The organism is Limnohabitans sp. DM1 (genome assembly GCF_001269385.1).
Classification (GTDB): domain Bacteria; phylum Pseudomonadota; class Gammaproteobacteria; order Burkholderiales; family Burkholderiaceae_C; genus Limnohabitans_A.
In genome coordinates this window covers 1-56,156 of sequence record NZ_CXOO01000002.1, presented here as the reverse complement: position 1 = coordinate 56,156, position 56,156 = coordinate 1, and the positions used below count along the sequence as shown (strand labels likewise).

Below are 56,156 nucleotides of genomic sequence, written 5' to 3'. Positions count from 1 at the left end.
CCGCTTTTGACCGCGATGAGACATGAGTTCAGCCGCTCGGTCGAGGCGTCTGACATCATGAGGGCTTGTTGCATTTCTATAATCAAACGCAGGTCACAGTCAGCGTGCACAAGAACACGATCCCCCCAAAAACACTTGGACGCATGTGGCAACAATCCCCCGGTTCAGGAGACATTCATGCCTTTGCAGTTGAGCACCCCTCAGCCCGTTTCGTCGCGCCGCTGCAGCAGCGCAGAGCGGCTGATGTGGATCACGCCAGACCGCGTTTTTTATGCGGGCCTGCTGGGTGCGCCCGCCATGCACACCGCAGGTGCCATCGTGGTCTATGTGTCGGTGGAGGCGCCTTTGCGCATTCGCCTGGCCGGGGCCGAATGGCAAACCACCGAAGTGGCGGTGGTGCAACCCTATGTACCGTATGAAATAGCTACCGATGGTCGGCATGCCCTGGACATCCTGATCGAGCCCGAAACCGTGGACATGTCCCGCCTGCCCGAACTGCTGCGCGCCTGTGGTGCGGTGCATGCTCCTGAGTTTGCAGCCCGTGTGCGCAGCGCCCATGCACAGCTCGTGGCCACAGGGCGTGATCATGACCTGAGGCCCGAAGACTTTGATCCGCTGTTTTTTGAGCAGCCACTGCCCACTCGCCAGCTAGATGCCCGCATCGCGGGGGTGCTTGAGCGCATCAAAACCGACCCCTCGACACAGGCAGCGGCACAAGCCTGCGCCGAAGAAGCCAAATTGTCCTTCTCGCGTTTTTTGCACCTGTTCAAGCAAGAGGTGGGCGCACCCTTTCGCAGTTTTCGCACCTGGAAGCGCGCCCGCAGCTTGCTGCACCATGTGAACAGCGACAGCAATCTGGTCTATGTGGCGCTGGACATCGGCTACCCCGACTCGACCCACTTCAGCCACTCGATCCGCCAGACTTATGGGCTCAAGCCCCGCGACATCTTTGCAGGCTCACGCAAGCTGCGCATCATCCAAGGCGGGGAGCCCGGCGCGTACATGACGGCTTGATGTCGGGTGGTTGATGACTCCGGCAATTAGAAGTCTGAGCCGTGTGTTGCCCGTTGGGAGGATTTTGTGGGAGCTTGCCAGCCAAGCGAAAAGCCCGTGGTCCACAAGCGTTTGATCGTCAGCAGGGCTAGCTCCCACAAAGTGCAAGATTGAAGTCACCCTGCAAACTTCATAGGGCCGGATCAATAGGCGCTGGTCCCATGTCGGCTCTGTTGCCACCAACCTACAACATCCCGACCATCGAACGCGGCACCCGCACCGGCAAATCCAGCAGCATCTGGCCCATGCCTTTGCCTAAAGGGTCATTGCGGCTGGATGCGGGGCCACCACCGTCCAGGGCTTCGTGCAGCAGCAAGTTCATGGCGTCGATGCCGGGCAAGTGAAAGCGCTCCACCGGCCCGTGCACCAGGTGTGCGAAATACGCCTTGACGACTTCGGGCGTCACCCGCGCCCACAAGAGCGGCAGCCACTCGGGGCGCCGTGCAATCAAGCCTATGTTGGAGATGTCGCCTTTGTCCCCACTGCGTGCCCAGGCCAGCCGAATCAGGGGAACTTCGACCTGTTCTTCTTCAGGGTCCACCCACGGCACCGGAAGGGGTGGCATGGGGGCCGGGCGCGGTGTCGCCACTGGCGCCTCAGGGACAGACCAAACCTGATCGCCCATGCGCACTTGGGCAGGCACGCGGGATTTGTCAATCAGAAAGGCCAAGGGTTGGATGTGCGGCGAGGCCGAGGGGCGCCCCGCGCCGGGGCCGGTGGTGCCCGGTGACCAGGAGGTGCCAGAAGGCGCGATTTCGCGGGCGAAAATGTCGAGCGCCTGTTTCATCGGGTGGTTCACCACCACGCGCAGCATGACTTCTCGCGCCGAGCCCGCTCGGGCATGGGGGCCGTACAGGGTTTCGGCCCCCAGCAATTCGATCACGGCGCGGCTGAAATCGGGCAGTCCCATCTGGCTGAGCAGTTCGCGGCTGCGCGCCAAAATGGCCTGACCCGTGCGCCGGGCTTTGGCAGCGGCATCGATGCCGATGATCACCATGCTGCCGGTGCAGCGGTAACCGTCCATGGCGGTGGCCGAGACCTTGTACTGCGCGCTGGGTGGGCGGCCTTGTGCGCCACTGACGCGCACGCGCTCGGCGCTCACTTGTTCAATCTTGACCTGGCGAAAATCGCAGCACACGTCGGGCAAGAGGTAGGCGCCGGGGTCGCCGATTTCATAGAGCAGCTGCTCGGCCACGGCGGCGCGCAAGATGATGCCGCCGGTGCCCGGGGTTTTGCCCAGCTCGAAGCTGCCGTCGGCCTGGCAGTCGATGATGGGGTAACCGATGTGCGGCCAGTCCGGCACGTCTTGCCAGTCGGTGTGCAAGCCGCCCGTGGCCTGGCAGCCGCATTCGATGATGTGACCTGCCAGACTGCCGCCCGCCAGCGCGTCGTAGTCGCTGGCCGTCCAGCCAAATTCGTGGATCAGGGGGCCGAGTGTGACGGCGCTGTCCACCCCGCGCCCGGTGATGACGATGTCGGCCCCGGCGGCCAGCGCACGCGCCACTGGCATGGCGCCCAGATAGGCATTGGCCGACAGCAGTGTGCCTGGCAGCGGCTCATCCCGGAACATGTCGCGTGTGCCCTCGTCGCGCAATGCAGGCAGCAAGGCGCTGATGTCGTCGCCTTCGACCACGGCAATCTTCGGGCTCAGCCCCATGCTTTGCGCCAGGGCTTGCAGGGCGTTGGCGCAGCCTTGCGGGTTCATGCCACCGGCATTGGCCACCACCTTGATGCCGCGCCGCATCACCTCGGGCAGCACCGATTTCATGGCGATGTCCACAAAATCGGTGGCGTAACCCATCTCGGGTTTCTTGGCGCGCACCGCAGCCAGGATGGCCATGGTGGTTTCGGCCAGGTAGTCAAACACCAGGTAGTCGATCAGGCCCGAATTCACCAGCTGGGGCGCGCCCACCATGCTGTCGCCCCAAAAGCCCGAAGCGCCGCCAATGCGGACAGTTTTGCGCGTGTGCGATGTGCTTTGTGTCATGGTCAATCCCGTCGGTCAAGCGCCTGCTTGGACAGGCATGGGGCACAAGGTTAGCTGCAGCATGAGGTGCTTGGCTTGTGTGGACTGGCTGACGCCCATGTCGGACTCTGCGAGTGCCGACCTACAACCAGGCCTTCTCGGAGGTCCGCGTTTCAGTTCCGACAATGGTTGCTTTTGCACAGGCCGCATGTCGGGGCTGAAGCCGCCGACCTACAACAATGCCTCTTCCTGGGTCGGTGGTCGAAGACTCCGACGTGGGCATGCATGCCCACGTCGGGATCTGGTTCTGGCACTCTGGTGACAGGCCAAAGCTGTGCGGGTGGCGGGGCGGGTGCAAGATGTTCACCGACCATGACAAGCACAGGTCGCAACCAGTTCGCACAAGACGCTCAGCCACCCGTGTTTATGCTGCACCTGTTCTCAACTCATCACGCCCAAGCCATGCTGGACACCCCTTCATTGCCCCATTACTTTTCGGCGGAACACGAAAAATTTCGCGCCTCGCTGCGTGATTTTGTGAGTCGCGAAATCACGCCCCATGTCCACGCATGGGACGAAGCCGAGACTTTTCCGCGTGATTTGTACCAGCGCATTGCCCGCCTGGGGGTGTTGGGTGTTGGCTACCCCGAAGCCCTGGGCGGCACCCCGGCCGATCTCTTTTTCCACATCATCACGGCCGAAGAAATGGCGCGTTCAGGAAGCGGTGGCGTGTCGGCTTCGCTGCTCTCGCACACCATTGGCCTGCCCCCCATTGCCCACTATGGCAGCCAGGCCTTGCAGCAGCGCATCGTGCCTGCCGTGTTGTCGGGTGAAAAAATCGCCGCGTTGGCGGTGACCGAACCGGGCGGTGGTTCGGATGTGGCGGCGCTCAAAACCACGGCCGTCCTGGACGGTGATCACTATGTGGTCAACGGTGAAAAAGTCTTCATCACCTCGGGCATGCGCGCCGACTACTTCACGGTGGCGGTACGCACCGACCCGGCCAACCAAGGTGCGGGCGGCGTCTCGGCCCTGATGATCGAGGCCGATTCACCAGGCTTGTCCCGCACCCCGCTGAAAAAAATGGGCTGGTGGTCTTCGGACACGGCGCACCTGCGCTTTGACAAGGTGCGTGTGCCGGTGGCGCACCTGCTGGGTGTGGAAAACCAGGGCTTCAAGGTGTTCATGAACAACTTCAATGCCGAACGCTTGGGCATGTCGGCGCAGGCCTGCATGTTTGCCCAGGTGTGCCTGCAAGAAGCCACTGACTGGGCGCGTGAACGCCAGACCTTTGGCCAGCCGCTGTCGCAGCGTCAGGTGATTCGCCACAAACTGGTGGACATGGCCATGAAGATCGAAGCGGCCCGCAGCCTGGTGTACGAACTGGCCTGGCAGGTGGAGCATCACCATGGTGACCCCGCGCATCTGGTGGCCCGCACCTGCATGGCCAAAATTTTGTCCACCCAGGCCATGCAGTTTTGCGCCGACCAAGCGGTGCAAATTCTGGGCGGCATGGGCTTCATGCGCGGCACCCGCAGCGAGCGCATTTACCGCGAGGTCAAGGTCATGATGATCGGCGGCGGCTCGGAAGAAATCATGAAAGACCTGGCTGCACGGCAGCTGGGCATTTGAGCCCAAGGACCCCCCATGCAATCAAGCTCTGAAGACCTGCTGGGTGAATACCGCGCACTGGCCGATCTGTGCGAAACCCTGACCCCCGCGCAGTGGCAGATGCGCACCGACTTTTATGAGTGGACGCCTTGGGACGAAATCGCCCATCTGGCGTATTTCGACGAAACCGCGCTGCAAGCGGTCACCGATCCGGGCCAATTTGCCAAGGACATGCCCAAGCTGGTCCGGGTGATGCTGCGGGGCGACCCGATCAGTGGGGTGGCCCGTGAACATTTCGGTCATCTGTCGGGGCCTGCTTTGCTGGCCCTGTGGCGCCAGCGCCACGAAGCGCTGGTGGCGGCACTGGCGCCGCTGGACCCCAAGGCGCGTCTGCCCTGGTATGGCCCCGACATGAGCGCTCGATCCTTTGCCACGGCACGCCTGATGGAAACCTGGGCCCACGGCCAGGACATCTGGGATGCGCTGGGCCGCACACGCGGGGCCAGCCCGGGGCTGCGCCACATCCTGCATCTGGGCGTGGGCACCTACGGCTGGACCTTTGTCAACCGGGGCTTGCCGGTGCCCCAGCCTGCGCCGCATGTGGATGTGCTGGCACCCGACGGCAGCCATTGGACCTGGGGTGATCCTTCTGCGACCGACTGGGTGACAGGGCCTGCCATGGACCTGGCATTGCTGGTGACGCAGCGGCGCCACCGGGGTGACACCGCCTTGTGTTGGGCGGGGGAGGGGGCCGAGCAATGGACGCTGATTGCCCAATGTTTTGCCGGTCCCCCGGCCGACGGTCCCGCGCGAGGGGTGCGTGGCCAAAGCCGCTGATCCCCTGGGCGGCCTGTGCCTGCCAGGCCAGGCGCTGACGCTGGACCTGGCGCCTGCGTTGGCACCCCGCTTGGCGCAGCGGCTGGCAGGCTTGGGTGCGCACGCCCTGGCTGATCTGTCTTACAGCAATCTCTGGCTGTTCAGACGGCCCCACGACTACCGCTACCACGCCGGTCCCTGGCCCTGCATCAGTGGCCAGAGCTACGACGGCCAGCGCCATGCCTTGCCCTTGTTTGATGTGCGCGATGCGCCCGTCGAGGTGGTCGATGCCTTGCTGGCCCGCTTTGCCTGCCTGTACCCCTTGAGCGAGCGCGAGGCGGGGCACTTTGACCCGGCGCGCTACCGCATCGAGACGCAGCGCGACGATGCCGACTACCTCTACAGTGCCGAGCAGTTTCGCCGCTACCCCGGGCGACTGCTGCAAAAAAAGCGCAATCTGATGGCCCAGTTGCAGGCCCTGCACAGCGTGACGGCGCAGCCCTACAGCCCGGCGCTGCAAGGCGCTGCCCTGCAGGTCTTGCAAGGCTGGCTGGGTGACAAGGGTAAAGCCGCAGGCGCGGCCGATGATCTGCCTTGCCGTGAAGCGCTGGCGCTGGCGTCGCAGCTGGGTTTGAGCGGTTTTGTGTACTGGGCTGACGCGCAGCCCGCCGGTTTTTTGTTGGCTGAAACCGTGCAGCCGGGCGTGGTGGTGGTGCGCTTTGCCAAGGCCTTGGTGAACTTCAAGGGCATGGCCCAGTACATGTTTCACCACTTTGCGCTGACAGCGCCGGGGCCTGTGCAATGGCTCAACTTCGAGCAAGACATGGGGCTGGCCAATTTTCGGCGCACCAAGCTCAGTTACCAGCCTGTGCAACTGATCTCGAAGTGGCGCATCAGCCAGTTCTCGCAAGAGTCGTGATGCCCCATTCACTATGCTTGTTTCCCAGGCGCACCACCGCGAGTGGTCCGCACATTTTGATGTTTCCGATTGGTGAAAGTTTTCGACATGGCACACATTGAGTCCACCGTCTCCGTCAGCAGCCCTGCCTTTGTGGCCAACCGCGAGCACATGCTGGCGCTGCTGGCGCAGGTGCGCGCTTATGAGCAGCGCACCCACACCAAATCGGCCGCCTCGCGTGAGCGTTTTGAAAAGCGCCAACAGCTTTTACCGCGTGAACGGCTGGCCTTGCTGCTGGACCCGGGGGCGCCTTTTCTGGAGTTGTCGACCCTGGCCGGTCTGGGCCTGGACACGCTGGATCTGGCACGCAGCGTGCCGGGGGGCGGGGTGATTGCGGGCATCGGTTTTGTCAGCGGCATCCGCTGCATGGTGCTGGCGTCCGACTCGGGCATCGACGCCGGTGCCTTGCAGCCCATGGGCCTGGACAAATTGCTGCGGGTGCAGGAAATCGCCCTAGACAACAAGCTGCCTTATGTGCAACTGGTTGAAAGCGCCGGAGCCAACCTGATGACGTACCGGGTCGAAGATTTTGTGCGCGGCGGCAATTCCTTTCGCAACCTGGCGCGCATGTCTGCGGCCGGGCTGCCCGTGGTCACGGTGACCCACGGCTCGTCCACCGCCGGTGGGGCGTACCAGACGGGTTTGTCGGACTACATCATCCTGGTGCGTGGTCGCTCGCGCGCCTTTTTGGCCGGGCCTCCGCTGCTCAAAGCGGCCACGGGCGAGGTCGCCACTGAAGAGGAGTTGGGTGGCGCTGTCATGCACACCAGCATCTCGGGCCTGGGCGACTACCTGGCCGAAGACGACCGCGATGGCCTGCGCATTGCCCGCGAAATCATGGGGCAGATCGACTGGCACCGGGGCATGCCGGTGGAGGCGCCGCGCCGCTTCAAGCCGCCGCGCTACGACGCCGAGGAACTGCTGGGCATCATGCCCGCAGACCACAAGCGGCCTGTGGACATGCGCCAGGTGATTGCCCGCATTGCCGACGATTCGGAGTTTCTGGAGTTTGGCGAAAACTATGGCAGCGCCACGGTGTGCGGGCATTTCAAGATCGAAGGCTGGCCCGTGGGCGTGATCACCAACAACGGCCCGATCGACCCGGCCGGTGCCACCAAGGCCACGCATTTCATCCAGGCTTGTTGTCAGTCGCGCACGCCCATCATTTACCTGAACAACACCACCGGCTTCATGGTGGGCCGCGCTTACGAAGAGGCGGGCATCATCAAGCACGGCTCCAAGATGATTCAGGCCGTGACCAATGCCACGGTGCCGCAAATCACCCTGTATTGCGGGGCCTCGTTCGGGGCGGGCAATTACGGCATGTGTGGCCGGGGTTTTCACCCGCGCTTTTGCTTCAGCTGGCCCAATGCCAAGACCGCCGTCATGGGGGGCGAGCAGGCCGCAGGCACCATGCGCATCGTGACCGAAGCGGGCATGCGCCGCAAAGGCGAGGTGGACGAAGCCAAGCTTGACGAGATGAGCCGCCGCATCGTCGAGCGCTTTGACAGCCAGATGAGCGTGTTCACCACCAGCGCCCTGCTGCTGGACGACGGCGTCATCGACCCCCGCGACACCCGCGCCGTCTTGTCCAAAGTGCTGGCCGTTTGCCGCGAAGCCGAAGCCCGTGAGCCGCAAAAAATGCAGTTCTCGGTGGCCCGTCCTTGATGGCCTGGCCCATTTACGCCCTCTTTTTCAACGGATGCACACCATGTCACCAGACACGCCACCTTTCACACCCTTTCACAAGGTTCTCGTTGCCAACCGGGGCGAGATTGCGCTGCGGGTGATGCGCTCGGCGCGAGCGCTGGGTTACCGCACGGTGGCGGTGTATTCCACGGCCGACGCCCAGGCCAGCCATGTGCAGGCGGCCGACGAAGCGGTGTGCATTGGCGAGCCTTTGCCCGCGCAGTCGTACCTGAACATCCCGGCCATCATCGAAGCGGCCCGGCTGTGCGGGGCTGACGCCATCCACCCCGGCTATGGCTTTTTGGCTGAAAACGAGGACTTTGCAGCCGCTTGCCGCGAGGCCGGTCTGGTCTTCATCGGCCCCTCGCCCGAAGCCATCCGGGCCATGGGCGACAAGGCGGGTGCCAAGCAGCTCATGATGGCGGCCGGTGTGCCCTGCATTGCGGGCTACCAAGGGGCGGACCAAAGTGCGCAGCACCTGGCCGATCAGGCCGCGCAACTGGGTTACCCGGTGATGATCAAGGCCACGGCAGGCGGCGGTGGGCGCGGCATGCGCCTGGTCACGCAGGCGCAAGACTTTGCCGAGCATTTGCGCAGCGCCCAGTCCGAAGCACTCAACGCCTTTGGCGATGCCACCGTGATCCTGGAGCGGGCCATCGTGCAGCCGCGCCACATTGAAATTCAGGTGTTTGCCGACCGCCACGGCAACGCCATCCACCTGGGCGAGCGCGATTGTTCGGTGCAGCGACGCCACCAAAAACTGGTGGAAGAAGCGCCGTCCCCGGCGGTGGATGCCGCCTTGCGCGAACGCATGGGGGCCACGGCAGTGGCCGCCGTGAAGGCCATTGGCTACGAGGGCGCGGGCACGCTGGAATTTTTGCTCGATCAGGACGGGCACTACTACTTCATGGAGATGAACACCCGGCTGCAGGTGGAGCACCCGGTGACCGAAGCCATCACGGGGCTGGACCTGGTGGCGTGGCAGTTGCGTGTGGCGGCGGGCGAGGCCTTGCCGCTGACGCAAGCCGAAGTGGGTTTTGAAGGGCACGCCATCGAGGTGCGCCTGTGCGCCGAAGACGTGCCCCGTGGCTTCATGCCGCAAAGCGGCACGATGAGCCGCTGGCAGTTGCCTGCGGGCGTGCGCGTGGAGCATGCGCTGCATTCGGGCGCGGTGATCCCGCCTTATTACGACTCGATGGTGGCCAAGCTGATTGCGCATGGCAAGACGCGTGAAGAGGCCCGCCGCAAGCTCATGCATGCCCTGCACGATCTGGTGGCGCTGGGGGTGACCACGAACCAGGCCTTTTTGGGCCGATGCCTGGCCCACCCCGTGTTTGCAGCGGGCCAGGCCACCACGGCCTTCATTGCCCAAAATGAAGCGGTCTTGCTCGACGTGGATGCGGCCGCGCAGGACAAAGCCGTGGCCGTGGCCGCTGGCTTGCTGCACCAGACCGCAGGCCGCAGCCTGCAGGGCCAGGCCGCGCAGGGCTTGAGTGTGCACGGTGACAGCGGCCAGCGCCTGACCCACGCCCTGCCCATGGGCATGCGCCTGGCCATCGACGGTCAGGAGATTCAGGTCAGCGTGGCACAGACGGGGCCGCAGCGTTTGGACGTGCGGGTGGGCGAGGTTTTGCACACCCTCGACGTGGTGTCGCTGGGTGCACATGAGGCACGCTTCATTTTGGACCGCGTCATGCAGCATGTCGCTTTTGAACGCGACGCGCACAGCCTGTGGCTGCTGCACGCCGGGCACCCCTATCAGGTGATCGACCGTACGCGCCAGCCCAGTGCGCGCCAGGGGCAAGCCGGTGGCGATGGCAAAGTGCGCGCCAGCATGAATGGCCGCGTGGTGGCCGTGCTGGTGGCGGTGGGCGAGCGCGTGCAGGCCAAGCAGCCCCTGGTCACGCTCGAAGCCATGAAGATGGAACATGTGCACGCCGCGCCCGCCTCGGGCACGGTGGTGGCCTTGCATGTGGCCACGGGCGATCAGGTTCAAGCGGGCCGTGTGGTGGTTGAAATCGAGGCGGACGTTGTTGCCTCCGCAGTCAAGACTGAATAAAGAGTTACACCATGCACGAATCAGCAGCCGTTTTGCACGAGGTCAGAGGTCGCACCTTCTGGATCACCATCAACCGCCCGGACAAGCGCAACGCCATCAATGCCGAAGTGGTTCAGGGCCTGCGCGATGGCCTGCGCCTGGCGCACACCGACCCCGAAGTGAGGGCCGTGGTCCTGACCGGGGCTGGCGACAAAGCCTTTTGTGCCGGTGGCGACTTGCAGCCCGGCAAGGGCTTTAACTTTGACCTCTCCAAGCCCAATTCGGCCTATGCCGACTTGCTGCGCGAGGCGCAAAACGCCACCTTGCCCCTGATTGCCCGCATCAACGGCACCTGCATGGCCGGGGGCATGGGCCTGGCCTGCATGACCGATTTCGCCATTGCCGCCGACCATGCGCTGTTTGGCTTGCCCGAGGTCAAGGTGGGCGTTTTCCCCATGCAGGTCATGAGCTTGCTCAAAGACTTGGTGGCGCCGCGCACCGTGCGCGAATGGGCACTCACCGGTGAGCCCTTTTCTGCGCAAGAGGCACTGCAGGCCGGGCTGGTCAACCATGTGGTGCCCAGCGCAGAGCTGGACGCCAAAACCCAGTGGCTGATCGAGCGCATCGTGAACAAATCACCCACCGCCATCCGACGCGGCAAATACGCCATGCGCGCCATCGAAGCCATGTCCTTTGACCAGGCCATTGCCTACACCGAAAGCCAGATTGCCCTGCTGGCCATGACCGAAGACGCCCGCGAAGGCCTGGCCGCCTTCAACGACAAACGCCCCCCCGTCTGGACCGGACGCTGAACGCTGGCGGGGGTGCCAGCCACTGTCGTGGTCTTCGCCTCCTGACCCGGTTCACAAGGCCAGCACGCTGGTCAGCGTGACATCGCTGGGGGCTTCGTAGTCCGCCACGATCCAGGCGCGGCCGGGCTGGGTGGCGGCTTCGTTCAGGAAGTCCTTGATGATGCGGATGGACGCCAAATCCAGCGAGACAAAGGGCTGGTCCAGCAAGGTCACCGTGGCGCCCGAGGCCAGTGCGGCGGCGATCATGACTTTGCGGCGGCTGCCCGTAGACAGCATGTTCAGCCGTTTGTGCAGGTGTGGCGTCAAGTCCAGCGCTTGCGCCAGCGCTTGCAGCAGCGAATCGTTCCATTGCGGGTAACTGGGTCGCAATGCGTCCCAGCGCGCCTGCACGAGGGTGTCGTCGTGTTCGGGAGATTTCAGGTCAGCCCAAAAAACCTGCTGCCGGTAAGCGCTCGCTTGATCTGGCCATGCCGCATTGGCAGTGGCAAGCCGCCCACTGATGGGGGATAAATCGGTGGCCAGCAAACGCAGCAGGCTGGTTTTGCCTGTGCCTTCATCGCCGGTCACGGCTGTGACGCCTGCGGGCACATTCAGACTCAGTGCATGAAACAGGGGCGATGGGCCAGGGCCGCCAGACAGGTCGGTGATCTGCAGCGCGGTCGCGTGAGCGGGGTTCAAGAGTGTGTGCTTGGGCATGGCGCAGATGTTAGCGTTTGTGGTGTGCAGCAGACGGCAGACACTGGCGGGTGACGAGCTGGTGAAGCTGCGTGTGCGTCATCGGATTGATCCGGCACGCTGAAGTTTGAAAGGTGTGAGAAATGTCATCTCCTATTGATCCGGCCCTGTGAAGTTTGCAGGGTGACTTCAATCTTGCACCTTGTGGGAGCCAGCCCTGCTGGCGATCAGACGCTTGTGGACCACAGGCTTTTCGCTTGGCTGGCAAGCTCCCACAAAATCCTCCCAAATGGCAATACACGGCTCAAACTTCATCGGGCCGAATTTATAGGTCGGCACTCGCAGAGTCCGACATGATGGGTTTTGGCACACGCTCACGTCGGGGCTGAAGCCACCGAGCTACGGGGGTGCTTGTAGGCCCTTGCTTGAAGACCCCGAAAGATGCATGAGTGGGGTCCAACTGTCTGTGCCTTTGTGAGGTGACAGCCCGGAGAACTGAACGCAGCGTCCTAGAATGAAGCCATGGACGCTGCATCTCGCATTTACAAAATTCCCGAATCCGTGCTGGTGGTGATTTACACCCCGGCGTGCGATGTGCTTTTGATTCGCCGCACCGATGTGGGCACTTGGCAATCCGTCACGGGCAGCAAAGACTTTGATGCGGAAGACTGGCGCGAGACGGCCCGGCGCGAGGTGCTGGAGGAAACCGGCATCGACGCCCATCACCCGGCTTGTGAACTTCAGGACTGGCAACTGGAAAACCTCTATGACATTTACCCTGCCTGGCGCTGGCGATATGCCCCCGATGTCAACCGCAACACCGAACGCGTGTTTGGCCTTCGGGTGCCGCAGGGCACGCCCGTGACCTTGAGCCCCGCTGAGCACACCGAGTGGCAATGGCTGCCTTGGCAAGAGGCTGCAGACATGTGTTTTTCTCCCTCAAACGCGGAAGCCATCCTGATGCTGCCCCGCTTTTTGCAGCATGCCGCCAGTGTCTGATCAACACGCGGTCTTGCGGGTAGCGACCTGGAACATCCACAAAGGCGTGCAGGGCCTGGGGCCTGCGCGGCGGCTGGAAATTCACAACATCGGCCATGCGGTGGAGCAACTCGATGCCGACATCGTCTGCCTGCAAGAGGTGCGGCGCATGAACCGGCGCGAAGAGCGCTACTTTGCCCACTGGCCTGTCCAGCCTCAGGCCGACTATCTGGCGCCTGAGGGCTATGAAGCGGTTTATCGCACCAACGCCGTCACGCGCCATGGCGAGCATGGCAATGCCATGCTGTCTCGCTGGCCTGTGATGTCACACCAGCACCAGGATATTTCCGACCACCGCTTTGAGCAGCGCGGTTTTTTGCACACCGAAGTGCAGGTCACGCAGCGCATCGTGCATGTGGTGGTGGTGCACCTGGGCCTGGTGCCTGCCAGCCGCTTGCGGCAGGTGGCGCTTTTGCTGAACTACATCGAGCGTCATATTCCGCAGTCGGCTCCGGTGCTGGTGGCGGGTGATTTCAACGACTGGGGCACGGGTTTGGGGCGACGCATGGCCGGGGCGGGCTTTACCGAGTGGCGCGAGCGGCCCACACCCACCTATCCCTCGCGTCTGCCGCTCAATCAACTGGACCATGTATATGCGCGGGGACTGCGGCCGTTGGGCGCCATGGTGCCTTCGGGAAGCATCTGGCCGCGCATGTCGGACCATTTGCCTTTGCTGGCCGAATACGCCTGGGACGCCTAGCCCATGCGCCACAGTCCTCTTTTGCGCGACGGTCACCAGATCCAGTTGATCGAAGGTGGGCAGGCCTATTTCGAGGCGCTGGTGGTGGCGCTGGACCAGGCGCACTCGCAGGTGCACATGGAAACCTATATTTTTAACTTTCACGGCGCCGCATCCATGGTGGCCGAGGCTCTGGAGCGCGCAGCACTGCGCGGGGTGCGTGTGTGGGTGGTGGTGGATGGGGTGGGTACGCCCAGCTTGCCTGCGCCATGGCGGCAACGCTTTGAGAAAGCCGGGGTGGTTTGGCTGACCTATTCACCCTTGAGTAAGCTAGGCCTGCTCATCCCCAGCCGGTGGCGGCGGTTGCATCGCAAGCTGTGCGTGGTCGATGGTCAATTGGCGTTTTGTGGCGGCATCAACATTTTGGATGACTGGTATGACCCTCAGTACGGTACGCTGGCCCATCCCCGGTTTGACTTTGCGGTACGTGCCCGCGGGGCTTTGGTGCAGCCCATGCTGGAAACCATGACCCAATTGTGGTGGCGCATGCAGGGCGTGCGTCATGTGCGCCAGCAGGAGTTTCCCGAGGCATTCAGCTCATTTCGCGCAGCGGGCCTGCATTTGCCCTGGACGCATGATGCAGCTGCTGACCTGAGTACCCATGATCGTGCCCATAACGTGTCCAAGGCGGGTTTGCTTTTGCGCGACAACGTGTTGTATCGCAGCCAGATCGAACGGGCTTACCTCAAGGCCATTGGCACCGCTCGGCATGACATCATCATTGCCAATGCCTACTTTTTGCCAGGACGGCGGCTGCGCAAAGCCTTGATTCATGCGGCCCAGCGGGGAGTTCGGGTCAGATTGTTGCTGCAGGGGCGCTACGAGTATTTCATGCAATACCATGCGGCCAGGCCGGTGTATGGCGAATTGCTGGCCGCCGGGGTTGAAATTCATGAATACCACGCCAGTTTTTTGCACGCCAAAGTGGCTGTGATGGACGCAGACAACGAGCACCCCTGGGCCACAGTGGGCTCCTCCAATCTTGACCCCTTGAGTTTGTTGTTGGCGCGTGAGGCCAACGTGGTGGTGGCTGACAAGGGTTTTGCCCAAAAGCTGCATCAACGGCTGACCCATGCCATCGACACGCAGAGCACGCCCGTGTTGTCCGAGGTCTACTCGCAAAGACCTTGGCATCAGCGCGGGCGCGACCGCATCGCCTTTGGCCTCATGCGTCTGGCCTTGTTTCTGACCGGTAACCGTTACTGAGCTGCTGCGGGTCGATCCCCCCGTTGAAAGGGGGGGCAGTTAATCGCTGTTACGATCATCCCCATGTTAAATAAAGCCCCAGACGCCATGACTGCTTCTGCCGCCACGCCCGAAGATGAAGGCGTTCCCGTTTCTGTCAAGATCCGCGAGCGCATCCACGCGGCCCGCAAACGCTTCCACGCCAACGACAACATCGCCGAGTTCATTGAGCCCGGCGAGCTGGAAAAGCTGCTCGACGAAGTCACCGACAAGATGGCGGGCGTGCTCGACAGTCTGGTGATCGACACGGTGAACGACCACAACACGGGCGACACCGCCCGCCGAGTGGCCAAGATGTACCTCAAGGAAGTTTTCAAGGGCCGCTATATCGAAGGCCCCGAGATCACCGAATTCCCCAACGCCGAGCACCTCAACGAGCTGATGATCGTCGGCCCCATCACCGTGCGCAGCGCCTGCAGCCACCACTTTTGCCCCGTGATCGGCAAGATCTGGATCGGCGTGCTGCCCAACGAACACACCAACGTGATTGGCCTGTCCAAATACGCCCGCTTGGCAGAATGGATCATGGGCCGCCCCCAAATCCAGGAAGAGGCGGTGGTGCAACTGGCCGACCTGATCCAGCGCAAAACCCAGCCCGACGGCTTGGCCATCGTCATGGAAGCGAGCCACTACTGCATGGGCTGGCGCGGCGTGAAAGACATGGACAGCAAGATGATCAACTCGGTCATGCGCGGGGCGTTCCTCAAGGACCCGAACCTGCGTCGTGAATTTTTGTCCTTGATTCCTGGAAGGAACTGACATGTTGGTACGCCTGCTTTACGCCAGCCGTGCGGTGGATACCCGCCCTGAAACCATCGACGCCATCCTGACCCAGTCGCGCCAGTTCAACCCGACCAGTGGCATCACCGGCATTCTTTGTTACGGCGGCGGCATTTTTTTGCAAGCCATTGAAGGCGGGCGCAACGCCGTGAGCGACCTGTATGGCCACATCCAGAAAGACGCCCGGCACAAGGATGTCGTGCTGCTGCACTACGAAGAAATTTCCGAGCGTCGCTTCGGCGGCTGGACCATGGGCCAGGTCGATGCGTCCCGCGTCAACACCAACATCCTGCTCAAGTACTCCGAGCGGGCCGAGCTGGACCCCTACAACGTCTCGGGCAAAGTCTCGCTGGCCTTGCTCGAAGAGCTGATGGCCACGGCCTCCATCATCGGCCGGGCTTAAAACGCCCACTCACCCCCAAGCCCCGCAAGGGGCTTTTTCACGCCCATGCCCCTGAGTGCGCTTGCCCTGGTTGTTCTGGCTGGATTCATCCATGCTTGCTGGAACATCGCGGCCAAAAAGGCTGGGGGCGACGTGCGCTTTGTGGCTTTCACCTCGGTCGTGTTGATGCTGTTTTGGGCTCCCGTGGGGCTGTGGGTGGGGTGGCAGCAGGTGCCGCTTTGGGGCGGTTTGGAGTGGGCGCTGGTGCTGGCCAGTGCGCTCTTGCATGTGGGCTACTTCATTGTCTTGCTGCGCGGTTACCGACAAGCCGACCTGACGGTGGTGTACCCGCTGGCCCGGGGCTCTGGGCCACTCTTGTCGTCCATGGTGGCGATTTTTTTCCTGGGCGAGCAAATTTCTTCGCTGGGCCTCTTCGGCATCTTGGGGGTGGTGGGCGGTGTGTTTTTGATTGCGGGCGGCCCGGGTCTTTGGCAGGCCGCACAAGACCCTGAGAAGAAAGCGCGTGTGCGCACTGGCATTTTTTATGGCGGCGTCACGGGCCTGTTCATCGCCAGCTACACCGTGGTCGACGGCTACGCCGTCAAGGTAGCGCTGATGTCGCCCATCCTGGTGGATTATTTCGGTAATCTGGTGCGTTTGGTTTTCTTGTTGCCCACCTTGCTGCGCGACCGTCCGGTCGTGTGGGCGCTGTGGTTGCAGCAGCGGCGCTACGCCTTGGTCGTTGGCATTTTCAGCCCCGTGTCGTATGTGCTGGTGCTTTACGCCCTGCAGGTGGCGCCGCTGTCGCATGTGGCCCCGGCGCGGGAGGTGTCCATGCTGTTTGCCGCCTTGCTGGGCGGCCATTTGCTGGGCGAAAAAGACCGGGGGCCTCGCATTGCTGGGGCCGTGCTGATCGCCGCAGGCGTGATGGCCTTGGGGTGGTGAGATGAACACGGTGTCCTTGATCGGTTGTGATTTTTCCAGCAGCCCGAGCAAACGCAAACCCATCGTGCTGGCGCTGGGTCAGGCCCGGCAGGGCAGGGTGCAGCTGCAAGCCCTGCAGACTTTTGAAACGTTGAACGCTTTTGGCGACTGGCTGGCGCAGCCCGCCGACTGGGTGGGCGGTTTTGACTTGCCCTTTGGACTGCCGCGTGAACTGGTCGAGACCCTGGGCTGGCCTACCGACTGGGCCGCCTGTATGGACCATTATTGCGCCTTGGATCGACCTCAAATTCGCGAGCAGTTTGCAGCGTTTTGCAATGCCCGCCCGGTGGGTGGCAAATTCGCCCACCGCGCAGCCGACCGACCTGCGGGCTCCAGCCCGTCCATGAAATGGGTCAACCCGCCCGTGGCCTACATGCTGCATGCGGGCGTGCCCCTGTTGCGGCAAGCGGGTGTGCACCTGCCTGGCTTGCACGCAGGCGACGTGCGCCGCGTGGCGCTGGAGTCCTACCCCGGCTTGCTGGCGCGAGAGGTGCTGTGCAACCAGAGCTACAAAAGCGACGACAAAGCCAAACAAACCCCCGAGCGCCTGCTGGCCCGCCGCGAACTTCTGAGCGCGCTGGAGCGCGGCCAGACCCGCTTGGGCCTGCGCCTGGTGGCCAGCAACGCGCTGATGGGCCGCCTGGCTGACGACGCCAGCGGCGACGCCCTCGACGCCACCTTGTGCCTGATGCAAGCGGCCTGGGCGCAGCAGCAGCACGATGCGGGGCATCCGCAATTCGGCTTGCCGCCGTGTGATCCGCTGGAGGGGTGGATCGTCACTGCGTGAAAGCGATGCCCATCGGCATGGCATCCCCTGCAAGGTCGCACTTGTATGACTACGGGGCCAATTCAAGATCGCTGTTGAAACCAAGCCCACATCGGCTTCGGTGGTGTTTGCAAACATTGAATCGCTGCTGATGGCTTTGGGGGGTGTCGTGCAAGAACGTGAAGGCTCGCGTGTCAAGATCACCCTCAAGGATGAGCAATGGCGTTGTCATCGCCCGCATCCAGGCAAAGAAGCCAAGCGGTATCAAGTGGAAGAAGTGCGCGAGTTGTTAGAAAGAATCGGAGTCCATCCATGAACACTATGACGTACAAAAACTATCTGGCTCGCATTGAGTTTTATGAGCGCGACAACATCTTTGTGGGCCGCGTTTTAGGTCTTCGCAGCATCATCAGTTTTCACGGCGAAACCGTGTCAGAGCTTCGACATGAATTTGAAGTGTCCATCGATGATTTTTTGAACGACTGCAAGGAGCAAGGTATTCCTCCCGAAAAACCAGCCTCAGGCAAGCTCATGCTGCGTGTGCCGCCTGAAACGCATGGGGCAGCGTTGGTGGCTGCTCAAGCCGCTGGAAAGAGTTTGAATCAGTGGGCAACCGAGGTGCTGCAATCTGCGGTGGGCGCGTCAGCATAAGTACCAGCGGTTGTTGCTTTTTGCCGCTTCACATCACTTGTTCACATGCCATTCGCAAAAATTGAGACACGCCGTAGCCACTCGCCCGAGCAAGTTCAGGCGCTGATCGAGGCCATCTATCAAGCCCAACGAGTGGCCCTCAAAGTCCCTGAAGACGACCGGCAGATTCGGTACATCGAACACAAGCCCAAGCATTTCGCGGTGCCACCAGGAAAAACCGAGAACTACACCTTCGTGGAGATCCTTCTTTTTCCGGGGAGGTCACTTGAAGCCAAGCGCAATTTGTATCGGGAGATCGTTACTCGGTTTGGCGAACTGGGCATCGTTGCTTCGGATATTTTCATCGTCTTGCACGAACCGCCCTTGGAAAACTGGGGCATTCGAGGTGGGGTTCCCGCATCAGAAATCAATCTGGGCTTCAACCTCCATGTTTGAATCGGCCACTTGTCCTGTTCCATCGGATAACCGAATGCGTTAAGGTGATTGCCTTAGCGCATCCGTTTCGCTTCACAACCAAAATACCACCATGCACACTGCTGTCCTGGTCATTGACGTCCAACAAGGTCTGTGCGAAGGCCCTGATGCTGCGCACGATTGTCCCGCCACCATAGAACGCATCAACGCGGTTACGCACAGGGCTCGCGCTGCGGGCGTGCCGGTGTTTTTCATTCAGCACGAGTCGAGCGCGGGCGATCTGGAGCACGGCAGCCCTGCATGGCAATTGGCGTCAGGCTTGCAGGTGCTGGCTGGTGATCGGTGCATTCGCAAGACCACGCCTGACGCTTTCTTGCGCACAGAACTGCACGAGGCGTTGCAAGCTCTGGGTGTCCATGATTTGGTGGTTTGCGGCATGCATACCGAGTTTTGTGTGGACACCACCACGCGCAAGGCCTTGGCGCTGGGCTATCCGGTGGTGTTGGTGTCGGATGCGCACACCTCGGCAGGCAATGCTGCCATCAGTCCGCAGCAGGTCATTGCACACCACAACGCCACGCTGACCAACATCTCCAGCTTCGGCCCCAGGGTCACGGCGATTGCGCACGATGCGGTTCGGTTTGAGGATGGATCACAGCATGATGCCAACAAGCCCTCAGACCGCTGCTTGGCTTGATCCAATGCAAACGGTCATCCGCAGCGCCCGGCATGACGATGCTGCCCGCATCGCCGTCTTGGCCACGCAGGTTTGGCTTCATACCTATGCGACAGAGGGCATTTCTGCCGGAATAGCCGACTACACAAGGTCCGAACTCACCCCGGACAAGTACCTGGCCATCCAAAACGATGCTTTGGCCCACATCTGGGTGGCCGAGCGGAGTGCCCACCTCATCGGTTTTGCGGTGCTCAACATGGGCGTTCCGTGTCCGACCCGTGCATCGACGTTGGCGGAGCTTCAGACGCTTTATGTGCAAGCGCATTTTGTGAGACAAGGTGTGGGGCGGCAGCTCATGTCTGTGGCCGAAAAAAGGGCCTTCGATCTGGCAGGTATGCCGCTTTGGTTGACAGTCAATGCCCACAATGCGCAAGCCATCGGTTTTTACATGCACCAAGGCTATACAAAGCAGGGAACAACAGATTTTGTGCTGGGTGACCAGCGCCATGAAAATCTTGTCTTGATCGGTCGCACACCACCATGCACATAAGCCCACTCACCGCCGCACACGCCATGGCCTACAAGGCCTTGATGCTGCATGCCTACGAGCATGCGGCCGATTCATTCACTTCTACGCCTCAAGAGCGAGCATTGGAGTCGGACAGTTGGTGGCGTGGCCGCATCGATGATCCTTCAGGGTTGACATTTGTGTGGGGTGCTTTTGTAGAGGCTGAACTGGTGGGCACGGTGTCCGTCGAGTACACCGCAAAAACCAAAACACGCCACAAGGGTTTGATCGTGGCCATGTTTGTGCATGAAAATTTTCGCGGCCAAGGGCTGGCCCGCAAACTGATGCGTGCAGCTATTGAGCATGGCATCGAGCGACAAGGCCTTCGCGTTCTTCAACTGGAAGTGACGCAAGGCAATGCCCCCGCAGAGAAGTTGTACCAAAGTCTGGGGTTTGTTCCCTTTGGGGTGGAGCCCATGGCTGTTTGGACCCCTGAGGGCTACCGGTCCAAAGTTCACATGTGGCTGGATTTGGCCTCGGCGGAAAACCAAGCCTGAAAGTTCAGATGCGATGAAAGCCAGCAACCGATTCCAGCAAGCGGCTCAGATGGCGCTGAAGTTAGATAGGGTGGCGACAATCGCTGCTGCACAAAACTGAACGAGGACACACGACCCGTGACCACCCCCGAAAACCCCAAAGGCACCGCTTCGTATTTCCCGTCCATCGAGAAAAAGTACGGTCAGCCCATCGCGCATTGGCTGGACTTGCTCCAATCGTGCGAGGGGATGAAACACATGGAAATGGTCACCTGGCTCAAGACCGTGCACGGCATGGGCCACGGGCATGCCAATGCCATCGTGGCTTATTGGATGGCTTCAAACAAATGATGGAGCGTGCATGCAAGGCAAGTCGGTGATTCATGCCGGGCTATTGAAGCGTTGATGTCCATGATGAATGAATCTGTCCGCGAAGCCGCGCGCCGCAGCGTGCTGTGTTGGTTGGCCACGGTGGATGCCGATGGTCAACCCAATGTTTCCCCCAAAGAAGTCTGGGCCATGGCTGACGATGAACATGTGGTGGTGGCCCACATCGCTTCGCCCGTGAGTGCGCGCAACATTGCACTGCAGCCGAGGGTGTGTCTGAGCTTTGTCGATGTGTTTGTGCAAAAGGGCTTCAAGCTCAAGGGCACCGCGCATGAGGTGCTTGCCGATGACCCCGCTTTCACCCGCTGGGCCGCGCCACTGCTGGCCATGGTGGGGCAGCGTTTTGCCATTCAGAGTGTGCTGGTCATTCGCGTCACGTCAGTGGTCCCTATCGTTGCGCCCAGCTATCGCTTTTATCCCGACGAAACGACCCATGCCTCGCAAACAGCTTCCGCCATGCGGATGTATGGTGTGCAACCGGCGAAAAACCTTGGGCCTGTCAAGTAGGTCGGTGGCTTCAGCCCCGATCACTGAGGGGGGGCGCCACGCATGGCTTGGCGCACACTGTGCAATCAGGCGTCGCGCAAATGGATGATGGTTTGCCTGAGGTCGTGCGCCCAGGCGCGGCGGTCGCGGCCATTGGCAAGTTGGGGTTCGCCAAAATGCACCACGGCGACGATGGGCGGGGCCGTGAGGGTGCGCCACATGGAGCCGATCAGGGTGTCGTCGCCGATGTAGCAGGGCGCAAAGCTGGGCTCGCCTGTGCGGGCATCCACAAACTGGAGTGACATCGGCTGCACCGGGGCCTCGGCCAGGATGGCCGCTTGGATCAGGTTGGCGTGAAACGGCAGCAGTTCGCGTCCGTCGCTGGTGGTGCCTTCTGGAAAGACAGCGATCACATCGCCATCTTTCATGGCATCGGCCATGTCCTTGACCATGCGCAAGGCATCTTTGCGGCTGGTGCGCTCAATGTAGAGCGTGCCTGCACCTGTGGCCAAGGTGCCCACGAGGGGCCAGGCGCGGATGTCGGACTTGGAGACAAAACGGCAATGCCGCGCCGCGTGAATGACCGAAATGTCCAACCAGGAGATGTGATTGGCCACGATCAGCGCCGGACCTGTGAGCACCGGCTGCCCCAGCACCCGCAGATGGATGCCCCACAGCGCCAGAAATTGAAGTGCCCAGGTTTGAACGCGCGCTTCGCGTTGCTCGATGCTGAGTTGGGGAAAGCGAACGTATATCGTCCACATGCCCACCAGCACATGCCACAGGCCGCGCAGGAGTTTCCAAAGGGCTCGCAGTGATGTCATGGAAAGGTTCTGATCAAACAGCGTGCCTGTTCAGGCATGGATTGCCGCGCTTCGCTTGCCATGACGACGAGATGATCGGCCAACTTGTTGAATGTCATCGGGCGCAGCAAGGTGGCGATCCAGACTCAAGCCGGGGCCTGAAATGCCACATGCCCACCCACCACCGTAGCCAGCACGCGACCGGGTAACTCGTAGCCCGAAAACGGTGTGCTCTTGCCCTGGCTGCGCAGCGCATCTGCCGTCACTGGCCAGTGGCCTTGGTCTGACAGCACACACACATCGGCCACACCACCCAGGGCCAATTGACCGACGGAGTCTTGCAAGGTGCCCAGCGACGCGCCCAGTACACGGGCCGGAGCTGATGTGATGCGCGAGAGTATTTGGGACAAGGGCAAGCCGGTATCCTGGCCCCATTTGAGCGCCAGGCTCCAGAGCAACTCCAGGCCCGTGGCACCGGGCTCGGCTTCGGCAAACGGCAGGGCCTTGGCATCGGCGTCGACCGGGGTGTGGTCGGACACCAGCACGTCGAGCGTGCCGTCGGCCAGGCCGGCGCGCAGCGCGTCGCGGTCGCGCTGCTGGCGCAACACGGGCGTCAGGCGCGCACGGCTGTCAAAGTAGCCCATGTCGGCATCGGTCAGGTGCAGCGAATTGATGCTCACATCAGCGGTGACCGGCAAGCCCTCGGCTTTGGCCTGACGCACCAGCGCCACGCCCGCTGCACTGCTGATGCGGCAAAGGTGCACACGCGCTTGCGTGGACCGGACCAGCTCAAAAATCGTGTGCAAAGCAATCGTCTCGGCAGCCACCGACACGCCGGACAAGCCCATGCGCGTGGCCAGCGGGCCGCTGGCGGCCACACCCTTACCAAGATGCAACTCCTGCGGGCGCAGCCACACGGCGTAGCCAAAGGTGCTGGCGTATTGCAGCGCGCGTTGCAGCACCTGGGTGCTGGGGATCGGCACCTCGGCCTGGCTGAAGCCCACGCAGCCTGCAACGGTGAGCTGGCTCATCTCGGTCAGCACATCGCCCTTCAGGCCCACGGTGAGCGCACCCAGCGGCAGCACGCGGGCCTGGTGCAGTTTTTCAGCGCGGTAGCGCAGCATCTCGACCAGGCCGGGCTCGTCCAGCACCGGCTCGGTGTCGGGCGGGCAGACCAAGCTGGTCACGCCACCGGCCACAGCGGCGGCCATTTCGCTCTCGAGCATGCCCGCGTGTTCCTGCCCGGGCTCGCGCAGACGCGCCGCCAGGTCCACCAGACCGGGGGCCACGATGCAGCCTTTAGCGTTGATCACGCGGTTGGGGCTGAAGTCGGCCGCTGCCTGACCGATCGCCACAATGCGACCGGCGGCGATCGCCACATCGGCTGTCTGGTCAAAGCCGCTGGCGGGGTCGATGACGCGGCCGTTCTGAATCAGGATTTTCATGTTCTTGTCCTTATGCCTCGTTGCCCGCCACGATACTCATCACCGCCATGCGCACAGCGATGCCGAAGGTCACCTGCGGCAAGATCACGCTTTGCTGGCCGTCGACCACCGCCGAGTCGATCTCGACCCCTCGGTTGATCGGGCCGGGGTGCATGACGATGGCATCGGACTTGGCCAGCTGCAGCTTCTCGGGCGTGAGGCCAAAGCTCTCGAAGTACTCCTGGCTGGAGGGCAGCAGCGCGCCGCTCATGCGCTCGTTTTGCAGGCGCAGCATGATGACCACATCGCAGTCCTTGATTCCCTCTTCGAGGTTGTTGAAGACACGCACGCCCATCTGGGCCATGTCGGCAGGTACCAGTGTTTTGGGGCCGACCACACGTACTTCGGCGCAGCCGAGCGTGGTGAGCGCGTGGATGTCCGAGCGGGCCACACGCGAGTGCAGCACATCGCCCACGATGGCCACGGTGAGGTTAGAAAAATCTTTCTTGTAGTGCCGGATGGTGTACATGTCCAGCAGCGCTTGGGTGGGGTGGGCGTGGCGCCCGTCACCTGCGTTCACCACGTGCACATGGGGCGCAACATGCTGCGCGATCAGATACGGCGCGCCCGATTCGCTGTGGCGCACCACAAAGATGTCGGCGGCCATGGCGCTGAGGTTGGCGATGGTGTCGAGCAGCGACTCGCCCTTGGCAGCAGACGATCGGGCAATGTCCAGCGTGTAGACGTCGGCCGACAGGCGGGTGGCCGCGATGTCGAAGGTGGTGCGGGTGCGGGTGCTGTTCTCGAAGAACAGGTTGAACACGCTCTTGCCGCGCAAAAGGGGCACTTTTTTAACTTCGCGCTCCTGCACGCTGACAAAGCCCTGCGCGGTGTCGAGGATGTGCGTCAGGATGTCCTTGGACAGGCCTTCGGTGGAGAGCAGGTGGATCAGCTCGCCATTCTTGTTGAGTTGGGGGTTGTTGCGTTTGTAGAGCATGTTGTTTTCACCTCGATCAGGCTTTGTTCTCCACTTCAAAACTGAAACGGCCCTCTGCGTCGCGGGCCAGCGCCAGCGATTGCGTCTCGGGCAGGGCCACGCGGGCGGCGGCGTAGTCTGCCTGCACTGGCAACTGGCGACCCCCGCGGTCCACCAGGACAGCCAGCTGCACGCGGTCAGGTCGGCCGTAGTCAAAGAGCTCGTTGAGCACGGCGCGGATCGTGCGTCCGGTGTAGAGCACGTCGTCAAGGATCAGGATGTCTGCGCCATCGACCTTGAAGGGCAGGGTGGTCTGTCCACCGGCCGAGAGGCCGCGCTGGGCGTAATCGTCGCGGTGCATGACCGAGGACACCTGACCCGATTCCCCAGGCAGCCCCAGATCGCGCTGTAAGCGCTGGGCCAGCCAGGCGCCGCCCGAGGTGATGCCCACCAGGCGGGTGTCGGCCTGGCACAGGCTGCGCGCACCGCGCAGCAGTTCTTGGTACAGGGCCTCTGCATCCAAAGCCAAAGCACTCATGCCAGTTCTCCCGCCGGGCCGCCCCAAGGGAGAACTGCACCCCCATGGGGGGCAGCGATGACACGAAGTGCAGAGCGTGGGGGCTTCATGTGAGGTTCCTTAAAAATTGTTCAAGAATGATGGCCGCCGCCGCCGCATCGGCGTCTTTGGCGCCATAGGAATGCGCCTCGGTCGTGGTGTAGCGCTCGTCCACTTCATAGACAGCCAAGCCAAAGCGGCCGCGCAGCTGGCGGCCGAACTTGCGCGCGCGCAGGGTGTTCTCATGCTCGCCCCCATCGGGGTGGGTGGGCACGCCGATCACCAGCGCGTCGGGCTGCCACTCTTTGATGCGTTCAGCGATCTTGGCAAACCGGGCGTCGCCCTCGGCCGCAATCGTGCCTTGCGGCGTGGCACTCTTCATCAAGCGGTTGCCCACGGCCACGCCGGTGCGCTTGAGGCCGTAATCAAAAGCCAGAAAGGTTTGCTGGTGGGCGGGCACCACCATGTCGGATGGAGCGCTGGGCACCGCGCTCATGCGTGGCCCGCCTCGGGCGAGAGCATCCAGCTTTTGAGGCCGAGCAGGTCCAGAGCCCGGTCGTAGCGTTCGGCCATGGGCACGTCAAAAATCACATCGGCAGACGCGGGCACTGTCAGCCAGGTGTTTTCGCCCAGCTCGGATTCGAGCTGGCCTTCCCCCCAGGACGAATAGCCCAAAGTGATCAGCACCCGGCGCGGGCCTGCCCCGGAAGACAAGGCTTCGAGCACGTCACGGGATGTGGTCATCTCCAGCCCGCCCGGCACTGTCAGGGTGGAGGCATAAATCGAGCTGCCATTGTCCTGGGGCTTGTCCATGCGCAGGGGGTCGTGCAGCACAAAGCCGCGCTCGGTCTGCACCGGGCCGCCCTGGGCCACAGGGTTTTGCATCAGGTCTTCGCGGCGCAAGGGCAGTTCCACCTTGTCAAACAGCAGGCGCATGCTGATGTCGGCGGGTTTGTTGATGATCAGGCCCATGGCACCGCGTGGGCTGTGTTCGCACATGTAGATGACGCTGCGGGCAAAAGTCTCGTCCTCCAACCCGGGCATGGCGATCAGAAAATGATGCTTGAGGTCAATCGAGGCAGAATCGGCAGTCATGCGCCGATTTTAACGGCCCGCCTTCCGTGCATCAGGGCTTGTGCGCACTTATTCACCCAACCCGGCGAACTGCCATGCAAACCACTTTCTCCAGCGGCCTGGTGTGGCTGCGGCGCGATTTGCGCGTGACCGACCATGCGGCGCTTTACCACGCCCTGAAGCACTGCCAAAAGGTGCATGTGGTGTTTGTATTCGACACCGCCATCCTGGACAAACTGCCCCGGGCCGACCGGCGGGTGGAATTCATCCGGGATTCGCTGGTGGGGGTGGACGAGCGTTTGCGCGCCCTGGCCGGTCACCCGCAGGCTGGCCTGATCGTGCGGCATGGCGTGGCGCAGGACAAGATTGCCAAACTGGCCCACCACCTGCAGGTGCAAGCGGTGTTTGCCAACCACGATGACGAGCCGCAAGCGCTGGCGCGTGACATCCAGGTGCGCGGGCACCTGGCTGACCACGGCATCGTGCTGCACACCTACAAGGACCATGTGATTTTTGAGCGCAACGAGGTGCTGACCCAGGTGGGCAAGCCTTTTGCAGTGTTCACGCCCTACAAAAATGCCTGGCTCAAGAAGATCACCCCGTTTGACCTGAAGGCCTATCCGGTCGAGAAGTACGCCCAGCACTTGGCCCCGCGCCCGGATGACCTGGCACAGCCGGTGCCCGCGCTGCAAGACATCGACTTTGAAAGCACCAACTTGCACGCGCTGAAGATTCCGCCCGGGGAATCGGGCGGGCAGACGCTGCTGCAGGACTTTTTGACCCGGATTGACCACTACGAAGACACGCGCAATTTTCCGGCCGTCAAAGGTCCAAGCTACCTGAGCGTGCATTTGCGCTTTGGCACCGTGTCGATTCGCCAACTGGCCCGCGAGGCCCACGCGCGCATGCTGGCCGGCAGCGCTGGTGCAGCGGTGTGGCTGTCCGAGCTGATCTGGCGCGACTTTTATGTGCAGGTGCTGCACAACTTTGCGCATGTGGGGCGCGGCCAGAGCTTTAAACCCGAATACGACACCATCAAATGGGAGCACGGCACCCATGCCCACAAGCTGTTTGACGCCTGGTGCCAGGCCCGCACCGGTTACCCGCTGGTGGACGCTGCCATGCGCCAGCTCAACCAGACGGGCTACATGCACAACCGCCTGCGCATGGTGGTGGCGAGTTTTCTGGTCAAGGACCTGGGCATCGACTGGCGTTGGGGCGAGCGCTACTTTGCCGAGCATTTGAATGACTTCGACTTGTCGGCCAATAACGGCGGCTGGCAGTGGGCCAGCTCCAGCGGCTGTGATGCGCAGCCTTACTTTCGCATCTTCAACCCCATCAGCCAAAGCGAAAAGTTTGACCCCGAGGGCAAGTTCATCCGCCGTTATGTGCCCGAATTGGCTGCGCTACCCACCGCCGCGCTGCACGCGCCTTGGCTGGCCAAGCCCATGGATTTGCAAACCGCCGAGGTGGTGATCGGCAAAACCTATCCTGCCCCCATCGTGGACCACGCCCAGGCCCGTGAAAAAACGCTGGCACGCTATGCGGTGGTCAAGAAAAAAGCGGCTTGATCATGCGGTTTGTCCGTCAATACATGGGCCGCAAGTCGGTGGCTTCAGCCCTGACACCTGCGCTGATGCACGCCTGAGCAGGCTGCGAGGCTGCCGCAGGTCGGCACTCGCAGAGTCCGACATGGCTTAATCAACACATCGCGCCGATGTCGGCGCTGCGGATCAGCGGGCATTTTGTCGGGGTCTTTGACCACCGACCTACCCAAATACAAGTGGCTGGAGGGCGATCAGATCGCGACCATCTCGAAGTCTTCTTTGCGGGCAGCACATTCGGGGCAGGTCCAGTTCATGGGCACGTCTTCCCATTTGGTGCCGGGTGCAATGCCGTGTTCGGGGTCGCCTTGGGCCTCGTCGTAAATCCAGCCGCAAATCAGGCACATCCAAGTTTTGTGTTCCATCACAGTATCGCAATCAGAGAGTCGAATAGAATGATTTGATTGTATCGGGCCGCGCTGCGTGCCCGGCTGAAGACCCTCTGAAGCCCTTCCCGCCATCCGCTGCCATGACCGATCACAACTCACCATTTTCCGACAGCGACGAGCCTGAGTCGGACGAATCTGCCGGTTTGGCCTGCATTTTGTCGTTCAACGCCAATGACCCCAGTGGGGCGGGTGGTTTGACCTCTGACGCCACCGCCATGGCGTCGGTCGGTGCACATTGCCTGCCCATTTGCACCGGCGCTTATGTTCGGGATACCACCAGCATCACCGATTTCTACCCCTTGGATGAAGAGGCTGTTCACGACCAGGCCCGTGCGGTCGCGGAAGACATGCCGGTGCAAGTCATCAAAGTCGGCTTTGTGGGCACCCCGGAAAACCTGGCCACCATTGCCGAGCTGGCCGACGACTACGACGGCGTGCCCGTGGTGGCGTACATGCCAAATCTGTCGTGGTGGGAAGAAGACAAGATTGACGTCTATCTGGACGCTTTTCGCGAACTGCTGCTGCCTCAAACCAGTGTGCTGGTGGGCCACCACAGCACGCTGCGCCGTTGGCTGCTGCCCGAATGGACGGGTGAGCGCAATCCTGGTCCGCGTGACATTGCCAAGGCTGCGGCCGAATTGGGCGTGCCTTACACCCTGGTCACGGGTATGCCCCTGCCCGAGCAGTACATCGACAATGTGCTGGCCACACCCGAGACGGTGTTGGGCCACGAAAAATTTGAACGCATCGAGGCCATCTTTGTGGGGGCGGGTGACACCCTGACTGCCGCGCTGGCCGCTTTGCTGGCCACCGGCATGGACTTGCCCGAAGCCACCAGCGAAGCCTTGCATTACCTGGACCGCTGCCTGGACGAAGGCTTTCGGCCCGGCATGGGGCAGGTTATTCCTGACCGTCTGTTTTGGGCACTGCCCGACGACGAAGAAGGTGCGTCAGAAGACGACGACGCCGACGCCGACGCTCATCCTGGTGCTGATTACTTTGAAGTGCCATTTAACGAAACCAAACATTGAAGCCGGAGACAAAAACAATGACCGACCGTAACCAAACCCTTTTTGACCGCGCCGCCCAGGTGATCCCCGGGGGCGTGAACTCGCCCGTGCGTGCCTTTCGCGCCGTAGGTGGCACGCCCCGCTTTGTGCAACGCGCCCAAGGCGCTTATTTCTGGGACGCCAACGGCCAGAAATACATCGACTACATCGGCTCCTGGGGTCCCATGATCCTGGGCCACGGTCACCCCGCGGTGCTCGAAGCCGTGCAAAAAGCGGCCCTCGACGGTTTCTCGTTTGGCGCACCCACCGAACGCGAAATCGAGCTGGCTGAAGAAATCCTCAAGCATGTTCCGTCCATGGAAATGGTGCGCCTGGTCAGCTCGGGCACCGAAGCGGGCATGAGCGCCCTGCGCCTGGCACGGGGTGCCACGGGCCGCAGCAAGTTCATCAAGTTTGAGGGCTGCTACCACGGCCACGCCGATGCGCTGCTGGTCAAGGCCGGCTCCGGCCTGGCCACCTTTGGCAACCCCACCAGCGCCGGTGTGCCCCCCGAAGTGGTGCGCGATACCTTGGTGCTGGAATACAACAACATCCAGCAGCTGGAAGAAGCCTTTGCCCTGCACGGCAAAGAACTGGCCTGCGTGATGATCGAGCCCATCGCGGGCAACATGAACTTTGTGCGCGCCAGCGTGCCTTTCATGAAACGCTGCCGCGAGCTGTGCACCGAGCATGGCGCTTTGCTGGTGTTTGACGAAGTCATGTCCGGCTTCCGCGTGGCCCTGGGCAGCGCGCAAAGCGTGTACGCCGGTCTGATCCCCGGCTTCAAGCCTGACATGACGGTGCTGGGCAAAGTGATTGGCGGTGGCATGCCGCTGGCGGCCTTTGGCGGCCCGCGCGACATCATGCGCCAGCTGGCCCCCACCGGCCCGGTTTACCAGGCGGGCACGCTCAGCGGCAACCCGGTGGCCACCGCCTGCGGCCTGACCACGCTGCGCGAGATCGCCAAGCCCGGCTTTTGGGATGCGCTCAGCGCCCGCACCCAAAGCCTGGTTGACGGCCTCAAAGGCGCAGCCGCTGGGGCAGGCGTGCCCTTCAGCGCCGACTGCCAGGGGGGCATGTTCGGCTTTTTCTTGCTGCCCGAGCTGCCGCAAAACTACGCCAAAGTCATGACCAGCGACAGCCCCAAGTTCAACAAACTGTTCCATGGTTTGCTGGACGGCGGTGTCTACATTGCCCCCGCTTTGTACGAAGCCGGTTTTGTCAGCGCCGCCCACACCGAAGCCGACATTGCCGAAACGGTGCGCGTGGCGGGCGAAGTGTTCAAAACCCTCTGACTTTGTGGGAGCCCACCCTGTGGGCGATGGGCGTGGCACACGCCCCAAAAACATCGCCCGCAGCTTGGGCTTGTATGGAGAGATACCTGTGAAATTGCCAGTTCCACCTGATCTGGTCTTGGGCTCTTCCCTCAAAGCCGTCAACTTGGCTGTGCTGTGCACGATAGGCGGCGCAGCAAAAGCCGAGTTCGACGCCAACCGCCTGTGGGTCAACGCCGGGTTTTATTCGGCGCACTTTGACGCTGACAAAGGACTTCGCAACGCCAATCCTGGGCTGGGCTTGGAGTACACCCTGGACGAACGTTGGAGCGTCACAGCCGGGCGTTTCATCAGCAGCAACGACGCGAACTCCAGTTATTTTGGGGCTTACTACCAACCTTGGCACCTCGGCCCCCTGAAACTGGGGGTGGTTGGCGGCGCGTTCAACGGCTACCCCAAGGCGTTTAACGGCGGCTGGTTTCCGGCACTCATCCCCACCGCGACTTACGAAAGTGGGCATTGGGGTCTGAACGTGGCGCTGGTGCTGCCGCTCAAAGACCGCCTGTATGGCGCGCTGAGCTTTCAGCTCAAATTCCGGTTTCAGTCGGGACTCTGACCCGGCAACACCAGGCAACGCTCCAGACCAAAACGCTCAAAGTCACGGTCAAAGGTGACCATGCGCAGGCCTGAACTTTGGGCTGTAGCCGCCAGACACAAGTCGGTCCACAAGCGAATGGGTTGGGTTTCGCCACGTCGCCCCAGCAGCTGCTCAATCGCGTCATCCAAACCTGGGGGATCGGCCAACAAACCCACTGCAGGTGTGTCCAGCCATTGACGGTACAGGGCCATGGCCTGGGACAAATTCAAAGCATTGGGACCCATTGCGCGCGGCTGTGACAGCACCCGCACCAAACCCATCATGGTGGTGCGACAAAACCACAAAGGCGTGTCGGCTTCGCATGCCGATTGCCAATAGCGCATGGCCGCAGCGTGAAACGGGTGCGCGGCACTGCACAAACCTACCCACACGTTCACATCGAGCAAATCGCCCGCTGCCAAGCGCCAGTTGGCCGAGGCCTCAGCGACGCCCCAAGAGCTGGATGGTTCGCTCATCGTCTTCCTCGTTGATCAACGCATACAGATCGGCATTGGTCATCTGGCTCACCGGCAGGGCCATGGGGCCTTGACTTGGAATCACCGGGGGGCGCGCCAAAAACCGCTTTTGCGGGTCCACCACCTCGCGGGCAGTCAAGCCCCGCTCCACCAGCTCAATGACCAGGTCGCGCAGGGTCCGACCCTCTTGGGCGGCCCGGGTTTTGAGGTGCTTGAACAGCGCATCAGGGAAATCAAGTGAAGTTCGCATGTTTGCATTTTTGCATGAATGCATCAAATCATGCAAGGGCAATCACCTCTCTGCCCGTGCACCAGCCCAGAGCTGGCCGAGCAAACCGGCGATAATCCGCCCCTGCATTCACGTCCGGACCGGGCGCTTGCCCACCCCTCAGGACCCCCCATGAAAAAGAACTTTCCCCTGCAAGCCGAAGGCAAGCACCCTGACCGCGTGCTTGAAGCCGTCAAACACGAGATCCGCAAATACTTCAAACGCGAACGCAGCCGTGACGTGCCCAAGGGCGTGGACTTTTGGGACTTTGACTGCAAAGTGGGCCTGAGCGCCGACACCGCCGAAGTGGTGCGCGTGGGCGCCGTGATCGAAGCGGTAGACGCTGCGGCCAAAACCGGCGCTACCTCGGTGTATGTGGAGATTTTGAGCAAGCACGGCATGCGCGTGCTCAAGGCGCAGGGCGGCGACGAAGACCCCGCGCAAGACGCTGCATAAACACCACAACCGAGCACATCCAATGGTGTGCGTCAGGTGATCGGCTTGCGGGAGCTGCGAATCAAGCCCGGAACAGCGAACAAGGTGATTCGATACAAGCGTGCGCAGCACACTTGCCATTCAAGCACCCCTTGGGATGGCTTTCAACCTGCCTACAATGCCCTTCATGTTTCTTGAATTGCGCCAACTGGACATCCAATACCCCGCAAGCCCAACGCCTGCCGTGCGGGGGGTCAACCTGGGTCTGCGCTCCGGTGACATCGGGGTGCTGATCGGGCCGTCGGGCTGCGGCAAAACCACCTTGTTGCGTGCCGTGGCGGGGCTGGAGCCGATATCGGGCGGCCAGATCCTGCTGTCCAACCGGGTGGTGAGCGAAAAGGGCCACACCGAGCCTGCCGAACGCCGCCGCATCGGCATGGTGTTTCAGGACTATGCGCTGTTTCCGCACATGGACGTCGGGCGCAACGTGGGCTTTGGGCTGGAACACCTGCCTAAGACCGAACGCCAGGCCCGCGTGGCCGAAGTGCTCAAACTGGTGGGGCTGGACGGCGCGGAAAAGCGGTTTCCGCACGAACTCTCGGGGGGGCAACAGCAACGTGTGGCGCTGGCCCGCGCCCTGGCGCCCAAACCCGACTTGTTGCTGCTGGATGAGCCGTTTTCCAACCTGGACATCGACCTGCGAGAGCGCCTGGCCCACGAGGTGCGCAACATCCTCAAAGCCGCCAAGGCCACAGCCTTGCTGGTCACGCACGACCAGCTTGAAGCTTTTGCCATTGGTGACGTGATCGGCGTCATGAACGAAGGGCAGCTGCATCAGTGGGACGATGCCTACAGCCTTTATCATCGCCCGGCCACCCGCTTTGTGGCCGATTTCATTGGCCATGGCGTGTTCACCCCTGCCACGCTGCGCGAAGTGGACGGACACATCTTGGTCAGTACCCCGGTGGGTGAGTTGCGCGATGTGGCCGAATGCCCTTTGCCTTGCGCGTTTGAAGACGGCCAGTGTGACGTGCTGCTGCGGGCCGACGACATCGTGCACGACGACGATGCCCCGGTGAAAGCGCAAATCACTCGAAAAGCTTTTCGCGGCTCAGAGTTTTTGTACACGCTGCGTCTGGCCACGGGTGAGCAACTGATGGCCCATGTGCCCAGCCACCACGACCACAAACTCGGCGAATGGATCGGTATCCGCGCCGAGGTGGACCATGTCGTCACCTTCAACCGCGTTTGCCCTGCCCAGCAAGGTGAGCTGTGTCAAATGCCCTGCGCCAAAGCCCTTCACAGGGGTGCCGAGGGGCCTGACTGCGAAAAAGCCAAGCTGTAAGTCTTTGGCGCAAGTCGCCCCTGGTGAGTGGCGTGCCTTGAGGGTTGATGAATCAAGCCTGAGATGACGCCCCAAACGTGGGCGCACTCAGACCCCGGCAGGGCAGGGGACACTCAGGCGTTGCAATCAGCCTGAAACGGTGCCAAGCGCGGCGGCACAAACACAACGCTGTGTCCATGCCCTGAACTTCATTTGCGCACCACCACCAAACCCTTCAAATATTCGCCCTCCGGGAAGTTGATCGTCATCGGGTGGTCTGGCGCGCCTTGCAGGCGTTCGCTGATGAAACCATCCACACCCGCATCGGTGCCGGCCGAAGCCACGATTTTGTGGAACAAGTCGGCGCTGATGCCGCCCGAGCAGGAGTAAGTGAACAACTCGCCGCCGGGGGGCAACAGCTTGAAGGCCAGGCGGTTGATGTCCTTGTAGGCGCGGGCGGCGCGTTCGGCGTGTGCGGCGTGTGCGGCCGTGGGCGCGAACTTCGGCGGGTCCAACACGATGGCATCAAAGGTCTCGCCCGCTTCGATGAAGGCGCGCAGGCTGGCGTTCACATCGGCGTCCATGAAGGTGGCTCGGGACTCGTCAAAGCCATTCATGCGCACATGAGCCCGGGCACGGTCGAGCGCCGGGCCGGATGAGTCGATGGATGTGACATGCCCAGCCCCACCCGCCAGCGCGGCCACCGTGAAGCCGCCGGTGTAGCAGTAGCAATTGAGCACTTTGCCAAACCGCCGGTGGCGCGTGTGCTGTGCAAAGCGCTGGCGGCTGTCGCGCTGGTCCAGATAGAAACCTGTTTTGTGGCCGGTGGCAACGTCCAGGGTCAGCTGCCAGTCGTGTTCCCGGATGGTGAGCTCGGTCGGCCCCTCGCCACGCAACCAGCCGGTCACTTCGGGCAGGCCCTCGAGGTTGCGCACATTGGCATCCGAACGTTCATACAGGCGCGTGAGGCCGGTGACTTTGAGCAAAGCATCGGCAATGACCGACTTGAAACGCTCGGTGCCGCAGCTGGTGAACTGGGCGACCAGCGTGTCGGCATAGCGGTCGACGATGAGGCCCGGCAACCCGTCGGACTCGCCATGCACCAGACGCACACCGTCGCTCTGGATGTCAAACCACTGGCGCGCGGCCACCGCTTGGGCGATGCGCGTTTCGATGAAAGCCGCGTCAATGCGCTGGTTGTCGTCAAAACTCCAGATGCGCGCCCGGATGCGCGAAGTCGGGCTGAACGCGGCCCAGCCCAAAAATTGCCCGCCGTGCGATTCCACCCGCACCGTCTCGCCCGGATCGCCGCCGCCTTTGGCAATGGCAGAGTCAAACACCCAGGGGTGGCGGCGCAGCAAGGAGCGTTCCTTGCCGTCTTTGAGTCGAATGGTTTTCATGGCGGGTATTGTCGGGCACAGACCCGCCCTGCACCCGTAGGTCGGTACTCGCAGAGTCCGACGCTGGGTGAAGGCACTGCGAAGGTGGACCTGACAACCCGGCTTATTTGCGCTTGGCCCTTGGGTGTGCCGCGTCGTAGGCCTTGGCCAGGTGCTGAAAGTCCAGCCGCGTGTAGACCTGCGTGGTGGTGATGTTGGCGTGGCCCAACAACTCTTGCACGGCACGCAGGTCGCCGCTGGACTGCAGCACATGGCTGGCAAAGGAGTGGCGCAGCATGTGCGGGTGAACCGGCGTGGCCAGCCCGGCCAACAGGCTGCGACGTTTGAGACGTTGCTCGACGGCCCGTGGGGTCAGGCGCGTGCCATGGCGGCCGGGAAAAAGCGCCAGTGCCAGACTCGACGCGCCAGGCGCAGGCTGTGTGAGCATGCCGGGCAGCTGGGGGCGCACCGCCAGCCAATGCGCCAGCGCCTCGAGGGCCGAGCGTCCCAAGGGCACACTGCGGCGCTTGCTGCCTTTGCCTTGCACCTGCACTTCGGCGTTTTGCAGGTCGATCCAGCCGCGCCCGGCACGCGCCGCGTCGGTGCTGGCCACCACGTCCAGCCCCGTCAACTCGGCCACGCGCAGACCACAGCCATACAGCAACTCCACCATGGCGGCATCCCGTGCTTCAAGCCAGGGGTCATCCCCGGATTCTTCGTGTTCGGCCAATTGCACCGCATCATCCACCCCCAGGGCCTTGGGCAAAGGCTTGGCGACTCGGGGGGCGCGCACATCGACCACCGGGTTGTGGCTGATCAGCCCTTCCCGGCCCAGCCAGGCATAAAACCCCCGCCAGCCCGAGAGGATGAGGGCGATGCCACGGCCACTTCGGCCCGCACTGTGCATTTGGGCCACCCAGCGGCGGATGTGCCCGGTTTGCACCTGCAGCAAAGGCAGCTGGCTGGCGGCGGCCATGTCGGCCAGGCGAATCAGGTCCAGCTGGTACAGCGTGCAGGTGCGTTCGGCCAGGCGTTTTTCAAAACGGACGTGGTCCAGGTAACGGGTGACCAGGGGATCGGCCTCGGCCATCTGGCGGCCTCGACTTCAGCTGCGCAGCACTGACAGGGCAGCGCCCGCCAATTCGCCCAAGCGCTCCAGCAAATCGGTGCCCATCTGGCTGTTGAAGCGCTGCGGATCGGGGGATGCCAGCACCAACAGCCCAAAAGGCGGCTGTCCGGGTGCAGGGCGCAAAGCCAGCAGCGCCAGCGATGCGGCCTGGGTGGGTTCGGACAACCACTGCACCGCTTCGTAGCCAGAATTGGGGCCCACATAAGGCGTTTCCAAAGAGATGGCCAGTTTTTGCACCGCTTCCGTCACGCCTTGCGCATACGGGGCCGCAGCATGCGCTGTACCCAGTGACCACAGGCGCAAGGCCAGCTGGGGCACCTGAAACAAGTCGCGAATGTTGTCCACCGCCGAGTCGGCCAGCTGCTCGGGCGGCGTGACCAGCAGTTCACACGACCAGCGGTGAAGCTTGTCGGTGAGGATCATGTTTTCGTTGCCGTGCCGGATCATGTCCATGATGCGGTGTTCCAGGGCCTTGATTTTGTCGCGCAGCATTTGAGCCTGGCGCTCTTGCAGGCTCACGGAGCGGTGGTTTTGGGGGTGAGTCAATTGGACCGAGGCGAGCAAGGAGGCATGGCGCTCAAAAAAATCCGGCGTATTCACCAAATAGTTGGCAATGTCGTCTTCGGTAATGGGGTTCATGGGCTCGGTCGGTGTCATGTCTTTTTTCCAAAAAAGTCAAAGGGTGTCGGGCACGTCAATGCTGCCCTCAAACACAGGTGTGGCCGGGCCGGTCATCAGCACTGGGCTGTCGGCCTGTCCGGCCCACTCGATGGTGAGCACACCGCCGTGGGTCTGCACATCCACACGCGCGTCCAGCCAGCCCTGGCGAATGCCGGCCACCACCGCCGCACAAGCGCCGGTGCCGCAGGCCAAGGTCTCGCCCGCGCCGCGCTCGAACACGCGCAGCTTGATCTGGCTGCGCGAGACGATCTGCATGAAACCTGCGTTCACGCGTTTGGGGAAAGCCGGGTGGTTTTCAATCAGCGGCCCCTGGGCCAGCACCGGGAAGGTGTCCACATCGTCCACGCGCTGCACGGCGTGCGGGTTGCCCATGGACACCACCCCAACGCGTGCGATGCCCAGCTCGCCCAACGCCAAATCGAATACCGGCCAGCCATTGACCTGGTCGCTGATGAGGCCGATCGGCTTGAAGGGCACGCGATCCCAATCAAAAACGGGCGCCCCCATGTCCACCGTGACACGGCCGTCGGGGTTCATCCGCAATTCAATCTCGCCTTGCTGCACCTTCACACGCACGTTGCTTTTGTCGGTCAGGCCTTTGTCGCGCACATAGCGCACAAAGCAACGGGCCCCGTTGCCGCAGTGCTCCACCTCGCCGCCATCGGCGTTGTGGATCACGTATTCAAAGTCCAGCCCAGGTGCGGGCGAAGGCCGCACCGTGAGGATCTGGTCGGCCCCCACGCCAAAGTGGCGGTCGGCCAGAAAGCGGTATTGGGCCGTGGTGAGGCCCAGGCGGCCTTGCGTCTCGTCGAGCACGACAAAATCGTTGCCTGCCCCTTGCATCTTGGTAAAGCGAATGTGCATGGCCGCGATTATGGCCCGGGCGATAGGGCCTCGGCCGCCTGATAATGGGGCATGGCACGCACCTCCCAACTCCTCTACCCCCAACGTGAACCCGCGCCCCTGCGCCCAGCCGCCACCGTGCTGCTCTTGCGCGACGGCCCTGGCGGGCTCGAAGTTCTGATGACACGCCGCTCCATGACGGCCAGTTTCGCGCCCGGCGCCTATGTGTTTCCGGGTGGCGGCATCGACGCCGCCGATGCCCAAGCGCACAGCATGGCGCAGCGCCGCCCCACCCAAAGCGACCTGCACCTGACGCAGGCGATTGCCGCCATCCGCGAGAGCTTTGAAGAGCTGGGCATCTTGTTCGCCCGCCATGCCGATGGGCGCTGGGCCGACCACAGCGACATCGCCGCCATCGACCGCCAAACGGCTTTTGCCTCCCAGTGCCAGGTCCGAGGCCTCACGCTAGCGGCAGACCAGGTGTTTGTGCTGGCCCACTGGATCACCGACCGCGACCTGCCACGCCGCTTTGACGTGCCCTTTTTGGTGGCCCGCATGCCCGAAGGCCAGACTCCGGTGGCCGACGAGTCCGAGCAATTCGAGCCCGTTTGGGTTCGCCCACAAGACGCGCTGGACCGCCATGCAGGCGGCCAGTTCTTCATCATCTTTCCGACCATCCGCACACTTGACCGCCTCAAATCATTTGCCAGTGTGGATGCGGTCCTTCAAGCCTGCGCCGTCAACGACGAGCCGCTGTGGACCAGTTGTCCCCGCGCCGGCTGGCTGGCAGGCAACGAAGCGCGTTACATGGAGCATGAAGCCCCCTTTGGCGAGCTGGCCCTGGTCACGCCCGACGGGCAAATCCACCACCACCTGGACTGGCAGACCGACCAGCCGGTACCCCTGCTCAAAAACGTGCAGCGCCTCACCGCCCCGAACCCCGGCGTGATGACCGGCCCCGGTACCAACAGTTATTTGGTGGGCGACCCGAACACCGGCTACATCGCCATTGACCCCGGCCCGGCCGACGACGCGCACCTGCAACGCATCTGGCGTGCCGCAGGCGGGCAAATCAAAGCCATTGTGTGCACCCACTCTCACCCCGACCATTCGCCCGGCGCGGCCCCGCTGCAGGCGCTGTGCACCCACAAGCCGCCCATCCTGGGCCTGGCCTCCAAGCCCACCGCCCGCGCCAACAGCCGATTCACCCCGGAGCGCGAGCTGGCCGACGGCGAAAAACTGGTGCTGCAAGGCATTGGCGTGGACGGCGAAATCACCCACACCCTGCGCGTGGTGCACACCCCCGGCCACGCGGCCAACCACCTGTGCCTGGTGCTCGAAGAAGACGGCCTGTTGTTTTCGGGCGACCACGTGCTCAACGGCAGCACCACCGTGATCGACCCACCCGACGGCCACATGGGCGACTATCTGGATTCACTGGACAAACTGGCTGCGGCCTGCGAGGCCGGTGGCATCGAATTCATCTTGCCCGCGCACGGCCATGTGTTGGGTTTTGCCCACCAGGCCATCACGCACCTGAAGGCCCACCGCTTGAAGCGCGAAGCCAAAATCGCCGCCGCCATGCAGGCCCTGCCCCAAGGCAGCTTGCAAGAATGGGTGGAAAAAGCCTACGACGACGTGCCGCCACGCCTGTGGCCCGTGGCGGCCCGTTCGCTGCAAGCGCATGTGGACCACATCCGCGAACAAGCCCTGTCTTGATTCGCTTTGAGTATTTTTGAAAGCATCGATGATTTCCTCTGAAGAAGGCATCCGCCTGGCCAAACGCGTGGCCGCCGAGCAAAACTGCTCGCGCCGCGAAGCCGAAGCCCTGATCGTGGCCGGTGGTGTGCAGGTGGCGGGCAAAGTCGTGACCGACCCGGCCCGGCGTGTGCGGCCCGAGCAAACTGTTCAAGTCAACCGCCTGGTCTCCATGGCGGCACTGGCCCCCATGACCCTGGTGCTGTTCAAACCCGCCCACCGGGTGGCCAACCTGGCCTGGCTGCAGGACACCGTGGGCCTCAAAGCCCCCCAGCCTGGCATGTGGGGCCCCGAGCGCCTGGCCAAGATGCAAATGCCGCTGCCCTTGGCCAAACCCGCCAGCGGGCTGTGCATCTTCACAGATGACGTGGCTGTGATGCGCCACCTGGAAGACCGCCGCAGCCCCATGGAGCAAGAATGGATGGCCACCGTGGGCGGCGAAGTACCAGGCGGCCTGATCAAGGCCCTGAACGGCCCGGGTATCCGCGCCAGCATCAACCGCCAGACCGAGCAACTCACGGTGCTGCGCATCGCGGGCAAAGACATCGATGGGCTGGAGTTGGGCCGCTGGCTGGACGAACAATGCCCCCTGCAGGACCTGCGCCGTCAGCGGGTGGGCCGACTGAGCCTGGCCCCTCTGGAGCCCGGTCAATGGCGGCAACTGGAAGACTACGAACGCTTCTAGTTGATTTCCGACAAAAACGCACAGGATTTACCCTTGAAATCAAACGGGCAATCCCCATTTGTGTCAAGAGTCTGAGAAAATTACCATTCAGTCACATTTGCGTACCCCGCAGCCCGTGACCGGGGCAATGCCCATGAGGGTTTGTCCAACGAATTAAGGAGCACACCATGCGTTTGAGCACCAAGAGCCGATTTGCCGTCACCGCCATGATCGACGTCGCCCTGCGCGAAGACCGCGGCCCTGTATCGCTGGCCGCCATCAGCGTGCGCCACCAAATTTCGCTGTCCTACCTGGAACAGCTGTTCAGCAAGTTGCGCCAGCAAGGCCTGGTCGAGAGCACACGCGGCCCAGGCGGCGGTTATTCGCTGTCGCGCAATGCCGAAAAAATCACTATGGCCGACATCGTGGGCGCTGTGGATGCGCCATCCGACGACGAAGCAGGAGCCGATGGCAGCTGGATGAACAGCGAGCTGTGGGCCAGCCTGAACGAGAAAATGCTGACCCACCTGCAATCCATCAGCCTTCGCCAATTGGTGGCAGAGCAGCGCACCAAAGGCGTCACCGTGGAGCCCGCACCACAGCCTGTCGTCAAGCGAGGCGTGTTTGCCAAGCCCAAAAGCAATTTGAAGATCACCGCACCCAATTCGGTGTTTGCGCTGGCGGGCACCTTGATGCCTTCACGCGGCTGACTGGTTTTTGACCGCCCACAAAAAAACCCGCCTCGACGGGTTTTTTGTTGTCTGCGAAAACACGCGATCACCCTGGTCGCGTTTGAATAAGTGTGAAGCCCGCCGATAAGCCGGATTCTGTGCACAGCAGTTGCCCGCTGCGTGACCGCCATTACTCTGGGCCGGGGGTTGCCCACCCGGCTCGGTGCTACCTACCCGCCAACTCTGCGGAACCACATCAACGTTGGCCTACTTGGTATTGCTGCGCGTAGAGATTGCCCGTTTCACCCGAACTCAATCGGCTCGTCTCTGTTGCTCTGATCCTCACCTCACGGTGGAGAGGTGTTACCTCCTACGCTGTCCTGTGCAGTCCGGACGTTCCTCCAGTGCCTCCTTTCGGAGATTGCACCAGCGGCGGTCTGGCGTGCTTCACGACTCAGATTATCACCCACCCCATGCCTTCAAGGTCCAAAAGCGCTTTGCCTGCCTGAGATAATCACGGCTTCTTGCTTGATAACCACAAGCCACGACCATGATCCGAATTTCTGAACTCAAACTTCCCTTGTCGGCCCTGCCGGTTGAAATGCGTCGCGCTGCCGACGCGCCCACAGAAACCGACCAAGACCGCATCCCGCCGCCCCACCCCGAAGCGGCCTTGCGCCAGCTGGTGGCCAAGGCCTTGGGCATTGAACAAGCCGACATCGTCACGCTGCAGGTCTTCAAGCGCAGCTTTGATGCCCGCAAGGCCGAGTTGCTGGCGGTGTTCATTGTCGACATCACACTGACCCATGCGCAGGCCGAAGCGGCCTTGTTGCAGCAGTTCGAGAAAAACCCGCACATTCAGCCCACGCCCGACATGGCCTGGCATGCGCCAAGCTACGCTTGCGCAGGCTTTGGCATGCAAGACGGCGAGCGCCCTGTGGTGGTGGGCTTTGGGCCATGCGGCATGTTCGCTGCGCTGGCCCTCGCGCAAATGGGCTTTCGGCCCATCGTGCTCGAGCGCGGCAAGCCGGTGCGTGAACGCACCAAGGACACCTGGGGCCTGTGGCGTAAAAAAGTGCTCAACCCCGAAAGCAATGTGCAGTTTGGCGAAGGCGGCGCAGGCACCTTCAGTGACGGCAAGCTCTACAGCCAGATCAAGGACCCGCGCCACCTGGGCCGCAAGGTCATTCATGAGTTCGTCAAAGCCGGCGCGCCCGCCGACATCCTGTACGCCGCGCACCCGCACATCGGGACCTTCAAGTTGGTCAAGGTGGTCGAGCACATCCGCGAACAAATCATCGCACTGGGCGGCGAGATCCGTTTTGAGCAGCGCGTGAGCGATGTGCTGCTCTCGCCCGCAGATGGCGGGCATCAACTCATCGGTTTGCAGGTACTGGACCAGCAAACCGGCCAAAGCCATACTCTGCCCACGCGCCACGCGGTATTGGCCCTGGGCCACAGCTCGCGCGACACTTTTGTCATGCTGCACCGCCGTGGCGTGGCCATGCAGGCCAAGGCGTTTTCGATAGGCGTGCGCATCGAGCACCCGCAACGCGTGATCGACCAAGCCCGCTGGGGCCGCCACGCAGGCCACCCGCTGCTGGGCGCGGCCGATTACAAGCTCGTGCACCACGCGCAAAACGGCCGCGCGGTCTACAGCTTTTGCATGTGCCCCGGCGGCACGGTGGTGGCCGCCACCAGCGAGCCGGGCCGCGTGGTCACCAACGGTATGAGCCAGTACTCGCGCAACGAGCGAAATGCCAACGCGGGCATGGTGGTGGCCATCGACCCGCCCGATTACCCGCTGGATACCGCCGCCTGGCAAGCCGCCTTTGGCGAGCAGGACGGCGTGCAGCTGGCGCAAGAAGCCCAAGCATTGGCCGCGCAGCAGCCCCCCCAAGCGCACCCGCTGGCGGGCATCGTGCTGCAGCGCCAACTCGAAACCCGCGCCTTTGAGGTGGGCGGCAGCAACTACGAAGCGCCCGGCCAACTGGTGGGCGACTTTTTGGCGCAGCGCCCCTCTACCACCTGGGGCAGCGTGCAACCGTCTTACAAACCCGGCGTGAAGCTGGTCGATTTGGCCGAGGTGTTGCCGGGCTTTGCGTTGGCCGCCATGCGCGAAGCGCTGCCGGTGTTTGGCCGCAAGATCAAGGGCTATGACATGCATGATGCGGTCATGACCGGGGTGGAAACGCGCACCTCGTCACCACTCAAAATCCAACGCGGTGAAGATTTTCAGAGTCTCAACACCCGTGGTCTTTACCCGGCGGGCGAAGGTGCCAGCTATGCGGGCGGCATTTTGTCGGCGGGCGTGGACGGTATCAAGGTGGCAGAAGCGGTAGCCCGTGCCATCCGGTCTGTTTGATTCCTGCGACATAGGTACAAGCGCAACACTTAGCCATGGTGGGATGATGACCAATGGTTCACCGGATTCACAAACATTTGGATGCGCTCTAGCACATTTCGCTTTCAGTTGCTGAAATATTAAGCAACTACAATCGTGCCTACTTTTTAAGCATTCCTTTTTTCAGCACACCTTCCAGTCATGCAGATTGGCCCTTTCCTATTGCCGAACAACTTGTTTGTCGCCCCCATGGCGGGGGTGACCGACCGGCCGTTTCGCCAGCTGTGCAGGCAGTTTGGGGCGGGCTATGCGGTGAGCGAAATGGTGACCTCGCGGCCTGACTTGTGGGCTTCGCTCAAGACCTCGCGCCGCGCCAACCACGACGGCGAGCCCGGCCCGATTGCTGTGCAAATTGCAGGCACCGAGGCGCAGATGATGGCCGATGCTGCCCGCTACAACATCGACCGGGGCGCGCAAATCATCGACATCAACATGGGCTGCCCGGCCAAAAAAGTCTGCAACAAATGGGCTGGATCGGCCCTGATGCAAGACGAGCCGCTGGCGCTGGAGATCATCAGCGCGGTGGTCGAAGCGGCTTTGCCGCACGGTGTGCCCGTCACTTTGAAAATGCGCACCGGTTGGTGCGACGCCGAAAAAAACGCCCTGAGCCTGGCCCGGGCCGCCGAAAGCGCGGGGGTGCAAATGGTCACCGTGCACGGCCGCACCCGCGAGCAAGGCTACAAAGGCTGGGCCGAATACGAGACCGTGGCCGCCGTTAAGGCCGCTTTGCGCATCCCGGTGGTGGCCAATGGCGATGTGGATTCACCCGAAAAAGCCCGCGATGTGCTCAAGTTCACCGGCGCCGATGCCGTGATGATTGGCCGCGCCGCGCAGGGCAGCCCCTGGATTTTTCGCGAGATTGACCACTTTTTGGCAACGGGCGAACACCTGGCGCCGCCGCTGGTGGCCGAGGTGCGCCGCGCCCTGCTGGAACACCTGCAAGACCACTATGGCCTGTACGGCGAATACACCGGTGTGCGCTCTGCGCGCAAACACATCGGCTGGTATGTGCGCACGCTGCCCGGTGGCGACGCCTTTCGCGAACACATGAACACCTTGGAGACTGCAGCTGGGCAACTGGCCGCCGTGGCCGCTTATCTGGACGGCATGGCCGATCAGATGGAGCGTCTGCCCCAGCGCCAGGCCCTGCGCCTTCAGGCCTGCACCGATTTAGAGACCACGCCATGAGCGAACCCCAATCCATTGAAAACTGCATCCGGGACAACCTGGACATTTACTTCCGCGACCTGGACGGCACCGACCCCACAGGCCTTTATGACATGCTGGTCAAACTGGTCGAAAAGCCGCTGCTTGACGTGGTGATGACCCAGTCGGGCCAGAACCAGTCGCGCGCGGCCGAATGGCTGGGTCTGAACCGCAATACCTTGCGCAAGAAACTGCTCGAACACGATTTGTTGAAATGAAGCTGGCTCGGCCTGCTGCCGCCCAGCCCACTTGAATATCTGCCGGAACCCTTTACCCCGGCCCCGCCTTGAATACCTCTGAATTTTGAAGAAAGTCCCCATGAGAGCCCTCATCTCCGTCTCTGACAAAACCGGCATCGTTGACCTGGCCAAAGCACTGCACGCCTTGGGCGTGGGCCTGATCTCCACCGGCGGCACCGCCAAACTGCTGGCCGAGCAAGGCCTGCCCGTGACCGAAGTGGCCGAAGTCACTGGTTTCCCCGAAATGCTGGACGGCCGCGTCAAAACACTGCACCCCAAGGTGCACGGCGGCCTGCTGGCCCGCCGCGACACGCCCGAGCACATGGCTGCTTTGAAAGCGCACAACATCGACACGATTGATTTGCTCATCGTCAACCTCTACCCGTTTGAAGCCACTGTGGCCAAGGCCGGTTGCACACTGGCCGACGCGATCGAGAACATCGACATCGGTGGCCCAGCCATGGTGCGCTCTGCCGCCAAAAACTGGAAAGACGTGGGCATCGTCACCGACGCGAGCCAATACGCCGATGTGATCGTTGAGCTGAAGTCCAACGGCAAGTTGAGCGACAAACTGCGCTTTGCCCTGTCGGTGGCCGCGTTCAACCGCATCAGCCAATACGACGGCGCGATCAGCAACTACTTGTCGAGCGTGAACTTCGAAGCCGAGAAGCTGAGCGAAGACTACGTGCCCGAGCGTGCCCAGTTCTCAGGCCAATTCAACGAGCAATACGTCAAGGTGCAAGACCTGCGCTACGGCGAGAACAGCCACCAGCAAGCCGCTTGGTACCGCGATCTGGCGCCCGCTGCCGGGTCCCTAGCGACCGGCGTGCAGTTGCAAGGCAAAGAACTCAGCTACAACAACATCGCCGATGCGGATGCGGCGTGGGAATGTGTCAAGAGCTTTGAGACCACCGCGTGTGTGATCGTCAAACACGCCAACCCCTGCGGCGTGGCGGTGGGTGCCACGGCACTCGAGGCCTACAGCAAAGCCTTCCAGACCGACCCCACCAGCGCCTTCGGCGGCATCATCGCCTTCAACCGCCCTGTGGATAAAGCTGCTGCCGAAGCGGTGAGTAAGCAGTTTGTTGAAGTGTTGATGGCCCCCGACTTCAGCGCCGAAGCGCTCGAAGTGTTCAAGAGCAAAGTCAATGTGCGCTTGATGAAAATCGCGCTGCCTGCCAATTACGGCGATGTGCGCAACGCACTCGAAACCAAACGCGTGGGCTCAGGTCTGTTGCTGCAAAGCGCGGACAACCACGAGTTAGCTTTGACCGACATGAAGATCGTCACCGTCAAGCAACCCACCCATGAAGAACTGCATGACCTGCTGTTCGCTTGGAAAGTGGCCAAATTCGTCAAATCCAACGCCATCGTGTTCTGCAAAAACGGCATGACCATGGGCGTGGGCGCTGGCCAAATGAGCCGCCTCGACTCCGCCCGCATCGCCAGCATCAAGGCCGAAGCCGCCAAGCTCAGCCTGCAACACACCGTGGTCGCCAGCGACGCCTTCTTCCCCTTCCGCGACGGCCTGGATGTGGTGGTGGACGCTGGCGCGACCTGCGTGGCCCAGCCCGGCGGCTCGATGCGCGACCAGGAAGTGATTGACGCGGCCAACGAGCGCGGCGTGGCCATGGTGTTTACTGGTGTGCGGCACTTCCGCCATTGAGTGATATCAAGGCCAGCGGACCCGTCACCGATGCAACACAATTTCCTGTGCGGTGTCCGTTTGCTCTTGCGTTCGAAACACAGGTGCCGCGAGCAGGCGCTCCAGTATTTTTTGAGCAATGCCAGGATCTCTGAGAATGAAATGCCCACACGCTGCCTCGAAGTTTGGTTCGCATGAAGGAATGATTTTCGCGAGTTCCTTCTCGGCTGCAGGTGATGCCAAATTGTCACGTTCCCCGTGCCACCAATACACGGGAACTCGGATGGATTCCAGCAGGAAATTCCAGTTTTTTGTGATGAGCTGGAGGTCAGTTTTCAGTCCGATGCCGCCTTGACGAAATGCTTCTCCTTGATGTGTAGAAGCTCCCCCGCGATCTTTCATGAGTGCTGCCATTACAGTGCTCAGCAGGGGCAATAAGAAAGTCGCATACCGTGAAATAAAAAACACCACTCGATTCACGACGGATAAGCCAGTCCAAAAACCGGTCGTTGTCATGGGGGCAGGACTTGCGACGACGGTTGCAGTGATGACGCGTTGAGGCAGTAGGGCGGCGCAGGCGAGTGCAAATGGCCCGCCCCCTGAAACGCCGAGTACGTGAAAGCGATCCAAGTTCAGTTGATCAGCCAACATTTGAATGTCCTGCACCCAATCAGCCACGGCAGCGGCATCGGGTTTTGGAGAGGACTTCCCGTATCCAGGACGCTCTGGAGTCAGTATTCGCAGTCCGGCTGCAGACACTTCCTCACTGTCCAAGCCGAAAATTCGGGAGCCTGGTGTGCCGTGAAATTGAAAGATGGGAATGCCATCTGGGTGCCCGTAATCACAATACGAAATGCATCGCCCATCCGGCAGTGTTTCAATCGCCTCAGTGGTGTGGAGTGCCTTGTTCATGATGGACTTAATCGCTGTGAAGTCTTAGAAACCCGGTTGGGGCCTACTGGCCGATAGCCTCGGGCCATTGGTCATTATTCGCTAGGTTATTCATGCTCGCCTAGTTCCTCGTTACGCTGTGAGGTTCACCAGGCTCGGGTGCTGATCAGTTCTTCAATGTCAGCATCAAAACCGTAGGCCTTGGCAATGTGTGCAAAGTCTCAACCGATGCTATCCCGTGCTGCGGTCTCGATTTCACTGTCTTGATCCTCGAACTCCTCAGCCAATGCATTGAATTCTTCGGTGGATGCGTGGGTGATTGCGTAGAGTGCTGCCAGATCGTTTGGGCGCTCGGCTTCAATTTTTTCGCAAAGTCGAAGCAAAATTTTTTGACCCTTTTGAATCAATGCCGTTCGAAAGTACGCGTCTTTGAGCATGTCGGCCAAAAACTCATGACTTTTCAGCGTGTCGTTCGCAATCATTGCTGTTCTTTTTTCAGCGTTGTGGGCCTAGCGCTGAGTGAGCAGCCAGCTGCTTTTGCAATTTGCAAAACGTGCTTCTAAAGGCCTTGCCACCTGGTTTAAGCCCTAAAAAGTATTCAATTTTTCGTGGGTGACGACATGACGCTGACATTTCTCCATTTGGGGTCGCCTTCTGGCATCGAGGTTGACGCTTCCCGATCATATAGAAGGGGCGCAAAGAGGGGCAGAGTTCAGGGTTGCATAATTCGCTGATATCATTGGCAACATCATGAAAACCGTGTTGTTGGACACCCTCGTGCTGGTTGCTGCCTTGAGCAGTGCTCGGGGCGCGTCTTATGCATTGCTTCAAGCGGTGGCTTCGGCGCGTTTGCGCGTGGTGGCGTCGCCTGCTTTGTGGCTCGAATACGAGTCGGTGCTCAAGCGCGATGCGATACGGGCCTTGCATGGTTTTTCTGTTGAGCAGGTCGATGCGTTTTTGTCCGCCTTGGCCCTTTGGGTGGAGCCGGTGAGCTTGCATTACATCTGGCGGCCACAGTTGCGCGACCCGGGTGATGAGATGGTGCTGGAGGCCGCTGTCAACGCGCGGGTACATGCCCTGGTCACCTTGAATGTGAAAGATTTTTCGATCGCCGCGCCACGCTTTGGCCTGGCTGTCAAAACACCAGCCCAGGCTTTGGCTTTTTTGGAGGATGCCGTATGAGTACCTTTGCGCTTCGTTTGCCCGATTCTTTGTATGCCCATGCGCGCAAGTTGGCGGAACAAGATCAGGCTTCGCTCAACCAGTTCATCACCGTGGCCGTTGCTGAAAAGGTGTCGGCCCTCAACGCAGTGGCTTTTTTTGCCGAACGTTCCGGTGCGGCCAAGCCGGGCGATTTGGCCAGCTTTTTGGCGATGGTGCCCGAACGTTCTCCTCTGGAGGGTGATGAGCGATGAGCCGTTTCACCTTGATCCTTAACGGGCAGCATTTTTTTGAGGATCAAGCATGACCTTGAGTTTTGGCCCATTGGGCCTGTCCCCCGCGCTGCAACGCGCAGTGGGTGACATGGGCTTGTACGCCCCCACCCCCATCCAAGCCGAGGCGATTCCGGCGGTTTTGAAGTCGGCCGACGTGTGGGCCACTGCGCCCACGGGTTCGGGCAAGACGCTGGCTTTTGCGCTGCCGCTGTTACAGCACCTGCTGGCCTCGCCCCGGCAGACCAATTTCCGCCGCCCTGTGCGCACATTGGTGTTGGTGCCCACGCGCGAGCTGGCGGTGCAAGTGGGCGAAGTGTTGGCCAACCTGGCCTACAAGCTGCCGCAGTCGCTCAAGGTGAACACGGTGTTTGGTGGCGTCTCGGTCAACCCGCAAATGATGGCGCTGCGCGGTGGGGCCGACATCGTGGTCGCCACACCCGGCCGTTTGCTGGATTTGATCGATCAGAATGCTTTGCGCCTGGCCGATGTGCAGCACCTGGTGCTGGACGAAGCCGACCGCTTGCTCGACTTGGGCTTTGCAGACGAGTTGCAGCGCGTGCTGGCACTGCTGCCTGCCAAACGCCAGACGCTCTTGTTTTCTGCGACCTTTGCGCCCGAGGTGGAAGCCTTGGCGGCCAAGCTGCTGCGCGATCCGGTTCGCATCACAGTGGACGCCTTTGAAGGCCACAAGCCCGACATCACCCAGCGCGCCATTGCCGTGGACGAGAAAAGCCGCACCGCCTTGCTGCGCCACCTGATCACCGAGAAAAGTTGGAAGCAGGTGCTGGTTTTTGTGGCCACGCGCTACGCCTGCGAGCATGTGGCCAACAAGCTCTACAAAGCGGGGGTGTTTGCCACGCCTTTTCATGGCGAGATGAGCCAAGGCGCACGTCAGGAAGTCTTGAGCGAATTCAAGGCCGGCCGTTGGGACGTGGTGGTCACCACCGATCTGGCCTCGCGTGGCATCGACATCGCCATGCTGCCCGTGGTGGTCAACTACGACCTGCCGCGATCGGCCACCGATTACACCCACCGCATCGGCCGCACGGGCAGGGCGGGGGCGCATGGCGACGCGGTGAGCTTTGTCACGGCTGCAGCGCTGGCGCACTGGCAGCTGATCCAGAAACGCGAAAGCCTGGAACTCGCTTTGGAGCAAATTCCAGGCTTTGAGCCCACCGAAACCCCGCCACCGCCATCACCGGGCAATGGCGGCATCAAGGGATCTCGGCCGAGCAAGAAGGACAAGTTGCGGGCGGCGGCTTTGGGCAATCCGCTGCACTGACGGTGGGATGAGACTGCGCTGCTGCTGTATGTGTTCACCCCGGGCTCGACCCCTCACCCAGACTTTTCAAGATGACAAGGTTCCCGCTTCGGGCCTGAAATGACAAGCGGGCTTGGGTGAAAAGTCCAAAAATGGCACATGGTGCGCCTTCTACAATAGCCCCGATATGCTGACCACCTTGGCCCGCCGTTTATCGGGTCTCCCCTCCTTGCTCTTTGCCCTGCTGGCGCTGGCTTTGGCCTTGCCTGTGTTGGCCGTGCTCGGCTCGTGGCTGCAGTGGAGTGGCGAGAGCGCCAGCATCTTGCGCGAGATGGCCGCCACCGTGCTGCCCGATTACGCGCTGACCACGCTGGGCCTGTGCCTGATGGTGGCGGTCGGTGTGACGGTGCTGGGCTTGGCCACCGCCGCCTTGGTGACCTTGTTTGATTTTCCGGGGCGCGGCGTTTTTGAATGGCTGCTGCTTTTGCCGCTGGCCATGCCAGCCTATGTGGTGGCGTACGCCTACACCGATTTTTTGCAGTTCAGCGGGCCGCTGCAGGTGGCTTTACGTGAGGCGCTGGGTTTGCAAGGCCGCTTGTGGCCCGATGTGCGCAGCGTCTGGGGCGCGGCGCTGGTGTTCACTATGTCGCTTTACCCCTATGTTTATTTGCTGGCCCGCACCGCCTTGGTGGAGCGGGCCTCGGGTTTGATGGAAGCGGCCCGCCTGCTGGGCGCGCCTTTGTCCCGTCGCATTCGCGAAATCGCCTTGCCGTTGGCCCGCCCCGCCGTGGCGGCAGGGGTGGCGCTGGCGCTCATGGAAACCCTGGCCGACTTTGGTGTGTCCAGCTACTTCGGCATCCAGACCTTCACGGCGGGCATTTACAAAGCCTGGCTGTCCATGGACAACCGCATCGCTGCGGCCCAACTGGCCACGGTGCTGCTGGCCGTGGTGGTGGTGTTGCTGCAGCTGGAGCAACGCGCCCAAAAACGCATGCGTTTTAACCAAGGGCGCGGCTCGCGCCAGGGCTCGGCTGAGGCGCAGCCGGTGCAGCTGCACGGCACGCGCCGCGTGCTGGCGTGGACGGTGTGCAGCTTGCCCGTGCTGCTGGGCTTTGTGCTGCCGGTGCTCATCATGCTGCGGGCTTTTGTGGGCGAGACGACCGAGATGCCCTGGGAGCGCTTTGGCCAGTGGGCCTGGACCAGCTTGCGACTGGGCGCCATCACGGCGGTGCTGGCGGTGGGCGTGGCGCTGGCGCTGGCTTTCAGCGTGCGCACCCGGGCTGACCGCATCAGCCAGGGCGCGATCCAGCTGGTCGGCTTGGGTTATGCCATCCCCGGTGCGGTGGTGGTGGTGGGTTTGCTCTTGCCCGTGGGCTGGATTCAGCAAACCTGGCCTGCCTCGTCGGCGGGGGCCTGGATCACGGCCACATCACTTGGCTTGGTCTGGGCTTACCTGGTGCGCTTTTGTGCAGTGGCTTTGCAGTCGGTGCAAAGCGGTTATGCGCGCATTCCGGCTAGTCTGGACGACTCAGCCCGCATGCTGGGCGTGACCGGCTGGGGCCTGATGCGCCGCGTGCATGCCCCCTTGTTGCAACGCACCACCATCGCCGCCGCCTTGCTGGTGTTTGTGGACGTGATGAAGGAGCTGCCCGCCACCATGGTGCTGCGCCCCTTCAACAGCGACACCCTGGCCGTGGTGGCCTACCAGCTGGCACGCGATGAGCGCCTGGGCGAAGCGGCCTTGCCCTCGCTGGCGCTGGTGCTGGTGGGTTTGATTCCGGTGATCTTGCTCAGCCGGACCCTTAGGCAGCGCGCGTAATTCAGTCGCTCATTCACAGTCAGCAGATTGAGTCCCCTCGAATAGTGCCGCTTCAGGTGACTTTGCTTCACCTGAAAAAACAATTCCAGTGCTCCTTTGATGCCATTTCATGCTAATGAATCTGTGTTTCAGCTATTTAATTATAAATTAGAGAATTGGTTGAATTTCAAAATTGGTAAAAATAGTATTTTTGTCAATCTTAAATTAATTTAATCATTTAAAACGATGGTTAATTTTGACAAAATTGATAAAAAATATTCAATCAATATATAAATTCTAATTAATACTCTAAAAGTAATAGTAAAATTGCCAGCCATTGGAAGCTGTGCAGGTGCTGTGACTAACTGTGATGTGGTTTAGGAGTAGTGCCTTGAACTCTCTCTAGGAGTTGACTCCGTGAGCGAATGGCAATTACTCATGTAGTTGTCATGACTGGTTTCGGCAGGTTCCACAGAAAGATTTTTCGCTGCTAACACAAAACACTTGTTTCAAAAGGACTGTCATGTCAAAGAAATTCAAAGTCATCGTTAACACAGGCAAAGCTGAAAACAACGAATCACTGGACCTCATTGCAGGCCAGGGTACTCAGGGTCATGTCTTACGTATCAGGGCGCAAAAAGGAGCCAAGTACCAGTTACAAGACTTGCAAAGATCTGATGGCGTAGCGCCCGAATTTGTCAAGGTCAAGCGGGTCCGTAATAACTTGCACATCCTGTTTGAAGGCAGTCAACAGGCTGATGTGATCATTGAGGATTACTACGAAGTGATGCCACAAGGCTACAACGGGGTGATTGGACAGGCTGAAAATGGAAACTTCTACGAGTATTTTCCGGACAACTCCGATGTCAAAGGTTTGATCCCTGACTTGCTCGATGGCAGTCAGTTAGTCAAAGTGACATTGGGCGGGTCTGAACTTATTGGAGTGAATGCCAGTGGGGCGATCGGTATTCTGGTGTTTAACCATGTTTTAGCCGCAATGGGCCTGGCCGGTGCTGTGGCAGCAACTGTCGGTCGTAAAACAGAAGCCGAGACCATTACAGAGTTGACAATCTCTTCTGCAACAGACAACGCGGAAAACCCCGACTCAGCAAGGCTGACCAACGACAAAACGCCCACGATTACAGGCCGCGCCCCGGTCGGAGCAGTCATTACCATCCGGGACGGAGATGTCGTTTTGGGTACGACCACCGCAGACTCCAGCGGTGCCTGGAGCTTCACGCCAGCGGTGGCGTTGGCCGATGGCAGCCACAGCTTTACTGCATCAGTCCGTAAAAATGGCATTGAAACGACCACCACCGCCCTCAAGATGATGGTGGATACTGTGGCCCCCAAGGTGGTGATCGAGGCTGATAAAAATAGTTTGGCCAATGGCGAAACGGCCACGATCAAATTCACCCTGAGCAAGCCTAGTGACAACTTCGGACCCAGTGATATCAGGGTCAATGGGGGCACATTGAGCAACTGGCAAGGAAGCGGCACCAAATACACAGCCACCTTCACTCCGACTGCAGGTGTGAGCAGTGCCACCATCGTGGTTGCCAACAACAGCTTCAGCGACGCTGCGGGCAACTTCAACCAAGATGAATCCAATACCAATATCCCTTTGAGTTTGTCTACTGGCACAGGAACAGGCACAGGCACAGGCACAGGCACAAATAACACCAATACAGGTGGCAGCGGCAACGACAGCATCAACGGCGGCAACGGCAACGACTCCATGCAAGGCGGTGCTGGCAATGACACCTTAGACGGCGGTAATGGTGCAGACTCCATTGACGGCGGTAATGGAGACGACTCGATCAATGGCGGCGAAGGCAACGACATCGTTGACGGTGGGGACGGTGCCGACTCCATTGACGGCGGTAATGGCGACGACTCTATCAACGGCGGTGAAGGCAACGACATCGTTGATGGTGGCGATGGCGCAGACACCATTGACGGCGGTAATGGCAACGACTCGATCAACGGCGGCGAAGGTAATGACATCGTTGATGGTGGCGATGGCGCAGACTCCATTGACGGCGGTAATGGCAACGACTCGATCAACGGCGGCGAAGGTAACGACATCGTTGATGGTGGCGATGGTGCAGACACCATTGACGGTGGTAATGGTGCCGACTCCATTGACGGCGGTAATGGCGACGACTCGATCAATGGCGGCGAAGGTAACGACATCGTTGACGGTGGCGATGGCGCAGACACCATTGACGGCGGTAATGGCAACGACTCGATCAACGGCGGCGAAGGCAACGACATCGTTGACGGTGGGGACGGTGCCGACACCATTGACGGCGGTAATGGAGACGACTCGATCAACGGCGGTGAAGGCAACGACATCGTTGACGGTGGCGACGGCAATGACAGCTTAGACGGCGGTAATGGCGACGACTCGATCAACGGCGGCGAAGGTAACGACATCGTTGATGGTGGCGATGGCGCAGACACCATTGACGGCGGTAATGGCGACGACTCGATCAACGGCGGCGAAGGCAACGACATCGTTGACGGTGGCGACGGCAATGACAGCTTAGACGGCGGTAATGGCGACGACTCGATCAACGGGGGCGAAGGTAACGACATCGTTGAAGGCGGTAATGGCAACGACTCGATCAGCGGCGGCGAAGGCAACGACATCGTTGAAGGTGGCGATGGCGCAGACACCATTGACGGCGGAAATGGCAACGACTCGATCAACGGCGGCGAAGGTAATGACATCGTTGATGGTGGCGATGGCGCAGACACCATTGACGGCGGTAATGGCAACGACTCGATCAACGGCGGCGAAGGTAAYGACATCGTTGATGGTGGCGATGGCGCAGACWCCATTGACGGCGGTAATGGCGACGACTCGATCAACGGCGGCGAAGGTAACGACATCGTTGATGGTGGCGATGGCGCAGACWCCATTGACGGYGGTAATGGCGCCGACTCCATTGACGGCGGTAATGGCGACGACTCGATCAATGGCGGCGAAGGTAACGACATCGTTGACGGTGGCGATGGCGCAGACACCATTGACGGCGGAKATGGTGCAGACWCCATTGACGGCGGTAATGGAGACGACTCGATCAACGGCGGCGAAGGTAACGACATCGTTGATGGTGGGGATGGCAATGACAGCTTAGACGGTGGTAATGGCGACGACTCGATCARCGGCGGCGAAGGTAACGACATCGTTGACGGTGGGGAYGGCAATGACAGCTTAGACGGTGGTAATGGCGACGACTCGATCAAYGGCGGCGAAGGYAACGACATCGTTGACGGTGGGGAYGGTKCMGACTCCATTGACGGCGGTAATGGCGACGACTCGATCAATGGCGGCGAAGGTAACGACATCGTTGACGGYGGTRATGGTGCAGACTCCATTGACGGCGGTAATGGAGACGACTCGATCAATGGCGGCGAAGGTAACGACATCGTTGATGGTGGCGATGGCGCCGACTCCATTGACGGCGGTAATGGCGACGACTCGATCAACGGCGGCGAAGGTAACGACATCGTTGATGGTGGGGACGGTGCCGACTCCATTGACGGCGGTAATGGCGACGACTCGATCAATGGCGGCGAAGGTAACGACATCGTTGACGGTGGCGATGGCAATGACGCCATTGACGGCGGAAATGGTGCAGACTCCATTGACGGCGGTAATGGCAACGACTCGATCAACGGCGGCGAAGGTAACGACATCGTTGACGGTGGGGATGGCAATGACAGCTTAGACGGTGGTAATGGCGACGACTCCATTGACGGCGGTGAAGGTAACGACATCGTTGACGGTGGCGATGGCGCAGACACCATTGACGGCGGTAACGGCGACGACTCGATCAACGGCGGCGAAGGTAACGACATCGTTGATGGTGGCGATGGCGCAGACACCATTGACGGCGGTAATGGCGACGACTCGATCAACGGCGGCGAAGGCAACGACATCGTTGATGGTGGCGATGGCGCAGACACCATTGACGGCGGTAATGGAGACGACTCGATCAACGGCGGCGAAGGTAACGACATCGTTGACGGTGGCGACGGCAATGACAGCTTAGACGGCGGTAATGGCGACGACTCGATCAACGGGGGCGAAGGTAACGACATCGTTGAAGGTGGCGATGGTGCAGACACCATTGACGGCGGTAATGGCGACGACTCGATCAACGGYGGCGAAGGTAACGACATCGTTGATGGTGGCGATGGCGCAGACACCATTGACGGCGGTAATGGAGACGACTCGATCAACGGCGGCGAAGGCAACGACATCGTTGATGGTGGCGATGGCGCAGACACCATTGACGGCGGTAATGGCGACGACTCGATCAACGGCGGCGAAGGCAACGACATCGTTGAAGGTGGCGATGGCGCAGACACCATTGACGGCGGTAATGGCAACGACTCGATCAACGGCGGCGAAGGTAATGACATCGTTGATGGTGGCGATGGCGCAGACACCATTGACGGCGGTAATGGCGACGACTCGATCAACGGCGGCGAAGGYAACGACATCGTTGATGGTGGCGATGGCGCAGACACCATTGACGGCGGTAATGGCGACGACTCGATCAACGGCGGCGAAGGTAACGACATCGTTGATGGTGGGGACGGTGCCGACACCATTGACGGCGGGAATGGAGACGACT

56 protein-coding genes, 1 other RNA gene and 1 pseudogene are annotated in these 56,156 nt (G+C 61.4%); 40 read left to right on the top strand and 18 right to left on the bottom strand.

Annotation, left to right across the window (positions count from 1 at the left end):
* The first annotated feature begins 177 nt into the window (after window positions 1–177).
* The gene (locus AMM33_RS00295; RefSeq protein ID WP_228767871.1) at window positions 178–1,014 is read left to right on the top strand and encodes a helix-turn-helix domain-containing protein; all 837 of its coding nucleotides are present in this window, start codon (window positions 178–180) and stop codon (window positions 1,012–1,014) included.
* A gap of 223 nt (window positions 1,015–1,237) precedes the next feature.
* Here the strand turns inward: AMM33_RS00295 and AMM33_RS00290 are convergent, their stop codons facing one another.
* Window positions 1,238–3,040, bottom strand: coding sequence for an acyclic terpene utilization AtuA family protein (locus AMM33_RS00290; RefSeq protein ID WP_090137749.1), 1,803 nt, complete (start codon window positions 3,038–3,040; stop codon window positions 1,238–1,240).
* A 441-nt stretch (window positions 3,041–3,481) separates the two neighbouring features.
* Here AMM33_RS00290 and AMM33_RS00285 point away from each other — a divergent pair, with 441 nt between their 5' ends.
* The 6 genes from AMM33_RS00285 (at window position 3,482) to AMM33_RS00260 (ending at window position 10,943) form a co-directional block, all read left to right on the top strand.
* The gene (locus AMM33_RS00285) at window positions 3,482–4,651 is read left to right on the top strand and encodes an acyl-CoA dehydrogenase family protein (protein ID WP_090137774.1); all 1,170 of its coding nucleotides are present in this window, start codon (window positions 3,482–3,484) and stop codon (window positions 4,649–4,651) included.
* A 15-nt stretch (window positions 4,652–4,666) separates the two neighbouring features.
* On the top strand, window positions 4,667–5,467 hold the full coding sequence (locus AMM33_RS00280; RefSeq protein ID WP_090137747.1) for a TIGR03084 family metal-binding protein: 801 nt from the start codon (window positions 4,667–4,669) through the stop codon (window positions 5,465–5,467).
* On the top strand, window positions 5,451–6,365 hold the full coding sequence (locus AMM33_RS00275) for a phosphatidylglycerol lysyltransferase domain-containing protein (RefSeq protein ID WP_194945133.1): 915 nt from the start codon (window positions 5,451–5,453) through the stop codon (window positions 6,363–6,365). The genes AMM33_RS00280 and AMM33_RS00275 overlap by 17 nt, the downstream gene beginning before the upstream one ends.
* An 87-nt stretch (window positions 6,366–6,452) precedes the next feature.
* On the top strand, window positions 6,453–8,072 hold the full coding sequence (locus tag AMM33_RS00270) for an acyl-CoA carboxylase subunit beta (RefSeq protein ID WP_090137772.1): 1,620 nt from the start codon (window positions 6,453–6,455) through the stop codon (window positions 8,070–8,072).
* 43 nt (window positions 8,073–8,115) lie between these two features.
* Window positions 8,116–10,152: an acetyl-CoA carboxylase biotin carboxylase subunit gene (locus AMM33_RS00265; protein WP_090137770.1), complete on the top strand. Its 2,037-nt coding sequence runs from the start codon at window positions 8,116–8,118 to the stop codon at window positions 10,150–10,152.
* Window positions 10,153–10,163: 11 nt separating this feature from the next.
* On the top strand, window positions 10,164–10,943 hold the full coding sequence (locus tag AMM33_RS00260; protein WP_090137743.1) for an enoyl-CoA hydratase/isomerase family protein: 780 nt from the start codon (window positions 10,164–10,166) through the stop codon (window positions 10,941–10,943).
* A 51-nt stretch (window positions 10,944–10,994) separates the two neighbouring features.
* On the opposite strand, the gene AMM33_RS00255 is transcribed toward AMM33_RS00260, so the two are convergent.
* Window positions 10,995–11,639, bottom strand: coding sequence for an ABC transporter ATP-binding protein (locus AMM33_RS00255; protein WP_090137741.1), 645 nt, complete (start codon window positions 11,637–11,639; stop codon window positions 10,995–10,997).
* A gap of 501 nt (window positions 11,640–12,140) precedes the next feature.
* Here AMM33_RS00255 and nudB point away from each other — a divergent pair.
* From nudB to AMM33_RS00180, 15 genes are all read left to right on the top strand, one after another.
* On the top strand, window positions 12,141–12,617 hold the full coding sequence (gene nudB / locus AMM33_RS00250) for a dihydroneopterin triphosphate diphosphatase (RefSeq protein ID WP_194945132.1): 477 nt from the start codon (window positions 12,141–12,143) through the stop codon (window positions 12,615–12,617).
* A complete protein-coding gene (locus AMM33_RS00245) occupies window positions 12,601–13,356 on the top strand; it encodes an endonuclease/exonuclease/phosphatase family protein (RefSeq protein WP_090137739.1) in 756 nt (251 codons plus the stop codon). Before nudB ends, AMM33_RS00245 begins: the two co-directional genes overlap by 17 nt.
* A 3-nt stretch (window positions 13,357–13,359) precedes the next feature.
* A complete protein-coding gene (clsB, locus tag AMM33_RS00240; protein WP_090137737.1) occupies window positions 13,360–14,601 on the top strand; it encodes a cardiolipin synthase ClsB in 1,242 nt (413 codons plus the stop codon).
* 87 nt (window positions 14,602–14,688) lie between these two features.
* Entirely contained in the window at window positions 14,689–15,399 is a 711-nt protein-coding gene (gene folE / locus AMM33_RS00235; RefSeq protein WP_228767869.1) for a GTP cyclohydrolase I, read from the top strand.
* 1 nt (window position 15,400) lies between these two features.
* On the top strand, window positions 15,401–15,823 hold the full coding sequence (locus AMM33_RS00230; protein ID WP_053171889.1) for a BLUF domain-containing protein: 423 nt from the start codon (window positions 15,401–15,403) through the stop codon (window positions 15,821–15,823).
* A gap of 45 nt (window positions 15,824–15,868) precedes the next feature.
* The gene (locus AMM33_RS00225; protein ID WP_090137733.1) at window positions 15,869–16,747 is read left to right on the top strand and encodes a DMT family transporter; all 879 of its coding nucleotides are present in this window, start codon (window positions 15,869–15,871) and stop codon (window positions 16,745–16,747) included.
* 1 nt (window position 16,748) lies between these two features.
* Window positions 16,749–17,573, top strand: coding sequence for a DUF429 domain-containing protein (locus AMM33_RS00220; protein WP_194945131.1), 825 nt, complete (start codon window positions 16,749–16,751; stop codon window positions 17,571–17,573).
* Between the two features lie 103 nt (window positions 17,574–17,676).
* Window positions 17,677–17,868, top strand: a complete 192-nt coding sequence (locus tag AMM33_RS00215) for a type II toxin-antitoxin system HicA family toxin (protein WP_228767868.1) — start codon at window positions 17,677–17,679, stop codon at window positions 17,866–17,868.
* On the top strand, window positions 17,865–18,203 hold the full coding sequence (locus AMM33_RS00210; RefSeq protein ID WP_090137731.1) for a type II toxin-antitoxin system HicB family antitoxin: 339 nt from the start codon (window positions 17,865–17,867) through the stop codon (window positions 18,201–18,203). The genes AMM33_RS00215 and AMM33_RS00210 overlap by 4 nt, the downstream gene beginning before the upstream one ends.
* 45 nt (window positions 18,204–18,248) lie before the next feature.
* Entirely contained in the window at window positions 18,249–18,638 is a 390-nt protein-coding gene (locus AMM33_RS00205; RefSeq protein WP_090137729.1) for a tautomerase family protein, read from the top strand.
* A 91-nt stretch (window positions 18,639–18,729) separates the two neighbouring features.
* Window positions 18,730–19,314: a cysteine hydrolase family protein gene (locus tag AMM33_RS00200; RefSeq protein ID WP_090137727.1), complete on the top strand. Its 585-nt coding sequence runs from the start codon at window positions 18,730–18,732 to the stop codon at window positions 19,312–19,314.
* Window positions 19,315–19,318: 4 nt separating this feature from the next.
* Window positions 19,319–19,843, top strand: a complete 525-nt coding sequence (locus tag AMM33_RS00195) for a GNAT family N-acetyltransferase (protein WP_194945130.1) — start codon at window positions 19,319–19,321, stop codon at window positions 19,841–19,843.
* Window positions 19,834–20,358 (top strand): GNAT family N-acetyltransferase, encoded by a 525-nt coding sequence (locus tag AMM33_RS00190; protein WP_090137723.1) that lies wholly within the window; start codon window positions 19,834–19,836, stop codon window positions 20,356–20,358. Before AMM33_RS00195 ends, AMM33_RS00190 begins: the two co-directional genes overlap by 10 nt.
* Before the next feature lie 117 nt (window positions 20,359–20,475).
* Complete coding sequence (locus tag AMM33_RS00185; RefSeq protein ID WP_090137722.1) at window positions 20,476–20,688, top strand: DUF4287 domain-containing protein; 213 nt, start codon at window positions 20,476–20,478, stop codon at window positions 20,686–20,688.
* 63 nt (window positions 20,689–20,751) lie between these two features.
* On the top strand, window positions 20,752–21,231 hold the full coding sequence (locus AMM33_RS00180) for a pyridoxamine 5'-phosphate oxidase family protein (protein ID WP_228767867.1): 480 nt from the start codon (window positions 20,752–20,754) through the stop codon (window positions 21,229–21,231).
* A gap of 65 nt (window positions 21,232–21,296) precedes the next feature.
* Here the strand turns inward: AMM33_RS00180 and AMM33_RS00175 are convergent, their stop codons facing one another.
* The 6 genes from AMM33_RS00175 to AMM33_RS00150 all read right to left on the bottom strand — a co-directional run bounded on the left by AMM33_RS00175 (window position 21,297) and on the right by AMM33_RS00150 (window position 26,064).
* Window positions 21,297–22,034, bottom strand: coding sequence for a lysophospholipid acyltransferase family protein (locus tag AMM33_RS00175; protein WP_090137718.1), 738 nt, complete (start codon window positions 22,032–22,034; stop codon window positions 21,297–21,299).
* A gap of 125 nt (window positions 22,035–22,159) precedes the next feature.
* Entirely contained in the window at window positions 22,160–23,458 is a 1,299-nt protein-coding gene (locus AMM33_RS00170) for a dihydroorotase (RefSeq protein WP_090137717.1), read from the bottom strand.
* Window positions 23,459–23,468: 10 nt separating this feature from the next.
* Entirely contained in the window at window positions 23,469–24,434 is a 966-nt protein-coding gene (locus AMM33_RS00165) for an aspartate carbamoyltransferase catalytic subunit (protein ID WP_090137715.1), read from the bottom strand.
* A gap of 16 nt (window positions 24,435–24,450) precedes the next feature.
* Window positions 24,451–24,951, bottom strand: a complete 501-nt coding sequence (pyrR, locus tag AMM33_RS00160; protein ID WP_090137713.1) for a bifunctional pyr operon transcriptional regulator/uracil phosphoribosyltransferase PyrR — start codon at window positions 24,949–24,951, stop codon at window positions 24,451–24,453.
* A gap of 85 nt (window positions 24,952–25,036) precedes the next feature.
* The gene (gene ruvX / locus AMM33_RS00155) at window positions 25,037–25,465 is read right to left on the bottom strand and encodes a Holliday junction resolvase RuvX (RefSeq protein WP_090137711.1); all 429 of its coding nucleotides are present in this window, start codon (window positions 25,463–25,465) and stop codon (window positions 25,037–25,039) included.
* The gene (locus AMM33_RS00150; RefSeq protein ID WP_090137709.1) at window positions 25,462–26,064 is read right to left on the bottom strand and encodes a YqgE/AlgH family protein; all 603 of its coding nucleotides are present in this window, start codon (window positions 26,062–26,064) and stop codon (window positions 25,462–25,464) included. The genes ruvX and AMM33_RS00150 overlap by 4 nt, the downstream gene beginning before the upstream one ends.
* 74 nt (window positions 26,065–26,138) lie before the next feature.
* Between AMM33_RS00150 and AMM33_RS00145 the strand changes: the two genes are divergently transcribed.
* Window positions 26,139–27,614, top strand: a complete 1,476-nt coding sequence (locus tag AMM33_RS00145) for a cryptochrome/photolyase family protein (RefSeq protein WP_090137707.1) — start codon at window positions 26,139–26,141, stop codon at window positions 27,612–27,614.
* Between the two features lie 227 nt (window positions 27,615–27,841).
* Here AMM33_RS00145 and AMM33_RS00140 read toward each other — a convergent pair whose 3' ends face one another.
* Window positions 27,842–28,012 carry a rubredoxin gene (locus tag AMM33_RS00140; protein WP_090137705.1) on the bottom strand — a complete coding sequence of 57 codons (171 nt, stop codon included), beginning with the start codon at window positions 28,010–28,012 and terminating at the stop codon, window positions 27,842–27,844.
* Between the two features lie 104 nt (window positions 28,013–28,116).
* Between AMM33_RS00140 and AMM33_RS00135 the strand changes: the two genes are divergently transcribed.
* The 3 genes from AMM33_RS00135 (at window position 28,117) to AMM33_RS00125 (ending at window position 30,975) form a co-directional block, all read left to right on the top strand.
* Window positions 28,117–29,067 carry a bifunctional hydroxymethylpyrimidine kinase/phosphomethylpyrimidine kinase gene (locus AMM33_RS00135; protein WP_090137703.1) on the top strand — a complete coding sequence of 317 codons (951 nt, stop codon included), beginning with the start codon at window positions 28,117–28,119 and terminating at the stop codon, window positions 29,065–29,067.
* Between the two features lie 17 nt (window positions 29,068–29,084).
* Entirely contained in the window at window positions 29,085–30,380 is a 1,296-nt protein-coding gene (gene hemL / locus AMM33_RS00130; protein WP_090137701.1) for a glutamate-1-semialdehyde 2,1-aminomutase, read from the top strand.
* 88 nt (window positions 30,381–30,468) lie between these two features.
* Window positions 30,469–30,975 (top strand): hypothetical protein, encoded by a 507-nt coding sequence (locus AMM33_RS00125; RefSeq protein ID WP_228767866.1) that lies wholly within the window; start codon window positions 30,469–30,471, stop codon window positions 30,973–30,975.
* On the opposite strand, the gene AMM33_RS00120 is transcribed toward AMM33_RS00125, so the two are convergent.
* On the bottom strand, window positions 30,960–31,472 hold the full coding sequence (locus tag AMM33_RS00120; RefSeq protein ID WP_090137699.1) for a TA system VapC family ribonuclease toxin: 513 nt from the start codon (window positions 31,470–31,472) through the stop codon (window positions 30,960–30,962). The two genes, AMM33_RS00125 and AMM33_RS00120, sit on opposite strands and share 16 nt — an antisense overlap.
* Complete coding sequence (locus AMM33_RS00115; RefSeq protein ID WP_053171932.1) at window positions 31,438–31,722, bottom strand: hypothetical protein; 285 nt, start codon at window positions 31,720–31,722, stop codon at window positions 31,438–31,440. Before AMM33_RS00115 ends, AMM33_RS00120 begins: the two co-directional genes overlap by 35 nt.
* A gap of 150 nt (window positions 31,723–31,872) precedes the next feature.
* Here AMM33_RS00115 and AMM33_RS00110 point away from each other — a divergent pair, with 150 nt between their 5' ends.
* Entirely contained in the window at window positions 31,873–32,196 is a 324-nt protein-coding gene (locus AMM33_RS00110; protein WP_090137697.1) for a DUF6172 family protein, read from the top strand.
* 166 nt (window positions 32,197–32,362) lie between these two features.
* Window positions 32,363–33,520: an ABC transporter ATP-binding protein gene (locus AMM33_RS00105; RefSeq protein ID WP_090137760.1), complete on the top strand. Its 1,158-nt coding sequence runs from the start codon at window positions 32,363–32,365 to the stop codon at window positions 33,518–33,520.
* Between the two features lie 188 nt (window positions 33,521–33,708).
* Here AMM33_RS00105 and AMM33_RS00100 read toward each other — a convergent pair whose 3' ends face one another.
* From AMM33_RS00100 to dapF, 4 genes are all read right to left on the bottom strand, one after another.
* A complete protein-coding gene (locus AMM33_RS00100; protein ID WP_090137695.1) occupies window positions 33,709–34,899 on the bottom strand; it encodes a class I SAM-dependent rRNA methyltransferase in 1,191 nt (396 codons plus the stop codon).
* Between the two features lie 103 nt (window positions 34,900–35,002).
* Window positions 35,003–35,968 carry a tyrosine recombinase XerC gene (locus AMM33_RS00095; protein WP_090137693.1) on the bottom strand — a complete coding sequence of 322 codons (966 nt, stop codon included), beginning with the start codon at window positions 35,966–35,968 and terminating at the stop codon, window positions 35,003–35,005.
* Between the two features lie 15 nt (window positions 35,969–35,983).
* Window positions 35,984–36,664 carry a DUF484 family protein gene (locus tag AMM33_RS00090; protein ID WP_090137689.1) on the bottom strand — a complete coding sequence of 227 codons (681 nt, stop codon included), beginning with the start codon at window positions 36,662–36,664 and terminating at the stop codon, window positions 35,984–35,986.
* Window positions 36,665–36,682: 18 nt separating this feature from the next.
* On the bottom strand, window positions 36,683–37,552 hold the full coding sequence (gene dapF, locus AMM33_RS00085; protein ID WP_090137687.1) for a diaminopimelate epimerase: 870 nt from the start codon (window positions 37,550–37,552) through the stop codon (window positions 36,683–36,685).
* 51 nt (window positions 37,553–37,603) lie between these two features.
* On the opposite strand from dapF, the gene AMM33_RS00080 reads away from it, so the two are divergent.
* From AMM33_RS00080 to AMM33_RS00070, 3 genes are all read left to right on the top strand, one after another.
* On the top strand, window positions 37,604–39,250 hold the full coding sequence (locus AMM33_RS00080) for an MBL fold metallo-hydrolase (protein WP_090137686.1): 1,647 nt from the start codon (window positions 37,604–37,606) through the stop codon (window positions 39,248–39,250).
* 28 nt (window positions 39,251–39,278) lie between these two features.
* Window positions 39,279–39,974: a S4 domain-containing protein gene (locus tag AMM33_RS00075; protein ID WP_090137684.1), complete on the top strand. Its 696-nt coding sequence runs from the start codon at window positions 39,279–39,281 to the stop codon at window positions 39,972–39,974.
* 167 nt (window positions 39,975–40,141) lie between these two features.
* Entirely contained in the window at window positions 40,142–40,663 is a 522-nt protein-coding gene (locus tag AMM33_RS00070; RefSeq protein WP_090137683.1) for an Rrf2 family transcriptional regulator, read from the top strand.
* 90 nt (window positions 40,664–40,753) lie between these two features.
* Here the strand turns inward: AMM33_RS00070 and rnpB are convergent.
* An RNA gene (gene rnpB / locus AMM33_RS00065) (RNase P RNA component class A) lies at window positions 40,754–41,073 on the bottom strand.
* Window positions 41,074–41,174: 101 nt separating this feature from the next.
* Here rnpB and AMM33_RS00060 point away from each other — a divergent pair.
* The 4 genes from AMM33_RS00060 to purH all read left to right on the top strand — a co-directional run bounded on the left by AMM33_RS00060 (window position 41,175) and on the right by purH (window position 46,139).
* Entirely contained in the window at window positions 41,175–42,989 is a 1,815-nt protein-coding gene (locus tag AMM33_RS00060; protein WP_090137681.1) for an NAD(P)/FAD-dependent oxidoreductase, read from the top strand.
* A gap of 180 nt (window positions 42,990–43,169) precedes the next feature.
* Entirely contained in the window at window positions 43,170–44,216 is a 1,047-nt protein-coding gene (gene dusB / locus AMM33_RS00055; protein WP_090137679.1) for a tRNA dihydrouridine synthase DusB, read from the top strand.
* Window positions 44,213–44,452, top strand: a complete 240-nt coding sequence (locus tag AMM33_RS00050) for a Fis family transcriptional regulator (protein ID WP_053171959.1) — start codon at window positions 44,213–44,215, stop codon at window positions 44,450–44,452. Before dusB ends, AMM33_RS00050 begins: the two co-directional genes overlap by 4 nt.
* Window positions 44,453–44,552: 100 nt before the next feature.
* Window positions 44,553–46,139 carry a bifunctional phosphoribosylaminoimidazolecarboxamide formyltransferase/IMP cyclohydrolase gene (purH, locus tag AMM33_RS00045; protein WP_090137677.1) on the top strand — a complete coding sequence of 529 codons (1,587 nt, stop codon included), beginning with the start codon at window positions 44,553–44,555 and terminating at the stop codon, window positions 46,137–46,139.
* A 24-nt stretch (window positions 46,140–46,163) separates the two neighbouring features.
* Here the strand turns inward: purH and AMM33_RS00040 are convergent, their stop codons facing one another.
* Together AMM33_RS00040 and AMM33_RS00035 are read right to left on the bottom strand one after the other, a co-directional pair.
* The gene (locus tag AMM33_RS00040) at window positions 46,164–47,030 is read right to left on the bottom strand and encodes an alpha/beta fold hydrolase (RefSeq protein ID WP_090137675.1); all 867 of its coding nucleotides are present in this window, start codon (window positions 47,028–47,030) and stop codon (window positions 46,164–46,166) included.
* Window positions 47,031–47,155: 125 nt separating this feature from the next.
* Window positions 47,156–47,491: pseudogene (locus AMM33_RS00035) on the bottom strand (DUF5713 family protein).
* Window positions 47,492–47,759: 268 nt separating this feature from the next.
* Between AMM33_RS00035 and AMM33_RS00030 the strand changes: the two are divergent.
* From AMM33_RS00030 to AMM33_RS00010, 5 genes are all read left to right on the top strand, one after another.
* Complete coding sequence (locus AMM33_RS00030) at window positions 47,760–48,191, top strand: putative toxin-antitoxin system toxin component, PIN family (RefSeq protein WP_090137674.1); 432 nt, start codon at window positions 47,760–47,762, stop codon at window positions 48,189–48,191.
* Window positions 48,188–48,424: a toxin-antitoxin system HicB family antitoxin gene (locus tag AMM33_RS00025; protein WP_090137672.1), complete on the top strand. Its 237-nt coding sequence runs from the start codon at window positions 48,188–48,190 to the stop codon at window positions 48,422–48,424. The genes AMM33_RS00030 and AMM33_RS00025 overlap by 4 nt, the downstream gene beginning before the upstream one ends.
* Before the next feature lie 55 nt (window positions 48,425–48,479).
* Complete coding sequence (locus tag AMM33_RS00020) at window positions 48,480–49,727, top strand: DEAD/DEAH box helicase (RefSeq protein ID WP_090137758.1); 1,248 nt, start codon at window positions 48,480–48,482, stop codon at window positions 49,725–49,727.
* A gap of 166 nt (window positions 49,728–49,893) precedes the next feature.
* A complete protein-coding gene (locus AMM33_RS00015) occupies window positions 49,894–51,525 on the top strand; it encodes an ABC transporter permease (protein ID WP_090137670.1) in 1,632 nt (543 codons plus the stop codon).
* Between the two features lie 502 nt (window positions 51,526–52,027).
* On the top strand, window positions 52,028–56,156 hold a 4,129-nt coding region (locus tag AMM33_RS00010; RefSeq protein WP_090137668.1), incomplete at its 3' end, for a beta strand repeat-containing protein.

Coding starts and splice junctions, on each gene's coding strand:
- purH (WP_090137677.1), top strand. CDS start 44,553: ATGAGAGCCCTCATCTCCGTCTCTGACAAAACCGGCATCGTTGACCTG.
- AMM33_RS00015 (WP_090137670.1), top strand. CDS start 49,894: ATGCTGACCACCTTGGCCCGCCGTTTATCGGGTCTCCCCTCCTTGCTC.
- AMM33_RS00245 (WP_090137739.1), top strand. CDS start 12,601: ATGCCGCCAGTGTCTGATCAACACGCGGTCTTGCGGGTAGCGACCTGG.
- AMM33_RS00150 (WP_090137709.1), bottom strand. CDS start 26,064: ATGACTGCCGATTCTGCCTCGATTGACCTCAAGCATCATTTTCTGATC.
- pyrR (WP_090137713.1), bottom strand. CDS start 24,951: ATGAGTGCTTTGGCTTTGGATGCAGAGGCCCTGTACCAAGAACTGCTG.
- AMM33_RS00230 (WP_053171889.1), top strand. CDS start 15,401: ATGTTGGTACGCCTGCTTTACGCCAGCCGTGCGGTGGATACCCGCCCT.
- AMM33_RS00080 (WP_090137686.1), top strand. CDS start 37,604: ATGGCACGCACCTCCCAACTCCTCTACCCCCAACGTGAACCCGCGCCC.
- clsB (WP_090137737.1), top strand. CDS start 13,360: ATGCGCCACAGTCCTCTTTTGCGCGACGGTCACCAGATCCAGTTGATC.
- folE (WP_228767869.1), top strand. CDS start 14,689: ATGACTGCTTCTGCCGCCACGCCCGAAGATGAAGGCGTTCCCGTTTCT.
- AMM33_RS00025 (WP_090137672.1), top strand. CDS start 48,188: ATGAGTACCTTTGCGCTTCGTTTGCCCGATTCTTTGTATGCCCATGCG.
- AMM33_RS00200 (WP_090137727.1), top strand. CDS start 18,730: ATGCACACTGCTGTCCTGGTCATTGACGTCCAACAAGGTCTGTGCGAA.
- AMM33_RS00175 (WP_090137718.1), bottom strand. CDS start 22,034: ATGACATCACTGCGAGCCCTTTGGAAACTCCTGCGCGGCCTGTGGCAT.
- AMM33_RS00145 (WP_090137707.1), top strand. CDS start 26,139: ATGCAAACCACTTTCTCCAGCGGCCTGGTGTGGCTGCGGCGCGATTTG.
- AMM33_RS00100 (WP_090137695.1), bottom strand. CDS start 34,899: ATGAAAACCATTCGACTCAAAGACGGCAAGGAACGCTCCTTGCTGCGC.
- nudB (WP_194945132.1), top strand. CDS start 12,141: ATGGACGCTGCATCTCGCATTTACAAAATTCCCGAATCCGTGCTGGTG.
- AMM33_RS00210 (WP_090137731.1), top strand. CDS start 17,865: ATGAACACTATGACGTACAAAAACTATCTGGCTCGCATTGAGTTTTAT.
- AMM33_RS00070 (WP_090137683.1), top strand. CDS start 40,142: ATGCGTTTGAGCACCAAGAGCCGATTTGCCGTCACCGCCATGATCGAC.
- AMM33_RS00040 (WP_090137675.1), bottom strand. CDS start 47,030: ATGAACAAGGCACTCCACACCACTGAGGCGATTGAAACACTGCCGGAT.
- AMM33_RS00290 (WP_090137749.1), bottom strand. CDS start 3,040: ATGACACAAAGCACATCGCACACGCGCAAAACTGTCCGCATTGGCGGC.
- AMM33_RS00095 (WP_090137693.1), bottom strand. CDS start 35,968: ATGGCCGAGGCCGATCCCCTGGTCACCCGTTACCTGGACCACGTCCGT.
- AMM33_RS00270 (WP_090137772.1), top strand. CDS start 6,453: ATGGCACACATTGAGTCCACCGTCTCCGTCAGCAGCCCTGCCTTTGTG.
- AMM33_RS00165 (WP_090137715.1), bottom strand. CDS start 24,434: ATGCTCTACAAACGCAACAACCCCCAACTCAACAAGAATGGCGAGCTG.
- AMM33_RS00050 (WP_053171959.1), top strand. CDS start 44,213: ATGAGCGAACCCCAATCCATTGAAAACTGCATCCGGGACAACCTGGAC.
- AMM33_RS00170 (WP_090137717.1), bottom strand. CDS start 23,458: ATGAAAATCCTGATTCAGAACGGCCGCGTCATCGACCCCGCCAGCGGC.
- ruvX (WP_090137711.1), bottom strand. CDS start 25,465: ATGAGCGCGGTGCCCAGCGCTCCATCCGACATGGTGGTGCCCGCCCAC.
- AMM33_RS00105 (WP_090137760.1), top strand. CDS start 32,363: ATGTTTCTTGAATTGCGCCAACTGGACATCCAATACCCCGCAAGCCCA.
- AMM33_RS00110 (WP_090137697.1), top strand. CDS start 31,873: ATGAAAAAGAACTTTCCCCTGCAAGCCGAAGGCAAGCACCCTGACCGC.
- AMM33_RS00135 (WP_090137703.1), top strand. CDS start 28,117: ATGACCGATCACAACTCACCATTTTCCGACAGCGACGAGCCTGAGTCG.
- AMM33_RS00260 (WP_090137743.1), top strand. CDS start 10,164: ATGCACGAATCAGCAGCCGTTTTGCACGAGGTCAGAGGTCGCACCTTC.
- AMM33_RS00220 (WP_194945131.1), top strand. CDS start 16,749: ATGAACACGGTGTCCTTGATCGGTTGTGATTTTTCCAGCAGCCCGAGC.
- AMM33_RS00030 (WP_090137674.1), top strand. CDS start 47,760: ATGAAAACCGTGTTGTTGGACACCCTCGTGCTGGTTGCTGCCTTGAGC.
- AMM33_RS00180 (WP_228767867.1), top strand. CDS start 20,752: ATGAATGAATCTGTCCGCGAAGCCGCGCGCCGCAGCGTGCTGTGTTGG.
- AMM33_RS00225 (WP_090137733.1), top strand. CDS start 15,869: ATGCCCCTGAGTGCGCTTGCCCTGGTTGTTCTGGCTGGATTCATCCAT.
- AMM33_RS00285 (WP_090137774.1), top strand. CDS start 3,482: ATGCTGGACACCCCTTCATTGCCCCATTACTTTTCGGCGGAACACGAA.
- dusB (WP_090137679.1), top strand. CDS start 43,170: ATGCAGATTGGCCCTTTCCTATTGCCGAACAACTTGTTTGTCGCCCCC.
- AMM33_RS00205 (WP_090137729.1), top strand. CDS start 18,249: ATGCCATTCGCAAAAATTGAGACACGCCGTAGCCACTCGCCCGAGCAA.
- AMM33_RS00115 (WP_053171932.1), bottom strand. CDS start 31,722: ATGCGAACTTCACTTGATTTCCCTGATGCGCTGTTCAAGCACCTCAAA.
- hemL (WP_090137701.1), top strand. CDS start 29,085: ATGACCGACCGTAACCAAACCCTTTTTGACCGCGCCGCCCAGGTGATC.
- AMM33_RS00075 (WP_090137684.1), top strand. CDS start 39,279: ATGATTTCCTCTGAAGAAGGCATCCGCCTGGCCAAACGCGTGGCCGCC.
- AMM33_RS00090 (WP_090137689.1), bottom strand. CDS start 36,664: ATGACACCGACCGAGCCCATGAACCCCATTACCGAAGACGACATTGCC.
- AMM33_RS00295 (WP_228767871.1), top strand. CDS start 178: ATGCCTTTGCAGTTGAGCACCCCTCAGCCCGTTTCGTCGCGCCGCTGC.
- AMM33_RS00255 (WP_090137741.1), bottom strand. CDS start 11,639: ATGCCCAAGCACACACTCTTGAACCCCGCTCACGCGACCGCGCTGCAG.
- AMM33_RS00140 (WP_090137705.1), bottom strand. CDS start 28,012: ATGGAACACAAAACTTGGATGTGCCTGATTTGCGGCTGGATTTACGAC.
- AMM33_RS00280 (WP_090137747.1), top strand. CDS start 4,667: ATGCAATCAAGCTCTGAAGACCTGCTGGGTGAATACCGCGCACTGGCC.
- AMM33_RS00195 (WP_194945130.1), top strand. CDS start 19,319: ATGCAAACGGTCATCCGCAGCGCCCGGCATGACGATGCTGCCCGCATC.
- AMM33_RS00120 (WP_090137699.1), bottom strand. CDS start 31,472: ATGAGCGAACCATCCAGCTCTTGGGGCGTCGCTGAGGCCTCGGCCAAC.
- dapF (WP_090137687.1), bottom strand. CDS start 37,552: ATGCACATTCGCTTTACCAAGATGCAAGGGGCAGGCAACGATTTTGTC.
- AMM33_RS00060 (WP_090137681.1), top strand. CDS start 41,175: ATGATCCGAATTTCTGAACTCAAACTTCCCTTGTCGGCCCTGCCGGTT.
- AMM33_RS00265 (WP_090137770.1), top strand. CDS start 8,116: ATGTCACCAGACACGCCACCTTTCACACCCTTTCACAAGGTTCTCGTT.
- AMM33_RS00190 (WP_090137723.1), top strand. CDS start 19,834: ATGCACATAAGCCCACTCACCGCCGCACACGCCATGGCCTACAAGGCC.